Origin of the sequence: Nocardia sp. NPDC088792 (genome assembly GCF_044750615.1) — a bacterium.
Classification (GTDB): Bacteria; Actinomycetota; Actinomycetes; order Mycobacteriales; family Mycobacteriaceae; genus Nocardia.
Genome location: NZ_JBIVKC010000001.1, coordinates 842303 through 898113, shown reverse-complemented (window position 1 = coordinate 898113; position 55811 = coordinate 842303). Strand labels below are relative to the sequence as shown.

Here is a 55811-nt window from a genome sequence, read left to right as displayed (position 1 = left end):
GCTCATGCCATCGTCGAAAGCACCGTCACCGACAATGGCCGCCCCTGCCCGATATCCCACACTCTCAACGTCACTCCACCCGATATGACGGCGACTCAACCGGTGGAGACCGGCAGCATGCACCCCTGCTCGGTCGTCATCCACCCCATCACCTCGTGAACCGGGTCCGGTCAGCGGAGTCCGGCGAAGAGGTCGGACTCGTGGGCGGGCGCGGCGGCGACGCGGTTGTAGTGGCGGACGAAGCTTTCGGTGCCGAACATCGCCTGCTGGAGTTCGGCGGGCATGTGCAGGAACGGCATGCTGTCGGCCTGACTGCTGTGGGCCTCGAGGGCCTTCAGCTTGCGCTTGGCGTAGGCGGCGACGTCGATGACCGTGGTGATCAGTTCCATCGGCGTGCCGAAGTCTTCCGGCGGTTCGAAGTCGGTGAGGCCGTTCGCCCGGAGAGTCTCGAACATCTCGCGGGAGGGCTCGCGCGGAATCGTGGCGTAGTAGAGCTTGTCCGGGATCTCGGTGGCAGCCGCTGCCGCCAGGGTGATGCGGTTGGCCTGGATGTGGTCGGGGTGACCGTAGTTGCCGTTTTCGTCGTAGGTGACGACCACCTGCGGACGGTAGTGCCGCATGAGGTCCGCGAGCCGGGCGGCCGATTGCGCGACGGGGACGTTCCAGAAGGACTCGGGATCGTTGTTGGCGTCCCAGCCGACCATCCCGGAGTCGTGATAGCCGAGCAGTTCGACGTGCTCGATCCCCAGCAGGGTCGCCGACTCCTGAAGTTCGGAGAGTCGTTGCGCCCGTACCGCATTCGGATCATGACCCGGCTCACCGGGCTTGATTCCGCCGGGCGCATCACCCTGCTCACCATTGGTGCAGGTCACCAGGACCGTCCGGATGCCTTCGCCGGCATACCGCGCGAAAACCCCGCCGGTGCCGATGACCTCGTCGTCCGGATGGGCGTGTACGGCCATGATCGTCAGTTGGTCGGGCATGAGTCCCTGTCTTGATGCACTCGGCGATACGTTGCTTTCACTCTACGAACGAACACCGCGACCCACGGCAGTGATTCCGGCAACCCCGTTCGGGGTCTAGGTCCCGGGTGGGATGGCCGACAGCAGTAGCCGGGTCAGCCGGTCGAGGTCGCCTTCGAGATCGATACCGGGGTGCAGCAGCCATTGGGCTTGCAGGCCGTCGGAGGCGGCGACGAGGATGCGGGCCGCGAATTCCGGGTCGATCGCGGGCGGCGGCGTAGGTTCGGGCCGGTCGGCGGACCGGCGGAACTGGTGTGCGATGACGTCGCGGATCCCGCGGTAGCGCTGCGTGAAGTACCGGTGTGCGGCGTGGGTTTCGTCGGTCGCGGCGGCGATCATCTCGAGCAGCAGCCGGACCAGCCCCGGCGTGCGGGCGGTGTGCGCGAGCATCGCGGGCAGCTCCTGGACCGGTGCGTCGGGGTCGAAACCCGCGGTGTCGGCGGTGTCCCGTTCGGCGAAGATGGCGACCAGCAACTCGTCGCGGGCCGGAAAGTAGTGCAGCAGGCCGCGTTCGCTGAGCCCGGCCCGTTCGGCGATGGCCCGCAATGACGGTCCGGCGCTGTCGCTTTCGGCGTAGGCGGCGAGCGCTTCGCGCAGGATCTGCTGCCTGCGGGCGATCCCCTTCGCGTACGGGCCGCGGCCGGTTGTCTCGGACATGAGCCGACCGTACCCCGGCAAAACGAAAACACAGGAGTACTGGGTTTTCGTGGTAGCGTGCCGCCATGGGCGCCGCAGGCGCGGTTCCCGACTCGCCCGATCCTGTGAGAGGTTCCTGTGCGCCCACATCGCATCCTCGCCGCATTCGGCGTCACGCTGGCGGTCGCCGCCACGGCCTTATGGTCCGTTCCGCTCGCGCAGGCGGAGCCGGGGCAGCTCGCGCAGGTGGCGGAGCTGACCGGGACGCAATACCGGGACAGCTTCGTGCAACGTGACGGCTCCCGGCTCAGCGTGGCCGGGCGGGACTCCCGCTTCTCCGGCGCCAATGTCGAATGGCTGGGCTTGATGAACTACGGCCCCGACCCGTCGGCGGCGATCCCTGCCGGAAGCGCCCGCTACGCAACGAAATACGAGGTCGACGACGCGCTGGCGACGGCCCGGGACATGGGTGCGACGGTGCTGCGCGCGCAGACCCTCGGTGACACCGTCGGCTGCCCGCAATGCCTGGAACCCGCACTCGGGCAATTCAATCCGGCCGCGTTCGCGCAGATCGACCTGGTGGTGGCCGAGGCGCGCAACTACGGCATCAAACTCATCGGCGAATTCGACGGTGACGGCAATGGCGCCCCCGCGCCCGGCCAACTCGGCCAGAGCCACGGCTGGTACTGCGTGTGGCGGCAGCGCGCCGATTGCGGGCACGCGTTCTTCACCGACCCCGACCTGATCGGCGACTACGAGCAGCACATGCGGGCCGTACTCGACCACGTCAACCCGCTCACCGGACTCGCCTACAAGGACGACCCCACCTTCGCCGGCTGGGTCGACGGCAACGACCTCGACATCGTCGACGGTGTGCCGGGCGCGGACGTGGTGAACTGGCTGCGAACCGTGTCCGGCTACTTCCGCACCCTCGACGACCGCCAGTTGTTCATGGACATCAGCAGTGTCGGCACCGACCCTGCGGCGCTGCGGATTCCGGGCGTAGACGTGTACGGCACCGAGTACTACCCGCACTGGGCCCCCGTCATCGACGGCAACCGCATCGACGGCGCCGCACCCGGCCTGCATCAGCAGGCCGCGCAGACCGTCGCCGCCGGCAAGGTCTTCTCGCCGCTCGAATTCGGCTGGGACAGCACCGATTTCCTGACCCCCGCCGCCCTCGATCAGTTCCTGACCGGTTTGGAAACCGATCCGAACATCGCCGGTGACAACTTCTGGGCGTTGCAGTCGCATGCCGACGGCCATGGCTGGCAGCCCATCCCGGCCGATACCCGCTGCACACCGACCTGCGCGTGGGGTGAAGACGGCAACTGGTGGGCGCTCTACTACACCGGCGTCGACACCCTTTCCATGTCCGCGCCCGATATGGCCGCCCGCGCGCAACTGCTGCGCGCCCATGCCTACCGCATGGCCGGCTTCCCTGACCCGCCTGTCCACCAACCGGTTCCGGCACCGGTCATCACTTCCGCTGCCGACGGTGCCGTCCTGTTCCAGGGTGCGGCAGGCGCACCGGACTACACCATCCAGAAGCAAACCCCCGACGGCTGGAACACCGTCTGCGACCACTGCACCACCGACGCCGCCCCCGCCTGGCGCGACACCACCGACCCGGGCTGCTACCGCGTCATCGGGTACAACCTGGACGGTCTCGAAGGCCCCGCCTCGGACCCCGCCGGAAACTGCGACCGCCGCCCGCGGCCGTAACCGGCTCCGGCCGAAGCCTTCTCCGGAACGAAAGAACTCCGCGACCCCCGAGCGGGTCGCGGAGTGTGAGATGGGCGTTGCGGCTCAGCCGAGAACGGTAGCGATTATTCCGGCGAGGTAACCGAGCCGCGCCACTTCGGAGGGCCGGAAGTCCGGTCCGCCCGGACGACCCAGCAGCAGTACCTTGCCGGTATTGCCGAGCGGTGCGGCCGCCAGTTTGGTGTCCATGTCTCGCCACAGCTGCGGCACCCAGTCGCCTTCACCGTCGAGCACCGACGGCTTCTCCAGCGGCATCCACGGCGCCGAAGCCGCCTGCGTGGAGGGCGCGGACCCGGAGCCGACCACGCGGTAGGCGCCCGAGGGTCCCATGTCGATCACGGTGGACCAGCCGACGCGTAGTACCCGCGGTACGCCGTCGACCAGCACCTGCAGCCGGTCGTCGCGGGCATTGGCGACCTGGTCGATGAGCTCCAGCTCGCGGTGCGTGTCGAGCATGCCGGAGTAGGGGCGCAGCGAATCGACCTGCACATCGTGGATGGATTCGGCCGCGGTGATGAGGGTGTCGGGCAGGGCGCCCTGGGGCACTTCCACCACGATGTCGTCAATCGCGAAGCCGTCACCGCGTTCGACCACATCCAGCGAGAGGATATCGGCGCCGACGGTTCCCAGAGCGAGTGCGAGTGACCCGAGGCTGCCTGGGCGATCCGGAAGTTGCACGCGAAGCAGGTATGACACGTGCCTTCCTTTCTTTCTTGTGCGACCGACACTTTCGGACGTATACCCGAGTCCCGCAATACTTACACTCTCGAGTGCGGGTTATCGAATCGAAGCGTCCGCGGTGATGTAGGCCACTTACCCAACGGTTACCTATCGACGGTAGCCGGTCCGGGCCACTCCTGTGCGGGGGAGCCGGTCACGACCCACTAGGCTGTCGGTTGCCGATCACCATGCTCGAACCATGCCGAAAGGGGTCTCGCGGTGCCCGCCATCTCCAGGGACGAGGTCGCTCACCTCGCCCGGTTGTCCCGGCTCGCTCTGACGGACGACGAACTCGATCTGTACGCCGGTCAGCTGGATTCCATCCTGACCCACGTCGCTCAGATCTCGCAGGTCGCCGCCGCCGACGTACCCGCCACCGCATCCCCGAACCCGGAGACCAATGTGACGCGCCCGGATGTGGAGCAGCCCTGCCTGACTCCCGAGCAGGCGCTCGCCATGGCTCCGGCCGTGGACGAACAGCGGTTCATGGTTCCGCAGATTCTGGGAGAGGGCGAATGAGCAATCTGACCAAGCTGTCCGCGGCGGAGCTGGCGGACAAGATCCACTCGCGTGCGGTCTCCTCGGTCGAGGTCACCGAGGCCCACATCCAGCGCATCGCCGAGGTCGACGGGGAGATCAACGCCTTCCTGCACGTCGCCGGTGAGCAGGCGCTGCTGACCGCCGCCGAGGTGGACCGGCAGGTCGCGGACGGCAAGGTCGTCTCGCCGCTGGCGGGTGTTCCGTTGGCGCTCAAGGATGTTTTCACCACCACGGACATGCCGACCACCTGCGGGTCGAAGATGCTCGAGGGCTGGGTGTCGCCGTACGACGCGACGCTGACCACCAAGCTGCGCGCGGCCGGCATCCCGATTCTCGGCAAGACCAATATGGACGAGTTCGCCATGGGCTCCTCCACCGAGAACTCCGCGTACGGCCCGACCCGCAACCCGTGGGACAAGGACCGCATCCCGGGCGGTTCGGGTGGCGGCTCCGCGGCGGCGCTGGCCTCGTATCAGGCGCCCCTCGCGATCGGCACCGACACCGGTGGTTCCATCCGGCAGCCGGCCGCGGTCACCGCGACCGTCGGCACCAAGCCCACCTACGGCACGGTCTCCCGTTTCGGTCTGGTCGCGTGCGCGTCCTCGCTGGATCAGGGCGGCCCGTGCGGCCGGACCGTGCTGGACACCGCGCTGCTGCACGAGGTCATCGCCGGCTACGACCCCAAGGACTCCACCTCCCGCAATGTGCCGGTGCCGCCCGTCGTGGCCGCCGCGCGCGCGGGTGCGAAGGGTGATCTGAAGGGCGTGAAAGTCGGTGTGGTGAAGGAACTTCACTCCGACAGCTACCAGCCCGGTGTGCTCGCCTCCTTCGATGCCGCGGTCGCGCAGCTGAAGGATCTCGGCGCCGAGGTGATCGAGGTGTCCTGTCCGCACTTCGAATACGCGCTGCCCGCCTACTACCTGATCCTGCCGTCGGAGGTGTCGTCCAACCTGGCGCGCTTCGACGCCATGCGGTACGGCCTGCGCGTCGGCGACGACGGCACGCATTCGGCCGAGCAGGTCATGTCGCTCACCCGTGAGGCCGGGCTCGGCCCGGAGGTCAAGCGCCGCATCATGATCGGCACCTACGCGCTGTCGGCCGGCTACTACGACGCCTACTACGGTCAGGCCAACAAGGTCCGCAACCTGATCGCGCAGGACTTCGGCAAGGCCTACGAGACCGTCGACGTGCTGGTCTCGCCGACCAGCCCGTTCACCCCGTGGAAGCTGGGTGAGAAGGTCAACGACCCGCTGGCCATGTACCTGTCCGACCTGTGCACGCTGCCCACCAACCTGGCCGGGCACTGCGCCATGTCTGTGCCGTCCGGTCTCAGCGCCGACGACGGCCTGCCGGTCGGTCTGCAGATCATGGCGCCGGCCCTCGCCGACGACCGCCTGTACCGGGTCGGCGCGGCCTACGAGGCGGCGCGCGGTCCGATCGCCTGATCCGAGCGTCCGCATTGTCCTGATGGGCAGTGCGATTCGGCTCCCGGCCCGCTCGGCCGGGAGCCGTTTCCGTCGGCGCGTCGGACGCGCCCGGTAGGCTGGCTGGTTGTTCCGGGCGTGAAGGGTTTTCTTGGGGATATGTTGCGACGCGGGGAGTCCTTCGCGGGCTATGTGATCGAGCGCGAAGTGGGCCGGGGCGGCATGGGCTCGGTATACGCGGCGCGCCATCCCCGGCTGCCCCGATTGATCGCGCTCAAGATCCTGCACCGGGAAATGTTCGACCAGAACGAAACCCGCATCCGCTTCGAACGCGAGGCCGATCTGGTCGCCCAGCTCGATCACCCGAACATCATCACCGTGTTCGACCGCGGGGCCGAGGACGATCAACTGTGGATCGCCATGCAGTTCGTCGACGGGGTCGACGGGGCCTCGGTCGATATCCGTGACATCTCGCCGAAGCGGGCCGTGCAGATCGCCATTCAGACCGCGGGGGCGCTCGACTACGCGCACGCGCGCGGAGTGCTGCACCGCGACGTGAAGCCCGCCAATATCCTGCTGTCCAGCGTCTCCGGCGCGGCCGCGGGATTCAGCGAGCGGGTCCTGTTGAGCGACTTCGGCATTGCCCGCATGCTCGACGACACCGCGCACCTCACCCGCACCGGCATGCTCAACGCAACGGTCGCGTTCGCGTCCCCGGAGCAGATCAGCGGCGGGCCGCTCGGCCCCCACTCCGACCAATACTCGCTGGCCTGCACCGTATTCCGGCTGCTCACCGGACGCGGCCCCTTCGACGCGCCCACCCTCGCCGCCGTCATGCTCGGGCATCTGCAACAGCCTCCGCCCTCGGCCCGCGCCCTGCGCCCGGACCTACCACCCGGCCTGGACGAGGTGCTGGCCCGGGGCATGGCGAAACGCCCCGAGGACCGCTACGACTCCTGTTCGGAGTTCGCGCTCGCGGCGTCACGCACGCTGCCCAGCGCACCGGTGACGCTCGACCGGCCGTCGCGCCCGCCCGCCTCGGAACGGCAGACCGGACCCGATCAGCACACCGTGCTCAACCAGCACTCCGCGCCCGAGTCGCGGACGTTCCTGGACACGCAATTCGCCCCCGAACTGCGGCCCGATCAGCGGTCCGCGCCGCGCCACAACGCCGCCCCTGATCGGCCCGCGCCCGACCATCGGCCGGTGCCCGAGCGTCCGCCCGCGCCCGCGACGCGATCCACTCATGACGCGATGCTCGGCTGTCTGCTCGGCGGCGCCGTCGGGGATGCACTGGGCGCGCCGATCGAGGCCATGCTGCTGCGGAACATTCAGCAGCGGTACGGCATGCACGGCGTCACCGGATCGCCCGATACCTACCGCGGCCGCATCTCCGACGAGACGCAGCTGACCTTGTTCACCACCGAAGCGCTCATCCGTAATGCGGGGCCGCGCACCGGCGCCACCGGCGCGACCGTGGGGCTCATTCAAGAAGGGCTGCTGGTCTGGCTGCAAGGCCAGGGCGAAGCCGTTGCGCCGCAACCGTATCCGCTGCGCAGCAAGCTCGGCGGCTATCCGGAGCTCATGAGCTACCGCGGTCCGACCCACTCCACCACCGCGGCCATGCAGCAGGCGGCGTTGCGGCAGCAGCCCGCGGCACCGCTCGGGACGCGGGACAATCCGATCAACGATTCCAAGGGCTGCGCGGCGGTCGTGCGCGCGGCGCCGTGCGGATTCACGGGCTCCCTGGAGTACTCGTTCGAATTGGCTTGTGACGCAGCGGCGCTCACGCACGGCAACCCGGGTGGCTGGCTACCCGCCGGTACGCTCGCCGCCACCGTGTACGGGCTGTCGCGGGGCCTGGACCTGCGCACCGCGCTGGATCGAGCGCGCGCCGAACTGGCCCGGCATCGCGATCACGAGGAAACCTCGCACGCACTGGCACAGGCCGTCCGGCTCGCCGACGAGACTTCGGGTCCCGGCCGCGCATTGCCCGATCCCGAATCCGTGGAGAAGCTCGGCTACGGCGTGATCGGTCCCGAGGCATTGGCGATGGCCGTCTACGCCGCCCTGTCCGCGGAGTCCGCGGGCGGCAGTCCGGAGCAGATCTTCCGCAGCGGTGTCCTGTTGTCGGTCAACCACTCCGGCGACAGCGACGCCACCGGCGAGATCTGCGGCGCCCTGCTCGGCACCCGTTTCGGTATCCGCGCCATTCCCGAACTCTGGCGCACCCGCCTGGACGCCGCCGCCGTCATCGACCGGCTCGCCACCGAGTTCGCGCAGGAGTTCGGTCCCACCATTCCGCAATTCGGCAATGCGGTGCCCTGATATTCAGCAGTCGGGGAGTGCGGTGCCCTGATCGGTGCCGTAGCGGTGACCGTGCCCGGGGGGCGCGCTCAGTGCGCCCAACAGATCCACCGAGGTCTGCAGGAAGCTGACCACCGGAATCCACTGCGGGACCGGCGCATCCGGCCGGGTGCCGGTGAGATCCGGCGCCCGCCAGATCAACTGCGGTGACCAGCGAACCACCGGATCCGAGGCATTGGCCAGCACCACCGCGCGCCCGCGATTCACCTGCCCGGCGGGCGGCCCCGCCCACAGCACACCGCAGGTGCGTTGATCCTGGTCGGCGTCACTGGCGAAGACCTTGCTGCCGGCGAACGCGCCCAGACTCTGCCCGTACATGAACAGCTTCGGCGGATGCGGCATGGTCGAAATATGTTGCGCCACGGCCTGGAAGAGCGCCCGCGCCGACTCCCCGGCAGCGCTGCGCCCGAACAAGAACGTCACCCAGCTGGGCGCGTCCGAATACTGCAAGCCGACCAGCGCGACATTGCCGCCGAACCGTTCGTCCATCCCGCGCGCCGCATCCCCGTCGATCCAGCCCGACCCGGTCGGCACCGTCACCACCAGATTCGCCCGCTCGAAGCCTCCGGTCCGCTCCAACTCCCGGACCGCCAGCGCCACCCGCGCATCCACTGTCGGCGCGGAATTCAGCCCCACGTACACCCGTACGGCCCGCGCCGGCGTCCCGGCGACGAACCGCCGCCCCTCCGCGCCCAGCGACGACCAGCTGGCCATCGACACCGGACTGCCCGAGCGACCGGGTGAAACCGGCTGCGGTACCGCGGGATCCACGAAGGAATTGGACGCCTCGTACGCATCCTGCCGCCACTGCACCGCCGCCGGAATCAACACGAACTGCATGGCCAGCGCCACGGCCACACCGATCGCCGCACTCCGCACCCGCCCCAATCGCCGTACGGTCCACCGCAATCCCCGGCAGACCCCCACGATCACACCGACAAGAAACGCAGTGACCAGAATCCACTGCAGCCAATACACCGGCCCGATGGTCCCCACCCGCATAGCGGCCCGAAGCTGGTTCTGCCAGTTCTGCGCATAGACAATTGCCCCCGCACTCGCGAGCACCCCGGCCACCAAGGCGGGTAGCGCATACCGCCCGGACCACGTCCGCCCGATATCCATGCGCCGCAAGACCGCTCGGCCGACACCCACCACCGCGAGGCCGATCAGCATGAGCAGGGCCGTCAGCACCGCCTGCGCCGCCGGCGTGCGTGGCAACAGGCTCGGAGCCAGTGATACGAGCACCGCGGCGGTCACGGCCAGCGTAGACCCGATCCGCGGCGGCGCGAATCGTCCGCGCGCCCACCGTGATCCGGCGTCCGATGCGCCCGCACCATCCGATCGACGCACCGGCGCCTTGGATCGCTTCAGCGTGACAGGCCCATCCGGCACGGCCGACATATCCGGCGTAGCCGACCCGTACGGTGCGGTGGACGCGTTCAGCTCCGCCGGCCTGTGTGCCGCGGCGGCCCCGTTCGGTTCGACGGGTCCGTTCGGTGTGGCGGCTCTGTCCGGGTCGCTCGCCCCGTTCGACGCCGTGGACCTGGTCGCTTCTGCGGACTTGCGCGGTGCGGCCGACTCTTTCGGTTCGGTCGCCGTACGGTCGACGCCGGTCATCATGGCCTCGGCTTTCTGGATCGTGGTCACAGCGGGACCGCCGCTGCGTGCGGGGCGGTCCGAGTGGTTCGGCGGTTGCGGAGGATCACGCGGGCGGCGGTGGCCAGGCCGGCGGTGAGGACGGCCAGTGCGCCTGCGCCGCAGAGCATTCGCGCCTCGGAGGGGTGGCCGTGTTCGGGTTCGAAGAACGACTCGTAGATCGGCACGCCGTAGCCCTGGCGGATCGAATTCAGGTCGACGGCGGTGGTGGCGATGCCGGCCATCACCTGGCACTGCGCGTACGAGACGGCATCGGTCCGGTCCGCGCAGGCGGCGTGCATGCGCCGCTCCAGTCCGGCGTCGGCGGTCTGGCGCGCCCACGGTCCCAACGGCTGTCCGTGGCTCGACGCGTAGCGCAGCAGGTCGTAGCCGAGATCGTGAGCCTTGCAGGCGAGATCGAATTCCGAGGGCAGCGGCACCGGTGAGGAGCAGTCACCGTTCGGGTTGATGAGCATGCCGTCCCGCACCACCGGCTGATAGCCCTCTTCGGCCGCGAAGTCGGCGGGGATCACGCTCGGATCGGGTTGGGTGGCAACCGATTGCAGAATGCTCGCCCGTGCCGCGGCGTTCTCCGGAACCGGTGCGGTCGCGGCGCTCGCCGGGATGGGAGTGAAAACCGCGGCCGCCGCGAAGAGTACGGCCGCTGCCGCGGTGAGCGTGCCGGCCCGGCCCAGCGGGGCGACGCGACCCGCGGACCTGGTCGTCGCGGGCTGGGGGCCGGAGCCCTGAGCGGTGTCGTGCGTGTTCGCTGCCATGGCTCAAAAGCTAGGAATCGGGGCTCGACCGGCACGTCGTGCTGCGGGGCCGTTCCCGCATGAGCGGCCCGGGGGAGAGCCGGTACCGGCCGGTACCGCGGTAGGGGGTGCTAGATCACCCGAGGGTATGACGTGGGCGGACCGCGAGTTCTCTACCGTCGATGTCATGGTCGGTGAAGTGCGTAACAGGGTGAGGACGGCCCGCGGTCGTCAGGTCTTCGATGGGTTCACGCTGCTGGTGGCCTTCGTCTTCATGGCGGTGGCGTGGCCGACGCTGCATGTGACCCACAAGGTGCCGGCGGCGGCCATGCCGTTCATCGCGCTGTTCGCGGCGCTGCCCGTCCTGCTGGTCCGGGTGAATCCCGCGCTGGGATGGGCGGTTTCGGCCGGTTCGGCCCTGCTGATCGCGCTGGCTGTGCCGCATCAGCCCGGCAGCCACCTGCCGTTCCAGGTGGTCCACATCCTGTCGCTGTTCATTCTGGTGTTCGCGGTCGCGGTCCGGGCGCCCATCCGGATCGTGGGCGTGGTGTGGTTGTCGACCTCGCTCCTGTTCGCCACCACCATGGCGCAAACCGACAGTTTCGCCGAAGCCGGATTCGGCTGGCCACTGGCCATCACCGGCCTGGTCCTGGTCGGACTGCTGCTCCGCTGGGTGGTGCTGTCCCGCCGGCAGCTCCTGCAACAGGCCGAGGAAACCGAACTCGAACGCGCCCGCCGCGCCATCCTCGAGGAGAAGGCCCGCATCGCCCGCGACCTGCACGACGTGGTCGCCCACCACATGTCCATGGTGGTGGTGCAGGCTCAAACCGCCCCCTACCGCATCCCGGGCCTCTCCGCCGACGCACGAGCCGAATTCGAATCCATCGGCACCGGCGCCCGGGCGGCACTCAACGAAATCCGCGGCCTGCTCGGCGTATTGCGCAGCGACGGCCAACTCCCCGAACACGCCCCCCAACCCACCGGCGCCGACGTGCTGGCCCTGCTCGAAGGAGCGCGCCGCGCGGGCGTCCCCATCGCCTGGACCATCGACGGAGCCCTGGACGCGGTCCCCGACACCACCGGCCTGGCCCTGTACCGCATCATCCAGGAGTCCCTCGCCAACGCCAGCCGCCACGCCCAGGGCGCCCCCGTCGAGGTACGGATCATGTGCGGCACCAGCCTGATGCTCGTCGTCGGCAACGGCCACCCGATCGTCTCCAGGCCCCAGGACCAGCCGCCCGGCGCGGACCATCACGCCGGTGCGCCGGGCAGCGGCATCGTGGGCATGCAGGCCCGCGCCGCCGCCGTCGGGGGCATGCTCATCGCGGGCCCGCGCGCCGACGGCGGCTTCGAAGTCCGCGCCGAACTACCGCTGTCCGTGCTCGCCGCTTGACCACCTTCCGGAGAGCGATCCCACCGCATGCCGCCCACGTGAACCGGTCATGCCGCAGCAGTCGGATTCGCGGCATGGCAGACTCGTGTGGGTGCGTGAGGTGGGACTGTGGCGATAACGGTGTTGATCGCCGATGACCAGGCGATGGTCCGGCAGGGATTCGGGGCATTGCTTGCCGCGCAACCCGATATCAGTGTGATCGGGGATGCCGCGGACGGGAAAGCCGCTGTGGCGGAAGCGAAACGGCTGCGGCCCGATGTGGTGCTGATGGATGTGCGCATGCCCGAGATGAACGGGCTGGACGCTGCGCGGGCCATTTTGTCGGCGGCGTTCGATCCGCCGGTGCGGGTACTCATGCTGACCACCTTCGATATCGACGATTACGTGTACGAGGCGCTCGGCATCGGGGCGAGCGGGTTTCTGCTCAAGGACGCGCCCGCGGAGGAACTGGTGCGCGCGGTGCGGGTGGTGGCGGCCGGGGACGCGCTGCTTGCGCCTACCGTGACGCGGCGGTTGATCGCGGACGTCACCCGCCGCCGGGCTCGCCGGGCCCCCGCGCCCGCGTTGTCGGTGCTGACCCCGCGGGAGCGGGAAGTGCTGGAACTGGTGGCCCGCGGCATGTCGAATGCCGAGATCGCGGAATCTCTTTTCGTGGCGGAGCAAACCGTGAAGACGCATGTGTCGAAGGTGTTCACGAAGCTGAATCTGCGCGACCGGGCACAGGCCGTGGTACTGGCGTACGAGTCCGGATTGGTGACTCCCGGCTGAGCCGTCCGCGAGACGCGCAGACGGTAGGCTCACGGACTTGTACGTCACCGGAAGGGGGTCGTCGAAGTGTTGAAGAACGGCGACGTGTTCGCCGGGTTCACCATTGAGCGACTGCTCGGACAGGGCGGGATGGGATCGGTCTATCTCGCCCGGCATCCACGCCTGGGCCGGTTGACGGCCCTGAAACTGCTGAATCGGGAACTGTACGCGGACAGGGAGATCCGCGCCCGCTTCGAACGCGAGGCGGATCTGGTCGCGCAATTGGATCACCCGAACATCGTCGAGGTGTACGACCGCGGCTCCGAGGACGAGCAGCTGTGGATCTCCATGCAGTACGTGGACGGTGTCGACGCGGCCGGTGTGAATGTCGGCACCCTGCCGCCCGAGCGCGCGGTGCAGATCATCGAAGGCGTCGCCGCCGCACTGGATTACGCGCACTCCATGGGTGTCCTGCACCGAGACGTCAAGCCCGCCAACATAATCCTGGCCCGCGCCGTGGCCGGTCACGGTGAACGCGTCTTCCTCACCGATTTCGGCATCGCCCGCCTCCGCGAGGACTCCACGCACCTGACCCAGGCCGGCATGTTCACCGCCACCCTCGCCTACGCCTCGCCGGAACAGATGACCGGCGCCCACCTCGACCCCGGCACCGACCAGTACTCCCTGGCCCTCTCCCTCTACTGGCTCCTCATCGGCGCCGGCCCCTTCGATTCCCCCGACCCCTCCGCCATCATCCACGGCCACCTCCAACTCCTCCCACCCCCGGTGAGCCTCCGCCGCCCCGGCCTCACCCCCGCCATGGACGCCGTCCTCACCAAGGCCATGGCCAAACGCGCCCCCGACCGCTTCCCCTCCTGCGCCGCCTTCGCCAAGGCCGCCCGCCAAGCCCTCACCGCCCCACCCCTCCAACTCCCCGCCCCCGCCACCCCCCACCCCGTCTACCCCACCCCCCAGGCATACCCACCCGCCTACCCGGCTCAGGCCGCCTACCCCCAGGGCTACCAGCCTCTGCCCGGATACCAGGGCCCCCAACAGCCGCACCCCGCCGGCTATCCCGCGCCGCCGGCCGGATACCCCGCCCCGCAGCAACAGTCCGCCCAGCCCGCCGGTGCACCTACGCCCGCCGCTCCTCCCTATCCAGCCCCGGCCTACCCCGCCCCACAACAGCAGCCGCCATCTCAGCCTGCCGGCCCGCCACTGCCCCCTGCCTATCCCGCATCCGGCCACCCTGCGCCGCAACAGCATCCGACGCCGCAACAGTCGGCGCCCGAACCCACACCGGGGACAACGCCGGCGGCCCAGGGCAGCGAGTCCGGCGCAGCGGGGCAGCCGGTGCGTGAGGCCATGCCGGAACTTGCGGCGCCGGAGCAGCGCACCGACCTTCTCGCGCGGCCCGGTGTGCCGCCCGAGCAGGAGATGGGACCGGCAGTGACATCCGATGCCGGGTCGGAGGATTCGCCGGAGCGGCGCGCCGATTTCACCGGGCGATCCGGTGCGCAGGCGCCGAGCGCTCTCGCCGGCGGTGTACCGGCCGCTGCCGGTCCGGTGACCGCGGCGGCCATCGCACTGCAGCGCGCGGGATCGTTGAAGGGCGTCATCATTCCAGCGAGCGGGGCAGAGCCGGAGTCCGTGGCGGCGACAGCGGACTCGGAGGCTGCCGGTGCTTCCTCGCCCGCTGAGGCGACGGCAGCGGCCGGCGAATCAGGGCGTCTGGCGCAGGCCGTTTCGCAGGATGAGATTGTGACGGCGGTGAGTGCGCCGGTGGTGCGGCCTGGACCTGCTGTCGGGCAGGCGCCCGCGGGTTATCCCGGGGCGGAGTTGCGGCATCCGGAGTCGGGGGCGTTCGTGCCCGCCTCCGGCGAGGCGGGTGCGGTGGGTGGGCGCGGGGTGCCGGATTCCGGTGCACCGGACGGGTATTCGTCCGGCCCGGTGACCTCGGGCGGGCTTCCGGTGATTTCGGCGGGGCAGGGAGAGTCCAGGTTCGGTGCTCCGCCGGCCGCTTCCCCGGGGGTGCCCTACGGGGCGGCTCCTGGATCTTTCGGTCCGAATCAGGCACCGCCGCAACAGGTTCCGGGGCAGGGGAGAACGTCGCAGGCGGCTGCGATGGTGATGGTGGGGTTTGGGGCGGTGGTGCTGGTGCTGCTGGTGGTGATCGTGCTGGTGTTGGTGGCTCGGTAGGAGTGTCCGCGGGTCCGGTGGTCAGGGGTTGGCGCGTTCGCCGAGGATCATCTGGCCGGTGTCGACCAGGATCTGGCGGGCGCGGCGGCGGACGAGGCAGTTGTCGACCGTGCAGTATTTGTGAATTTGCATGGCTTGATGAGCCTGCGGGAGCGTCAGCTCGCCGGGGTCCATCGTGCAATCGAAGAGATACATCATCGTGTACACCGGGGCAGCGCGGAGGGAGGGGGACTGCACGGTCCGGCGCGGGGTGATCGGGCGGGCGGCGCACGCTCGCGCCGGGCCTGAGGTACAGGGTATCGAGGTTGGCCGGGGCGCACGGCGGTATGCCGGTTGTCGCTGCGGCGCAGCGGGTGTCGGAGGGTGGTGCGCCCGGCTCGGGGACGAGTGGTTCCAGAGATATCAGGGCTCCGGCTCTCACCGGGCGCAAGTTCCAGTTCAGCATCCGCGGCGCTACCCGACAATCGAACATTCGACGGTTCCTGAAAGTTTGTCAAAGCTCCAGGTCGGAATTCATAACGCATGGGAGCATCGTTCAGAGTGACTCACACTGCGTTTGCGGGGGAGGACTACGGATGTCCGACAACGGTTCCACGCTGCCGCGCCGTCAACTGGGGCGATACCTGCGCGAGGGTCGGATGCAATGCAATCTGACCATTGCCGAGGCCGCCGCTCTGATGGAGTGGAGCGAATCCAAACTGCAACGGCTGGAAACCGGTAATGCCGAGAAGATTCGCGTTCTCGACATCCGGGAATTATGCCGCATTTACGATTTCGACGATGAATTCACCACGGCCCTGGGCGGTCTGGCGCAACAAGCCAGTGTCAAGTCCTGGTGGCACGAATACGACGACCTCATACCCGAGGGCTTCAACGTGTATGTGGGCCTGGAGGCTTCGGCCCGCGGCCTCGTTTCCTACCAGCCGGACCTGATCCCCGGACTGCTCCAGACCGCCGACTACGCGAGGGTCCTGATCGGTGATTACTGGCCGGATGCTGGTGACGACCAACTCGACCGGCGGGTGCAGTTGAAGATCCGCCGCCAGAGCCTGCTCACCCGGAAGCGCAATCCCGCCACCTTCGACATAGTCATGCATGAAACCGCACTACGGCGCGTTGTCGGCAGTCCGCGCGTGATGGCCGCGCAACTGCGCCGCGTGGCGGACATGTCGACACTTCCAACGATTGCTGTTCGTGTACTACCCTTCTCGGCGGGCGTCCCGATCGGTCATACCGTGGGTCCGTTCGTGATCCTGGACTTCGGTCACGACAGCGGGAACCGACCGCTCGAGCCCACCGTGGTGTACCTGGAGAACTTCCTCGGTGACCTCTATCTCGAAAAGCAGGCCGCCGTCGACCGTTATCTGCAGGCGTACCAGGCGATCCAGCGCGCGGCGCTGGACGAGACCAGTAGTAGAGACCTCTTGCGCAAGGCAGCGAAGGAGTATGTGACGTGAACGTCGAACCGTCCGGCGGCCGGTGGTTCAAGAGCGCCCGCAGCACGGGCGCCAAGGAATGCGTGGAAATCGCTTTCCTATCCGGCGGAGTGGGAGTCCGCGATAGTAAGAACCCGACCGGTCCTGCGCTTATCTTCGCGCCGGTCGAATGGGACCGCTTCACCGATGCCCTCGCGGCCGGACGTTTCGACGCACACTGATCAGCACCGAGGATGACATCCGGGGGCGGATGCGGCGCCCCGAACTCATCCTCAGGTCTTTCGAGGCCCAGCCCCAAGACTGGCAAAAGCATTGCCGCCGGGCAACTTCAGGCCGATGCGCCGCGGGGCCCGCACACCGGAGACTGCTCTGAGTAAATCGTTCGCAGTCGGGAATGTCCGGGAAGTGGGGGTACGCCATGTCGACCGATCCCAAGGAGTCGGCAAATCCCAGGCAGCAGAGCCAGACCTTCTGGTGGACCATCGGATTCATCCTGCTGATACAGGGTTTCGGATCCGGGATCACCGACCTGATCTGGCACCACCCCTTCGGGGTGTCGTCTCTCGTCATCTATCTCGGTGCGCCGAACTGGGTTTCATGGCTGTTCGGACTGGCCGGTGCCGCGGCGGTGACGCTGGCCATGCGCCGGGAGGCGGCCGAACGCGATCCGAAGTGATCGCCGCCCGGCCCCGGATACGACTCGGCCCCCGCACTGCCGTGCGGGGGCCGGTGATCGTCGTCGAGGGGGCTGGTCAGCCGAAGAACGCGGCAGCCTCGCGGTAGCGGTCCGCCGGAACGAGTTTGAGCTGCTTGGTGGCCTCCGACAGCGGCACCAGATCGATCTCGGCACCGTGCAACGCCACCATCTGACCGAAGTTCCCGGCATGCACGGCCTCGGCCGCGTGCACGCCGAAACGGGTGGCCAGCACCCGGTCGTACGGGGTCGGGGTGCCGCCGCGCTGCACATGGCCGAGGACGGTCACCCGGACCTCCTTGCCGATGCGGCGCTCGATCTCCGGGGCCAGCTGCTGGGCCACACCGGTGAAACGAACATGCCCGAACTCGTCGATGCCGCCGTCGCGCAGGCTCATGGAATCCGGGTCCGGGTGCGCGCCCTCGGCGACCACGCAGATGAAGTGCGAATCCCCGCGCTGGAAGCGGCGTTTCACCATGGCGCAGACCTCGTCCACATCGAACGGCACCTCGGGCACCAGGGTGAGGTGCGCGCCGGACGCGATGCCGGAGTTGATGGCGATCCAGCCCGCGTGCCGGCCCATCACCTCGACGAGCATGACGCGCTGATGCGATTCCGCGGTGGTGTGCAGGCGGTCGATGGCATCGGTGGCGATGGCGACCGCGGTGTCGTGGCCGAAGGTGGTGTCGGTGCAGTCGATATCGTTGTCGATGGTCTTCGGGACGCCCACCACGGGCACGCCCTCTTCGGCCAGCCAGGAGGCGGCGGTCAGGGTGCCCTCGCCGCCGATGGGGATGAGGGCGTCGATGCCGTTGTCGTCCAGGGTCTGCCTGATCCGGGGGAGTCCGGCGCGGAGGACATCCGGATTCGTGCGGGCGGTGCCGAGGATGGTGCCGCCCTTGGTGAGCAGGCGGTCGGTGCGGTCGTTATTGAGGATCTGGATCTTGCGATCCTCGAGTAGGCCGCGCCACCCGTCCTGGAACCCCACGATCGCATCCCCCCACCGCCCGTTCGCGGTGCGAACGACGGCACGGATCACGGCGTTCAGGCCTGGGCAGTCTCCGCCTCCGGTCAAGACTCCGATGCGCATGGCACCCATCTTGCCCTGAGTCCGGCAATCCCGGGGATTCGCCCCCGTGAACCTACGGTTACGTAGGGGGGCTCAGTGGGCGGCGCAGCTGCCGCCGCGGAGTTCGGCGAGGTGTTTCTGGATGAGGTCGGTGATTTTGGTGAGGATGGTGGTGCCGTCGTCGAAGCTGCCCGAATTGGCCTGGGTGGCAATGGCGATGGCGATCTGGCCGCCGTCCACGGGGATGAGGCCGATCTGCCGGACCAGGTAGTTGCCGTTGGTGTCGGGTCCCCAGCCGCCTTTGAACTGGGCGCCGTCGAGGTTGCCGAGGCCCCAGCGCTGACCTGCGCTGATCTTGCCCATCAGGGAGGTGACGGTATCCGAGCCGGGGAGGCAGGGGAGGTGGGCGGCGAAGGTGAGCTGGTTGGCGATGGACCAGTCGGCTTGGCCGAAGGCGGAGAAGTCCGCTCGGGCGCGGGTGGCGGGCACCGTGGTCGCGGTGTCGCCACCCTCGCGTAAAACGGCCTGGACAGTCTGCGCGGCGGCCTCGGGCGCGCCCAGCGACTGCCATAACGTGTCCGCGGCCGTATTGTCCGAATATTCAATGGCATTGGTGGCCGCGCCGATTTCCCCGGCATTGGCGCGCAAGGCAGCCAGGCTCAGCGGCACCTTCATGGTCGACCAGGCCGGACCGGTGGTCCAATCACCCAGTTCCACCACCTGGGTACTGCCCAGCGGCAGTAGCCCCACCCCGACCTTGCCGGCCAGCGTCGGTTCCAGCTGATTCACGAAATCCCAGGCCAGCGTGCCCGGCATGGCCGCGACGCTGGCGGGCGGGGCGCTGGTCGGGGCGATGGCGGCGGCGCTCGCTTTGTCCGGCACCATGACCGGCTTGCTACTGCATCCCGGCAGCGCGACTGCCAGCAGCGCGACCGCCCCGAAAACCGCGGCCCGCGAATACCGTGCGCTCACGCCGTAACCTCCATCATCCCGGTGTGTCCCTGCTTCCTACGGGACACACCCGCCCCCGTCAATCGCAAGGATTGTGGTGCGGTGGGAGGACCATGGTCAAATACCGTGCGTATTGCCGGGTTTCGGAAGTTCGCGCACAGCGGCAGTCCCACTCAGTGGAACGTCGAGGTCAGTGGTTGCACAGGCCCCCAGGCAGATCCGGCAGATGGTCGCCGATCATGAGCGCCAGCTTGTCCATCATGTCGGTGGCGTCATCGAAACTGCCGGAAGCGGGTTCGGCCGCCATGGCCACCGCGATCGGCCCGCGCAGGGTCGGGATCACGCCGAACTGCCGCACGGTGTATTTGCCGGTCTCGTCGTCGGGCCCCCAGCCGCCCTTGAACTCCGCGCCGATCAACCGCCCCAGACCCCAACTCTGACTGGGCGTTATCTCACTCATGAGCGAGATGACCGAATTCGAGGCGGGCAGGCACGGCAGCTTCGAGGCGAAACGCACCTGATCGGCCAGCGACCAATCGGTGGTGCCGAAGGCCAGCCCGTCATCGGATTCCAGGTCCGCCAGTTTGGTGTGCCGCGCCGCGACATCCGTACGGGTGTCACCGGTCTCGCGCAGCACCGCCTCCACGATGTCGGCCGCCTGACTGCCGCTGCCCAGCGAATTCCAGAGCGCCTCCGCGGCATCGTTGTCCGAGTAGGTGATTGCCGCCTCGGCGACGGACTGCATGCCGTCGGGATCCTTGCGCAGCGCGGCCAGCGCGATCGGCACCTTGATGGTCGACCAGGCGATACCGCTGGTCCAGGTGCCCAGCTGCGTCATGTCGCCACCTCCGACGGGCATGATCGCCAATCCGACCCGCCCGTCCATGGTGGACTGCAGATCGGCGAAATCCGCCGCGAACGTGACATTGTGCGGCAGCCCGAACAGTTCCGGCAGATCCGAGGCGGCCAGGGACATGCCCGGCAGCGCCTCGGTGTTCGCGGCCTGGACGATCCGCGCGACATGCACGGGAGCACCCCCCGGGACACGCGGATTGAAACTGCAAGCGGACACCGCGAACATAGCTGCCAGCGCCAGCCCCGCCGCAATACCGTTGCGACAGGACGGAATCCGGTCAGTAGACATACACCACCGCGTTCTCACCACCGATGCAGGTAACCAATTTGCCTGCCGCACTGCAATTCATCGTGTAAGGCCGGTTCGTGACCGGGCTGACGACCACCACACTCGTCGTCACCCCCGTCTGTCCCGACGTCGCCTGAGCATAGGCCCGGCGCACCTCTTCCGCGAAAGGACAACTTGTGACAGTATTCCCGATCGCGGAATTGTTGTAGCCGTTGAGGTTTCCGTACACCACCGAGCACGGCGTCGCGCCGGCGGGCAACTGTACCGCAGTTGTCGTCGGCGCCGCCGACGTCGTTGTCGGACCTTTGTTTTGGGACGGCGGCAGGGTTACTCCACCCGGATTTCCCTGTACCGCTGTCGTACCCGGTGATTCGTTGCGGGAGCCGTCGAGGACTTGCCAGCCGATGGTGCCGACGATCGCGATGATCGCGATCACCAGCACACCGAGCGACAGCGGTACCGCGATCGACTTACCGCGGCGCGGACGCCGGGACGGCGGACGCGGCGTCTCGACCCGCGGATGATCCGCTGTCGGGTAGAGCGACGGATCCGGTGCGGGCGCATACGGAAAGTCCCGCTGCTGCGCCTGCGCCTGCGCGTGCCCCCAGGCCGCGCGTTCCTGCGCATCCTCGGGCAGTGGCGTGAAGTGAAAGTCGCTGACCCGCACCGTGGTCGGATCCGACGGCACGATGACCAGTTCGCCGGTCTCCGGCGGTTCGGGCTCGGTCGCGGGGAAACCGCCGGTGATGAAGGCCGGGAAGGCGCCCGTATTCGGTTGCCGCAGCGTGGGATCCGGTCGCTGGCCGCGCTGGCCCGGCGCGTTCGGACCGGCATTCCCGGTGGGCGGGCGGCCGCCCGGACTCGCGGGAGCCGAGCCGGGACCCCGGACCGTCTGCGCGCCCGGGCCGCTGATCGGACCCGGTCCGGCGGGCGGCTGACCGGCCGGTCCGCGGGCGCCGCCCAGGCTGGGCATGATGGTCGTCTCCGCGGCGGGCGGCACGGTGCGCGCGGGCGGCAGCATCTCCGTCGGCGGTGCGACCACGCCCCCGGCGAGTGCGGCCCGTGCGGCGCGGGCGAATTCGCCCGCCGTCAGGAACCGTCCGTTCGGATTCTTGGCCAGGGCTCGCGCCACCACCGAATCCAGCGCCGGCGGAATCCCGGATCGCTGCAGACTCGGCTGCGGCGGCGGATCGGACAGATGCGAGCGGATCAGCACACTCATGTTCTGCGCCGGGAACGGCTTGACGCCCGTGAGGCATTCGTGCAGCACGCAACCCAGCGAATAGATATCGGCGCTACCCGTGACCGGACCCGAATCGAACCGCTCCGGCGCCATATAGGCGTAGGAACCGACCGCGGTCCCCGTCACGGTGATGGTGGTGTCACCCTCCGCGCGCGCGATACCGAAATCCGCGAGATATGCGAAATCGGCATCGGTCACAAGAATGTTGGCGGGCTTGACATCCCGGTGCACCAGCCCCGAGTAGTGCGCCGCGTCCAGCGCGGCCGCGATCTGCTCGACAATACCGACCGCCCGGATCGGCGACAACGGGCCTTTGACATCCAGCATCGTGCGCAGATCGTGCCCGCGCACCAGCCGCATATCGATGTAGAGCACACCATCGATCTCGCCCCAATCGTGGATGGGGATGATGTGCGGTTCGGCCAGCCGCGCCGCCGCCTGCGACTCGCGGCGGAAACGTTCCTGGTAGGAGGGATCTTTCGCGAGATCGGCGGGTAGCAGTTTGAGCGCGACTATCCGGTCCTTGACGGCATCGTAGGCCTCGTAGACCTCACCCATCCCGCCCCTGCCCAGCAGCGCGCGCAACTCGTACGGACCGAAACGGCTACCGGCCCGCGATGGTGGTGCATCCACCCCGTCCAAACCTCCAACTCCAGGGAGGGTCGCGACGAGATCATTCGCCACCCGGCCCTCAGGAAGTGGATTCTCCCGGTGCGACTACGCCGTGGTCAAACGCAAACACGATCGCCGCCGCCCGATCGCGTAACCCCAGCTTCCCGAAGATGTGCCCCACATGGCTCTTGACGGTTACCTCCGAGATACCCAGCGTGCCCGCGATCTCGCCGTTGAGCCGCCCGCGGCCGATCAACTCCAGCACCTCGAGCTCGCGGACGGTGAGATCGGTGAGCCGGCTGTCGCCCGGCGCGGGCACGGGACGCGCCGAACGATAAGCCGACAGGACACGCGGAGTCACCGACGGATCCAGCCACGATCCACCCGTGGCGACCGTGCGCACCGCGCGGATCAGATCCTCCGCGGGGGAATCCTTGAGAATGAAACCGGCCGCCCCGGCACGTAATGCGCCGGACAGTAATTGGTCATCATCGAACGTTGTGAGAACCAGCACAGGCGGCGCCTCCGCGCACGTGCGCAGCGTCCGCGTCGCCTCGATGCCGCCGATCCGCTTCATCCGCAGATCCATCAGCACCACGTCCGGGCGCTGCGCGGCCACCGCCGCCGGCACCTCGTCGCCGTCCGCGCACTCGCTCACCGCGAAACCGTCACGCCGGCGCAGGATCCGCCGCAAACCGCCGCGCACCAGCTCCTGATCGTCGACGACCAGGACATCTATCAACTTCTCGTCCGGCCGATCGCTCACTGTTCACCCTCTCCGCGCGGACCGTCCGCCGCCGGCTTCCGAATCATGGAGAACAACATCGTGCGCACATGCTCCTCGGCCGCGGTCGCGAGACATTCGAACTGCCCGGACAACGGAATCCGGGCGACGACCCGCCAGCGGTCGCCGTCGGCCGCCGACGACAAGGTGCCGCCGAGCAATGAAATCCGCTGCTGCATACCGGAAATACCCATACCGCGCCCCGGTCGCGGGAGCACCCCGGGCGGCAGCGGGTTGGTCACCGTCAAGGTGATTTCCCTGCCGGACATCTCGATTCGCAGTCGCGCGCCGATGCCGGGCGCGTGCTTGGCGATATTCGCCAGGGATTCCTGGCAGATCCGGTACAGAGCGAGACCGACTCCCGCGGACACTTCACGGGCATTGCCGGTCATCCGGAAATCGATCTCCATTCCCGCGCGCACGAAATCCTGGATCAGGTCGGGAATATCGTCCAGTCCGGGCTCGGGAGTCTGTGGCGAGGGATGCTGGCCGAGCAGCCCGACCGTGCGCCGGATATCGGCCATGGCCTGCCGGCCCAGCCGCTCGGCATCGGTGAGCGCGTCGACGGCCTCGTCCACATCGCGGTCGGTCTGCAGGGCATGCCGGGCGGCCGTGACGTGCAACAGTGTGATGCTCAGCGAATGCGCGATGACATCGTGCACCTCACGGGCGATCCGGCGACGCTCGTCATCGGCAGCTTGCACGGCTCGTACCGCCTGGTTCTCTCGCTCCTGGTAGAGATAGCGCCGCTGGTAGTTCATCATCTGCCCGGCCATCCAGCCGCAGGCCACGGCGAAGGTCCAGATCGGCATGCCGATGTCCAGGTGGCCGATGGTGTGGAAGAACCACAGTTCCGCGACCATCGCGCAGGCCACCGGGATGCTGACGAGCAGCGACCCGAGCGCGGCGATCTCTCCGGCGGCGGCGACCAGGATGAACGGCGCACTGTCGGTCGGCACCGGCTGGGCCAGGAACAACGCTGCCGCGCACATGGTGAACCCGCCGATCACCAGCGGTTTCGGCAGCAAGCCGATGGCCACGTAGAGCGGTCCGGTCAGATTCGCGAGCAGCAGCGCCAGAATGGGCAGGCTGCTGGGGAAATACGCCCACGAATAGCGCTGGAACACCGCGATGACGCTGACCGCGAGCAGGATCAGCTCGATCAGCACGACCACATTGGCCGGGTAGCCGAACTGCTCCGCATGACGACGGAACTCGTCGGCCGGATGCCGCAGGAACAGCCCGATGCGCCCGCGACCGGCCTTCACCTCGGCGCGCAGCTCCCGCAACGCCTGCCCGACCGCTTGCGGGGTGGCGCTGGTCACGTTCATTCTGCAAGGCTAATCGGCGAGTTCGACGGCGTACATCGTTCGACGGCAGGGGTCCCGTCTCCTACCGGGGTAGGAGGTCAAGTCGCGTCCACGGCACGACGACAGGGACTCGGCGCGTCCGTAGCGTTCAGGACATCGGCACAGCACCCGGAATCGACCGGGCGCGTTACGAAAGGTTGGGGGCCATGTCTTGGAAAGACCTGCACGCTCGCACCGATATCCTGCACGCCGTCCTGGACCGGGCGGCTCGCAGTGATTTTGAACTGAACCCCACTGATCCCAAGCTCTTCGACAACCTACCGGAGCTGGAACGGCTCTTCGGCGGCCCCGACGGCGTCCTGCTCGCGCTGCGCCACCGGTGGGACAACCACTTGAATGTGAAACTGGATCACGCACTGGCGCAAGGCAAATCGGCGGTCGACGTCTACCTCGAACTGTCCGCCGAACAGCCCGCGCTGCGCGCCATCCTCGACATCTACGACACCGCCCATCATCACCGCAGTCCACGTACACGCGCCATGGCCAGCTGAAGCCACAGCCGGCCACGAGGGGAACGACATGCTGGAATTGACCGACGTCACCAAGGAATACCGGGTGGGCGAGCAGACCGTGCGCGCTCTGGACGGCATCAGCCTGACCATCGCGGCGGGGGAGTTCACCGCGATCATCGGCCCGTCCGGATCGGGCAAGAGCACCCTGCTGCACCTGCTCGGCGCGCTCGACTCACCCGATTCCGGCTCGATCCGCTTCCAGGGCAATGAGATCGGCGGACTCGACGACGACCGGCAATCCGAATTCCGGCGGCATCAGGTCGGTTTCGTCTTCCAGTTCTTCAACCTGCTACCCACGCTGTCGGCCTGGGAGAACGTCGCCATCCCCAAACTGCTGGACGGGACCGGCCTGCGCAAGGCCAAGCCCCGCGCCCTCGAACTGCTCGACCTGGTCGGGCTCGGCGAACGCGCCGACCACCGGCCCGGCGAACTGTCCGGCGGTCAGATGCAACGCGTCGCGGTCGCCCGCGCCCTCATCATGGACCCGCCGCTCATTCTCGCCGACGAACCCACCGGCAACCTCGACTCCAAGACCGGCGCCGCCATCCTCAAGCTGCTCGGGGACATCACCAAGGAGGGCAACTCCGTGGTCATGGTCACCCACGACATGGGCGCGGTGCGGTACTGCGATCGCGTGATCACCCTGCGCGACGGGCACATCGGTTCCACCGAACGCGTGGAGCGCGGCGACGACGGTGAAATGCGGACCGTGCCGGAAGAACTGACCACCTCCATTCCCGCCGCCAACGGCGCATCGCCCGCAGCGGACTCCGAAGGCTCCGAGGCCGCCGAGGACTCCGGCACGGTGCACGCATGATCCGCGCCGCCTGGGATCGCCTGCGGCTGTTCAATATCGGTGAACTCTTCGCCCACCGCGGGCGCACCATCATGTCGATGGTGGTCATGGGAGTCTCCGCCGGACTGCTGGTGTCGGTCTTCAGCATCTCCGGGTCCATCACCGGATCCGTCGACAAACTCACCCACAGCCTCGGCGGCAATGCCGTGCTCGAGGTCAGCGGCGTCACCGACGCGGGCTTCGATCAGACACTGCTGCAACAGATCCGGACGGTGCCCGGCGTGGCCGCCGCGGTGCCGATGATCCGGCAGCCGATCGGCGCGGACGCCGACCGCGCCCTGCTCATCGGGGCCGACCAGAGCATCTCCCAACTGGGCACCTCCCTCGATGGGGCGCTGAAAGATCAAGCGGGCAAACTGCTCACCGTCCCCAATGGCGTGCTCCTCGGCAAGGCCATGGGACACCAGCCGGGCGACAAGTTCCAGCTCGGCACCCTGACCGCCACCGTGGCGGGCGTCCTCGACGACGACGCCGCGGGCCGGATCAACGGCGGCCATATCGTCATCGCCCTGCTGCCGGTGGCGCAGAAGATCACCGGCCGGGTCGGCCGCCTGGACTCCGTGCAGATCGTCGCCGCGCCGAATACCGATGTGGGCAAGCTGCGTTCGGCGCTCACCGATGCGGTCGCCGGTCGCGCTGTCGTCGCCGATCCCGCGCTGCGCACGGCGCAGGCGAGCAGTTCCGTCATGCTGGTCAGCTACGCGACGCTGGCCTCCGCGGCCGCCGCGCTCGTCGTCTCTTCCTTCCTTATCTATAACGCCATGAGCATGGCTGTCGCGCAACGCCGTCCGATGCTGTCGCTGCTGCGCGCCATCGGCGGCCGCCGCGGGCCCATGGTGCGTGACCTCATCGCCGAGGCGGCGCTGCTCGGACTGTTCGGCGGCGCGATCGGCTCGGTCATCGGAATCTTCATGGGCCGCCAGGCAATCAACCAACTGCCCGCGGCCATCCTGAACTCCGTCGAATCCCGCACCGAGTACCAGGTGCCCGGTTACGCGGTTCCGGTGGCCATCGCCGCCTGTGTGCTGGCCAGTATCGCCGCCGCCGCGATCGCGGCCCGGCAGGTGTACAAGGTCGCGCCCATCGAAGCCCTCGCCCCGGTCGGCACCTCCACCGCGGACGCCGTGAAACCCGTATTGCGCTGGACCGCGGCAGTACTCGGCCTCGCCATGGTGGTCGGCGCGGTGATCGTCGCCAGGGCCGACGTGGGCAAGCTCTCGATGGCGGGGATCTCCCTCGCCATCGTGGGTTCCGTCATCCTCTGTTTCGCCGCGACCGAACCGATCGTGCGCGCTTGCGCGGCCATCGCCCGCCTGTTCGGCGCGCCCGGCGCGCTCGGCGCCACCACCGTCGAACGCGCCCCGCGCCGGGTCTGGGCCACCGCCATGACGGTCATGATCGGCGTCACCGCCGTGGTCTCCATCGGCAACGCCACCCGCAATATGGTCTCCGCGGCCGGCGACAGCTTCGAAGGCCTTGCCAGTACAGACATTTTCGTCAGTCCCACCTCCATGGCCCAGTTCCCGACCGGCCCGCTGCTGCCCTCGGACCTGAAGGCCACTCTCCAGAAGATCCCCGGCGTAGCCGATGTCGGCTCCGCCCAGATGGCCTTCTCCACGCTCGGCTCGGGCCGAGTCATGTTGCAGGCCTACGAAGGCGGCGCCGCCCGCACCTCCGCCCTCGACGGCGTCAGCCAACCCGATCTGGCCCGTATGGCCGCGGGGCAAGCCGTCGTGATCTCCCGCGACATAGCCCGCACCCTGGACCTCCACCCCGGCTCGTCCCTGGATCTGCCCACTCCCACCGGGATTCACAAGGTCCAAGTCCTGAAGGTGATCCCCTACTTCGCCGCCATCTCCGGCACGGTGGTCCTCGACCTCGATGTCATGCGCCAGTGGTACCAGCGCCCCGGCGAAACCATCCTCGGCATCGACTTCGCCTCCGGCGCCGACCATGCGGCCGTCATGTCCGCCGTCCGCGCCGCCGTCCCCGCCGATATCCACGTGACCACCGGAAAAGACGCTGTCACAGCGATTTCCAGCAGCGTCCGCCAGGGCACCTCGATCAGCAACGCCATCCTCTGGATAGTCGTCCTGGTAGCCACGGTCGCCCTTCTGAACACGTTGATGCTCTCCGTCCTGGAGCGCCGCCGAGAGCTGGGGGTCTTCCGGGCCATGGGCACCAGCCGCCGCTTCCTCCTCCGCACGGTCCTCACGGAAGCCGCGGGCATCGGCATAGTCGGCGCCCTCCTGGGATTGGCGGCCGGCTCCGGCACCCACTACCTGGCCACCGTCGCCCTGGGCCACGCCATCGCCCTCGACATCCCCTACCACCCGACCCCGCTGCTGTTGGTCTACGCGGTAGTGGCCTTGATCCTGGCGCTGCTCGGTTCCATCCCGCCCGCGGTCCGAGCTTCCCGCCTCCCGATCATCGAGGCCATCGCGGTGGACTGAGTAGACCCTTGTCGCTGGGGTCGAGGACCACGCCACCGACCGTCCTGGCCCCGGCCACGTTTCGAATGCCAACGCCCGCATGGTGTCCCGCACCTAGAATGCTCCGCAAGACCGCCGGTGCGTTCGCAGGGTGGTCGGCTCGAAGGAGTGGGCGTGCATTTGCGGGCTGGGGTGGATTTCGCGGGGTACCGCATTATCGAGCTGCTCGGATCGGGGGGCATGGGGTCGGTGTACCTGGCCCACCATTATCGGCTGGACCGGGTCGTCGCATTGAAGGTGCTCGGCGAGGCCCTCGCCGCGGATGACAAGGCGCGCATCGCTTTCGAGCGAGAAGCGATGGTGGCGGCGCGCCTGGACCACCCGAATATCGTTCCGGTCTATGACCGCAGCAATCCCGATGATCCGGCGCTCTGGTTGTCCATGCGGCACATCGAGGGCGGCGATGCCGCGAAGCTGCTCCGTACCTCGCCGGGCGGGCTGCATCCGGAACGGGCGGTCCGGCTGATCACCGATGCCGCGAACGCGCTCGACTACTCACACGGACTGGGTGTGCTGCACCGTGATGTGAAGCCCGCGAATCTGCTCATGGACGTCGATCCGCGGACCGGCGAGCGCGCGGTGCTCACCGATTTCGGCATCGCCCGCACCCTCGATGACACGGTGACCCTCTCCGCCGTACCGGCCACTCTGGCTTACGCCGCGCCCGAGCGGTTCTCCGACGAACCCACCGACCATCGCGCCGACATCTATTCCCTGGGCTGCACGCTGTTCCAGATGCTGACCGGCAGGCAACCATTCCTCCGCGCCGATCAGGCCGCGCTCATCGCCGCCCATCTCACCGCCCCACCGCCGTCCGCGCACGCGCTGCGCCCCGAGCTGCCGGTCGAGCTGGACGATGTGATCGCCACCGCGCTGGCCAAACTCGCGGACGATCGGTACGACAGTTGCCTGGCCCTCGCCGAGGCCGCTGGCCATGCTCTCGGAACAGTCGGCTCCGCACCGAAAGTGCGGCGGCCGAACCCGATACCGCAGCCGCCACCTGCGCCCGGCCTGCTTCCGGGATCCGTGGACAGCACGGTCACTCCGGCGGCAATGCCTGCCGGTTCACCTGCGGGGCAGCCCGGCGGTTCGACTCGCCGGAACCGTATCTTGGCGGCTCTCAGTGTCATCGGCGTTGTCGCACTGGCCACTACGGCGGCGGTGCTGGGCTTCGCCTACGGTCCCGGCGACAAATCGGCCGGGACGTCCGTGAAGTCGTCCACGACCGACAGTCGAAATCCCACGGCAACAACGACATCCACCGCATCATCGAGTTCGGCGACGCAGATCGCGCTGGAAGCGGTGAATTGGGGCGCGGCCGTGGGTCCCATGCTGAACTGCGGCGGTTACCCCAGTGGTGAAGGTGTCGGAACAGTCGTCAAACAGGTCTCCTATGCCGATCCCGCCCCTGACACCCATCTGGCGATCGTCCTGGCGAACTGTGACGCAGGCGCCGGCAGCCCACCTGCCAACCTCATGGTCTTCGACCGCGCCGACTCCGCCAAATCCGCCCACCTGCTCGAGACCCTGATGAATCCGAAATTCGAGGCTGCCCTAGCGAATTCCTTCACCTCCGCCGGCACCACAATCCAAATGCCGGTCTACGAATACTCCTCCGCCGGAGTCCCCAACTGCTGCCCCGACAAGCACTTCACGGTGAAATGGGAATGGCAGGGCACCAGCTACGACCGCCGCGGCTGACCGGCCATCGACGAGACACCGTCCGGGCACATACCGGAGCCGGTGGTCTACGCCGTCGACTGAGCCCTTGCACCAGCGCCGACCAGCCACACATAGGATGGTCGGCATGAGTGCAGCCACGGTGGAGTTGATGGATTACTCCGACGTCATTGATCGGTACGAGCCGGTGATGGGCATGGAGGTCCACGTCGAGCTGGGGACCGCTACCAAGATGTTCTGCGGATGCCCGACCACGTTCGGCGCGGAACCGAATACGCAGGTGTGCCCGGTGTGCCTCGGGTTGCCGGGGTCGCTGCCGGTGGTCAACGAGAAGGCGGTGGAGTCGGCCATTCGGATCGGGCTCGCGCTGAACTGCTCGATCACGCCGTGGGGGCGGTTCGCGCGGAAGAACTACTTCTACCCGGATCAGCCGAAGAACTACCAGATCAGCCAGTACGACGAGCCGATCGCGACCGACGGCTACCTGGATGTGCTGCTCGACGACGGCTCGACCTTCCGGGTCGAGATCGAGCGCGCGCACATGGAAGAGGACACCGGTAAGTCGCTGCACGTGGGCGGCGCGACCGGCCGCATTCACGGCGCCTCGCACTCGCTGCTGGATTACAACCGGGCGGGTGTGCCGCTCATCGAGATCGTCACCAAGCCCATCGAGGGCGCGGGGGAGCGGGCGCCGGAAGTGGCGCGCGCCTACGTGACCGCGCTGCGCGAGGTGCTCAAGTCGCTCAACGTCTCCGATGTGAAGATGGAGCAGGGCTCGCTGCGCTGCGACGCCAACCTGTCGCTGATGCTCAAGGGCGCCAAGGAATTCGGCACCCGCACCGAGACCAAGAACGTCAACTCGCTCAAGAGCGTCGAGGTCGCGGTGCGCTACGAGATGCGGCGGCAGGCCGCGGTGCTGACCTCGGGCGGCGAGATCCTGATGGAGACCCGCCACTTCCACGAGACCGACGGCACCACCTCCGCGGGCCGCATCAAGGAGACCGCCGAGGACTACCGCTACTTCCCGGAGCCCGACCTGGAGCCCGTCGCCCCCGACGCCGCCTGGGTCGAGGAGCTGCGCGGCACCATCCCGGAGTACCCGTGGCTGCGCCGCGCCCGCATCCAGGCCGAATGGGCGCTGTCCGACGAGGTGTTCCGCGACCTGGTCAATGCCGGTGCGCTGGACCTGATCATCGCGACCGTCGACGCCGGCGCCTCGGTGGAGGCAGCCCGCGCCTGGTGGGTCAACTCCCTCACCGAGAAGGCCAAGGAACGCGAGGTCGCCCTCGAAGACCTGCCCATCACCCCGAAGCAGGTCGCCGAGCTGGCCGCGCTGGTCGAGGCCAAGACCATCAACAACAAGGTCGCCAAGCAGGTCGTCGACTTCGTGCTCGCCGGTGAAGGCGAGCCCGCCGCCATCGTCGAGGCCAAGGGCCTGGGCATGGTCTCCGACGACTCCGCCCTGCAGTCCGAGGTCGAGAAGGCCCTCGCCGCCAACCCGGACATCGCCGACAAGATCCGCTCCGGCAAGGTCCAGGCCGCCGGCAAGGTCGTCGGCGACGTCATGAAGGCCACCCGCGGCCAGGCCGACGCCGCCCGCGTCCGCGAACTCGTCCTCGCCGCCTGCGGCGTCGAAGGCTGACCTTCTTCGAATCGAAAAGAGCTGTGGCGCACGGCAAAATTTGTGCGTCACAGGCGTTTCCGGCACACGAGTCCGCGGCGCGCGAGTCGGCCGCGCCGGCCGAACGGAATGCGTTGCGCGGGCGAGGACCGCGGTCGGGGCCGTGGCCCGCTCCCCTCCGCGTGCGGCGCGCGATCATAGGGTTGACCCTCACACGGTGTGAGGCCATAGACCTGGAGGAGTCATGTTCAGTATCGGAGACTTCGCCAGGTTCGGCCGGGTATCGGTGCGAATGCTGCGGCATTACGACGAGATCGGTCTGCTGACGCCGATGCAGGTCGATCCGTCGACCGGGTATCGGTTTTACGCGGCCGGTCAGCTGGCTCGGCTCAATCGGATCGTCGCGCTCAAGGATCTGGGGTTCACCTTGCAACAGGTGGCGGATCTGCTCGACGGCCGGCTGACCGCGGATCAGTTGCGCGGGATGTTGCAGTTGCGGCGTGCTCAGCTGGCCAACCAGGTCGCCGCCGACACCGTGCGGCTGGCGGGCGTGGAGGCGAGGCTCCGGCGTATCGAAAGCGAGGGGCAGATGCCCGAGAACGAAATCGTCGTCAAGACCGTCCCGGCCCTGGTGCTGGCCGAACTCACCGATATCGCGCCGGAGAACGGCGATGCCGTCCTGGGCCCGATCATCGGCCGCCTGTACGAACGGCTCGGCAAGCTCATCCCGGAGGCGGGCCTCACCATCGCGGGCCCGTCGCTCGTCTACTACGAGGTCATCGACGAAGGGCTGCGCGTGCACGTCGCCCATCAGGTCGCGGGCACCCCGATCGCGGGCACCCTGGACCTGCTGGAGTTGCCCGCCGGCGAGGCCGCCACCCTGGTGCACCGTGGACTGCTGTGCGATCTCCCGCCCGCCTGCGACGCCGTCGGCCGCTGGGCGGACGAGAACGGTTACACCGCAACCGATCCCATCCGCGAGTTCTACCTCGTCAGCTCGGAGGATCCCGCCTCCGATCAGTGGGTCGTCGAAATCCAGCTCCCTGTACAGCGTCAGGCCGTCTGATCCCTGAAAGGCAGTGCGGCGCACGGCAAAAGCCGTGCGCCGCACTGTGTGGAGTGGTCAGGCGGCACTGTGTGGAGTGGTCAGGCGGCAGTGCGTGGCGCGATCAGTCGCGGGTGCCGCCGCCCTTACCGTCGTTGATCGGAATGCGAACGACCCGGTCGTCGTACTGATTGGGATTGCCGTCCGGCTTGTTGACCGTCGCCACCCAGATCATGCCGTCGCCGCCGATGGTCGCGCCGTCGAGCCGCCCGTACTTGTCCTGCGCGATCAGCGAGGGCGCCGCCGTGACCGCATGCGTGTCCTTGTCCGCGGTGGCGAGCGCCAGCGCCTTCTGATTGGTCAGCGAGATCGCCACCGCATCGGTCGCCGCGGCACAACCGGCCACACCCGGATGATCGGGCCAGGTCCACGCCGTCTGCGCCACCCCGTCGGGGCCGACGCGCTGCAAACGATCCTCGGTCGCCGTGCGGTCGGTGATCCAGATGGTGTCCTTGTGGTCCGAGCACACCCCGCCCGCGACGCCGATCCCGGAGATCATGACGTCGGCGGTGGACCCGGGCGCCGGCGAATTGATGCCGAGCAGTTTGCCCGCCAGTGAACTCACATCGGCGGCCGCCGACGGATTGCCCGCGTCACCGGTCAGCACCAGCATCCGATCCGGCGTGTGGAAGTCGATCGATCCGCGATTACCGGTGGTGCCCTTGGGAATTCCGGTGAGAATCGGTTTCGGGTCCCCGCCGCCCTCGGTATTGATCCGCACCACGCGGTTATCGCTCGCGGTGGTGATGTACGCGTAGATCAGCCCGTCCTCACCGAAACTGGGGGACAGGGTCAGCGCGGTGATACCGCCGTCCCCCGTCGGATCCACATCCAGCTTGGCGACTTCCACCGGCGCGGGCGGTACCCCCTGGTCGGTGGCCACCACCTTCAGAATTCGGCCCGTGGTGCGTTCGGCCACCAGCGCGGTCCCGTCGGGCAGGGCGACGATGCCGCCCGTGGTGTCCAGGCACGAGACCACCACCAGCGGATCGGGATCCACGCACGGCAGGTCCGGGCGCTTGGCCGCGCTGGGCGGGGCCTTCGGAGTGCTGGTGCCCTGATCGGCGTCCGTCCAGGTCGGTTCGGCGGTGAACTTGCTGGAGGCGCGATCGTCGAAGCTCGCGCAGCCGGAGGACAGCAGCACGGCGCCGAGCGTCACGCCCAGCACGATTTTCCGTGCGCCCACCCCGACCCGGCCCGCGGCAACCAAACTCATGCTCCAGACGTTACGGAAAACCTGCCGCCCATGCGCGGACGGGGGTGACTCATTATGTCGAGGCGGCCTGAATCGGACATCGGACACGCCCGGTAACTGTCGTGTGTCCGGTGCTTCGGGCGCATACTCTGACCGGCGTGACAGAGAAGCCGAACGAGCCGTCAGCCGGCGTGCCGGGCAGCCCGGCGCTCGATCAGATCGCCGCTGCGGTCACCGAGCCGTCCGCTGCGGCGCCCGCATTCCCGCGGCCGGTAGGTGAACCGGTCCGCAGTCCCTTCGATTCGCCGACCGAACAGTTCGCCGCCACCGGCGACAAGGTCACCGAGAAACTGCCGCGCACCGATGAGGAGCTCGGCCTCGACCCCGAGGTCCCGCTCTACTCGGAGCTGAAGAACTCCATCCCCGGCGCCGCCAACAGCAATACGGCCGAACCGTCGCCGACCTATTCCTTCGCCAGCATCCCGCCCGCTCCCACGGGCTCCACGGAACCGACCACCAAGCTGCGCCGCCGCGACGACCGCCGCGGCACGCTGGACTTCGGACTCCTGTTGCTGCGCTTGGTGGTCGGCGGCACCTTCATCTATCACGGCCTGCAGAAGGCCTTCGGCTGGTTCCACGGCCCCGGCTTCGACGGCATCAAAACCGCCATGGAGCACGGCGGCTGGAAGGAAGTGAACCTAGCCGCGCCCATGTTGATTGCGGGCGAACTCGGCGGCGGCATCCTGGTCGTCCTCGGCCTGGCCACTCCGCTCGCCGCGGGCGCACTCGTCGCGGTGATCCTGGACGCCTGGATGTGGAAAGAGGCCGCCGCTACCGGATTCCAGTACAAGAACGTAGAACTGGAATCCATCCTCGCGGGCACCGCGGCCGTCATCATCTTGACCGGCCCCGGCCGCCTCTCCTTCGACCGCAACCGCGGCTGGGCGACTCGTCCGTTCCTCGGTTCCTTCGCCGCCCTGATAGCGGCAATCGCCGCAGCCATAGGCACCTGGTTCTGGCTGCACGGCGGCAATCCACTGCACGGCATCGGCCCCTGGAAATAGCTGTCCCCGAACACAAACCGGCCGGGATGATCCAAGATCATCCCGGCCGTTTCGTATTCCCCTGGAAGGGGGTTCGGGGGAAGCCCCCGAAATCCCTTCCCCCCTTCAGGGGTTCGCGGGGGCTTGCCCCCGCGAACCCGCCCTCACCACTGGGTCGTGGTGAACCGCTGCCATTCCTCGAACGTTTCCTGGTGCAATCGCATCACCTGTCCGGACTTGGCATCGATCTGGTCGTGCAGGAACGCGCGATGTGCGTCGATCCGCAAAGCCTCGTCGGGCGTCGCCATGAACTCCGTGGAGGCCAGTTCACGCGACTCCCCGGCTAGCTCCTCCGCCTCGGCGAGTAGCACCCGGGCCTGGGCGTTGCGGGCGTCGCAACGTTCCAGCATCGCCGAGTACTCGGCCAGCATGGTGTCGGCCTTACCGATGTATTCGATTGTCATGCCCCTGCATTCCTCCTACGGCACGCGCCGGACTGCACCCTTGTCTGCCGAGGTAGCCAGTGCGGCGTACGCGCGCAGCGCCGTGGTGACGGGCCGATCGCGTTGCACCGGCTGCCAAGGCCGTTCGGACGCCTCCATTTTGGCGCGTCGCTCCGCGAGAACCTCATCGGGGACCAGCAATTCGAGGGCACGCGTGTGCACGTCGATCTTGATCCGGTCGCCGTTCTCGATGAGACCGATGGCGCCACCGGCCGCGGCCTCGGGCGACATATGCCCGATGGACAGGCCCGATGTACCACCGGAGAAGCGTCCGTCGGTGATGAGCGCGCACACCTTGCCGAGTCCGACGCCCTTCAGGAAGGAGGTGGGATGCAGCATTTCCTGCATGCCCGGCCCACCCTTGGGACCTTCGTAGCGAACCACGACCACATCGCCCGGCTGGATCTCCTTGGCGAGGATCTTCGACACCGCGTCCTCCTGCGACTCGACCACGACGGCCGGTCCCTCGAAGGTGAACAGCTCCTCATCGATGCCCGCGGTCTTGAGGATCGCGCCGTCCGGTGCGATATTGCCGCGCAGCACGCACAGCCCGCCCTCGACGGTGTAGGCGTGTGCCATGTCGCGGATGCAGCCGCCCTCGGCGTCGGTGTCCAGCGACGACCAGCGGTTCTCGGTGGAGAACGGCACCGTGGTGCGCACCCCGCCCGGCGCGGCGTGGAACAGCTCGATGGCTTCGTCAGAAGCCTTGCCGCTGCGGATGTCCCAGGTGTCCAGCCACTCGTCGAACGAGGCGGTGTGGACCGTGGTCACGTCGGTTTCCAGCAGCCCGCCGCGGCGCAGCTCGCCGAGGATGGCCGGAATGCCGCCGGCCCGGTGCACGTCCTCCATGTGGTAGTCGGAGTTCGGCGACACCTTGGACAGGCAGGGCACGCGACGCGAGATCTCGTCGATGGTCTGCAGATCGAATTCGATCTCACCCTCCTGCGCGGCGGCGAGGGTGTGCAGCACGGTGTTGGTGGATCCGCCCATGGCCACATCGAGGGCCATGGCATTGCGGAAGGCCTTGGCATTGGCCACGTTCCGCGGCAGCACGGAGGCGTCGTCGTCGCGGTACCAGCGGTTGGCGATATCCACGATCACCCGGCCGGCGTTCTGGAACAGCGCGCGGCGCGCGGCGTGCGTGGCCAGCGTGGAGCCATTGCCCGGCAGCGCCAGGCCCAGCGCCTCGGTGAGGCAGTTCATGGAGTTGGCGGTGAACATGCCGGAGCAGGAACCGCAGGTCGGGCAGGCGGACCGCTCGACCTCGGAGAGCCCGTCATCGGTCACGTTCGGCGAGGCGGACGCGGAGATGGCGGTGATGAGGTCGGTCGGCGCCTGCGCCACACCGCCCACCACGACGGCCTTACCGGCCTCCATCGGTCCGCCCGAGACGAACACGGCCGGGATGTTCAACCGCATGGCGGCGTTCAGCATGCCGGGAGTGATCTTGTCGCAGTTGGAGATACAGACCAGCGCGTCGGCGGTGTGCGCATTGGCCATGTACTCCACGGAGTCCGCGATGATCTCGCGCGACGGCAGCGAGTACAGCATGCCGCCGTGACCCATGGCGATACCGTCGTCCACCGCGATGGTGTGGAATTCGCGCGGCACCCCACCGGCCGCCCGTACCGCCTCGGCCACGATTTCGCCGACGTCCTTCAGGTGCACGTGGCCGGGGACGAACTGGGTGTAGGAGTTCGCAATGGCGACAATCGGCTTGCCGAAGTCGGAGTCGGTGAGACCGGTGGCGCGCCAGAGGGCGCGAGCGCCCGCGGCATTGCGGCCTGCGGTGGTGGTGCGTGAACGAAGCGGTGGCATGGCTATAGGTCCTCGGATTCTCGTCGCAGTGGGCTGTTTAAAGCGACTGCACCGAATACTTTCGATGGACCTACAACGTTAGTCCTCGACGGATTCCCGGTCGTCTTCCGGTTCCTCGTCGTCCTCGGGTTCGGCGAACGGATCGGGAATTCGCCCGCCGGATGCTGCGACGAGATCACGCAATCGGTCGTATCCGACTGCGGGCAAGGTCACATCGCTCTCATCGGTGAGGTGCACCCGCAGGAATCCGCGCTTCGGGATCTTCAGTCCCTGCACCTCTGACCAGTCGATATGCCGTCCGCCGAACATGGTCCGGGTATCGATTCCCGACTCCGACACCGTGGTTCGCGTCCGTTCGATCCACACCGCCACCGCGAGCGGGATCGCGAACAGGATCCACAGCACCGCGGGCCACCCGAAGAATGGGAAGGCCACGCAGAAAAGCAGCATGAACACCCCCACATGGGCGAGCCGGGGAAGGCGGATCACGCGACCCGTGTCCGATCCGGTCTCGGCGGTATGGGAAGATTCAGCAGGTGGCACGGACTGATGCTGTGAGGACACACCCATATCCTTGCATCACGGTGAACGAACCCGAACAACCGCACTGTCTCACATAATGGGACCCAATAGGTCAAGTGTTTGACTGAACGACTCACGCACGCATACCGTCGTGCGCGTGAATCGAATCGAGTTGCTCGTAATCGGCCGGCGCGTCCAGCGCTGAGCCGACGACTGTAGGTCAATTACGTCAGCTCGCAGCTGCGACGCGCCACCCTCGAACAGCCATGCTGTCGAGGGCTTTTTTGTGTTCAGGCAAGTCCCCTTGGACTGGAACGACAAGCAGTAAGGAACCAAGACGGTGAGCGCACCTACCGCCCGGCCCGGGCCTTCGGCCCGCAGGCCCGCGCCCTCGGCCCAGCCGACCGCGGCTCCGGCCGCCCCGAATCGACGTCAGGTCCCGCCCGAGCGGGTCACCGGCGCGCAGTCTGTTGTCCGCTCGCTCGAGGAGCTCGGCGTCGACACGGTATTCGGTATTCCGGGCGGTGCGATTCTTCCCGTCTACGACCCGCTGTTCGACTCCACCAAGGTGCGCCACGTGTTGGTGCGTCACGAGCAGGGCGCCGGGCACGCCGCCACCGGATACGCGCAGGCCACCGGCAAGGTCGGCGTCTGCATGGCGACCTCCGGCCCGGGCGCGACCAACCTGGTGACCCCGATCGCGGACGCGCAGATGGACTCGGTGCCGCTGGTGGCGATCACCGGCCAGGTCGGCCGTTCGCTGATCGGCACGGATGCCTTCCAGGAAGCCGACATCTCCGGCATCACCATGGCGTGCACCAAGCACAACTTCCTGGTCACCGACCCGATCGACATCCCGCGGATGATCGCCGAGGCATTCCACCTGGCCGCCACCGGCCGACCGGGCGCGGTGCTGGTCGACATCCCGAAGGACGTCCTGCAGGCGCAGACCACCTTCTCCTGGCCGCCGGAGATGCGGCTGCCCGGATACCGTCCGGTCACCAAGCCGCACGGTAAGCAGGTGCGCGAGGCCGCCCGCATGATCATGGAGGCCAAGGCCCCCGTGCTCTACGTCGGCGGCGGCGTCATCAAGGCCGACGCGTCCCCGGAACTGCTGGAACTGGCCGAGCTGACCGGCATCCCGGTGGTCACCACCCTGATGGCGCGCGGCGCGTTCCCCGACACGCACACCCTCAACATGGGTATGCCGGGCATGCACGGCACCGTGGGAGCCGTTGCGGCACTGCAGCGTTCGGATCTGCTGATCACCCTCGGCGCGCGTTTCGACGACCGCGTCACGGGTCAGCTGGACTCGTTCGCGCCGAACGCCAAGGTGATCCACGCCGATATCGACCCGGCCGAGATCGGCAAGAACCGCCACGCGGATGTGCCGATCGTCGGTGACTGCCGCGAGGTCATCACCGAGCTGATCGAGACCCTGAAGGCCGACCCGGCCGCGGGCAAGGCGCCGCTGCTGGAGCTCACCGACTGGTGGAAGTACCTGAGCGGGGTCCGCGACAGCTACCCGCTGGGCTGGAAGACCCCGTCCGACGGTTCGCTGTCGCCGGAGTTCGTGATCGAGAAGCTGGGCCAGATGGCAGGTCCGGACGCCATCTACTGTGCGGGCGTCGGCCAGCACCAGATGTGGGCCGCGCAGTTCATCAAGTACGAGAAGCCGCGCACCTGGCTGAATTCCGGTGGTCTGGGCACCATGGGTTACTCGGTGCCGGCCGCCATGGGCGCCAAGATGGGCATGCCGGACCGTGAGGTCTGGGCCATCGACGGTGACGGCTGCTTCCAGATGACCAATCAGGAACTGGCCACCTGCGCCGTCGAGGGCGTGCCGATCAAGGTCGCGCTGATCAACAACGGCAACCTGGGCATGGTTCGCCAGTGGCAGACGCTCTTCTACGAGAAGCGCTACTCCAACACCGATCTGGGCACGCACACCCTGCGCATCCCGGACTTCGTGAAGCTCGCGGAAGCCTTGGGCTGCCACGGAATTCGCGTCGAGAAGGAAGAGGACGTGGAGGCCGCGATCCGCGAGGCGCAGTCCATCAACGACCGTCCCGTGGTGATCGATTTCATCGTCGGCAAGGACGCGCAGGTGTGGCCGATGGTCGCCGCCGGCACCTCCAACGACGAGATCATGGCCGCGCGTGGCATCCGCCCGCTGTTCGACGACGACGAGTCGATCTCCGAGCCGGCCGTGATCCACGAAGCCATGTCGCACGAGCAGGCGTCGGTGTCCGCGCACGAGCGTGCCGCCGAGAAGGGGACCCAGGAATGAGCACCACCCACACCCTCTCCGTGCTGGTGGAGGACAAGCCGGGCGTGCTGGCGCGCGTGGCGTCGCTGTTCTCCCGCCGCGGCTTCAATATCGAGTCGCTCGCGGTCGGCGGCACCGAGATCCCGGAGATCTCCCGCATGACCATCGTGGTGACGGTCGAGGATCTGCCGCTCGAGCAGGTCACCAAGCAGCTCAACAAGCTGGTCAATGTCATCAAGATCGTCGAGCAGGACGCGGACGCCTCCGTGGCCCGCGAGCTGATCCTGGTCAAAGTGCGCGCCGACGCGAGCGTCCGGACGCAAGTCATAGAATCCGTTAACTTGTTCCGCGCTAAGGTCATCGACGTGTCGCCGGACGCCCTCACGGTGGAGGCGACAGGCACCCGCTCGAAGCTCGATGCGCTGCTGCGCATGCTGGAGCCCTACGGGATCCGGGAGATCGTCCAGTCCGGTGTCGTGGCCGTCGGCCGCGGACCGAAGTCGATCACGGCAACCCGCTAAACACAGATAAACGAATCCAGAAGGGAACCAATAACAGTGGCAGTCGAGATGTTCTACGACGATGACGCCGATCTGTCGATCATCCAGGGCCGCAAGGTCGCTGTGATCGGCTACGGCAGCCAGGGCCACGCGCACTCGCTGAGCCTGCGCGACTCGGGCGTCGACGTGCGCATCGGCCTCAAGGAAGGTTCGAAGTCGCGCGCCAAGGCCGAAGAGGCCGGTCTCACCGTCGGCACTCCCGCCGAGGTGTCGGAGTGGGCCGACGTCATCATGGTGCTGGCTCCCGACACCGCGCAGGCGTCGATCTTCACCAACGACATCGAGCCGAACCTGAAGGACGGCGACGCGCTGTTCTTCGGCCACGGCCTCAACATCCACTTCGGCCTGATCAAGGCCCCGGCCAACGTCACCGTCGGCATGGTCGCCCCCAAGGGCCCCGGCCACCTGGTGCGTCGTCAGTTCGTCGACGGCAAGGGCGTCCCGGCCCTGATCGCGATCGATCAGGACCCGACCGGCAACGGCCAGGCCCTGGCCCTCTCCTACGCGAAGGGCATCGGCGGCACCCGCGCCGGCGTCATCAAGACCACCTTCAAGGAAGAGACCGAGACCGACCTCTTCGGTGAGCAGGCCGTGCTGTGCGGCGGCACCGAGGAACTGGTCAAGACCGGTTTCGAGGTCATGGTCGAGGCGGGCTACGCCCCCGAGATGGCCTACTTCGAGGTCCTGCACGAGCTCAAGCTGATCGTCGACCTGATGTACGAGGGCGGCATCGCCCGCATGAACTACTCGGTGTCCGACACCGCCGAGTTCGGTGGCTACCTGTCGGGCCCGCGCGTCATCGACGCCGGCACCAAGAAGCGCATGCAGGACATCCTCAAGGACATCCAGGACGGCACCTTCGTCAAGCGCCTGGTCGCCAACGTCGAGGGCGGCAACAAGGAACTCGAGGGTCTGCGTAAGGCCAACGCCGAGCACCCCATCGAGGTCACCGGCGCCAAGCTCCGCGGCCTGATGAGCTGGGTCGACCGCCCGATCACCGAAACCGCCTGAGGTTTCCCGGGTTTCAGCGACCCGCCGGGCCTGTCGGCCCGGCGGGTCGCTTGTATTCGAGGAGGTTGTCCTGCCCACGGACTACGATGGCCTGGTGACCTCCTCCGCAGCAGTGCCCGGACCCCGGCCCTACGTGCCGGACGCCGAGCCGAGCGCAATTCGTGCGTGTCTGCCATCGGATGTCGCAGCTGAGTTCGATCGCAACTGGAACGCGATGATGGACCGCGCCAAGAGCAATCAAGACGTGACGGTCGTCCATCGTTTTCTGGCGCGCTGGCGAATCATGGCCGCAGCGGAACTGGCCGATCCAGGCAGCTACTACCGGATGATGGCGAAGGCTGAGCAAGCAGTCGCCCGGGCAGCAGCAGGCGAGCCGGAGGACCCGAGTGGTATGTCCGCCGACGAGATCCGCACGATGATCAGCGACAAACTGAATCGACGCTAGGTGTGCAGCGTCAAGACGTACGGCGAAGCCAAAGAACAAGTCCAGGCTTTGCCCACAGCGGCGTTGGTCGATTTCGCCGAGGCCATGGTTGTCCTGGAAGTCGCTCCATGGGACGGCGACTCGATCAACGATGCCAATCTCGACGCTGCGTTTGGCAGTGGATTCCGATGTGGTCGTGCGCTTTCCAGCGCCTGATCATCTCGACGGCCTACAGAATGTCGTTCACTCGGACGTCGTTGTGTATGACAGTGAGTACGATCGATCCGACCTGGTACATACGCGAATTCAGCTGATCGCGGAGGTGGCCTCCGAAGACACGGTCGACATGGACTCCGGCATCAAACGAGTGCTGTACGCGCATGCAGGGATTCCTGCCTACCTGATCGTGCAGTTCGATCGGACGTGGGAGGGTATCGACCGTGTCGAGGAGTATCGCTTGGACTGGTCAGGATCCTGCTACGTGCCGCACCGAGTTCATCGCACAGCTCTGGTACTCGATACTCCGGTGACCTTGGCTGTCACCTTCGAGTCATTGGATTCGCCATAGGGACCGGCGTTCTTACGCGCCAAGGTGAGTCCGATGATGAGGAACCACAGCATGGTGAGGCCGCCCATGGTGGCGGTGGTGCCCAAGCCGTTGGCGGCGTAGAAGTTCGCGGGGGTGTTCCCGAAGAAGATCGAGGGGATGAAGGCGAAGTTGATTGCGGCCAGGATCCAGGCGGAGGTGGCCGACCACTTGGGGAGCAGGCCGGTGTGGCGGACCGCGAAGCCGAAGGCCACGAGGAACATTCCCTCGAGTAGGCGGGCGATGGAGCCGTAGATGATGTAGGTGCCGGACACCGTGATCGTCGGGTCGATGGCGGTGGTGGATTGGATGACCGCGCCGGCTTCGAGGCCGGTGCCGACGAACAGCATTGTGATCCAGAGGGATCCGGTCTTCGAGGCGAGGGCGCCGATCCATTCCTGCTCGGGGTCGATGCGTTTCACCAGCTGCCCGAACAAGGTCATGAACACGACCAGGCAAGCGAGTCCGGCGAGGCCGAACAGGCTACGCGTCAGGACGTTCGAGGCCGGTGGGGGACCGGAGTAGACGAAGTACAGGGGCAGTTCGACCAGTATGCAGACTGCGCCGAGAGCGGCTGCGGTGCCGGTGGCGCGGCGGATTGTGCTGGTATCCATGGGGTCTCACACCTTCTCTATTTGTATAATGCTTATACTATAAGCGCTATGCTAAGTTTCCCGCCAGGGGATTTTTTGGAGGTGGTGCAGGGCCATGGCGGACCCCGAGATGCCGGGCGATCTGGTACGACTGTGGCGCCTGCGCGCGGGCCCGCGGCTGGGGCGGCCCGCCGAACTCGATGTGGATCGAGTGGTGAACAAGGCGGTGGAACTGGCCGACAGCGGCGGCGTGAGCGCGGCCTCCCTGCCGAAAATCGCCGCGGCCCTGAACGTCACGCCGATGTCCCTGTACCGGCACATCGGGTCCAAAGACGAATTGACCGTCCTGATGGCCGACGCGGCGCAAGGTCCTCCGCCCGCGGATCTCGACCCTGCGGCCGGTTGGCGTGCGGCCCTGCGTCGTTGGGCCGAGGCGCATCGCGCCGTCTGCCTCCGCCATCCGTGGCTGGCTCAACTACCGATCAGCGGTCCGCCCCGCGGTCCGAACGCCATCGCCTGGATGGATGCCGGCCTGGGCACACTGCGCGACACGGGCCTGGACTGGCCGTCCCTGCTCGGCGTGATATTTCTGCTGGACAGCTTCGTCCGCCAGTCCGTCGCGGCCACGCAGCAGCTCGAAGCTCACCGCAGCGCAGCGGATGTCGACGAATCCCAAGCCCTGCGCGCGTACCGGGCCGACATGTCCCTTCTGGTCGATGCGGCCAGATTCCCGCACGCCGCAGCCCTTTTCGCCTCGGGCCTGTTCGACGCGGTCCCCACCCCCGAAACTCCCGGTGACGAGGAGTTCGACTTCGGCCTGGACCTGATCCTGGACGGTGTGGCAGCCCAACTGCCCCGCTAGCGTGCCCGTGAAAACCGCAACGACCCGCCGATTCCTCGGCGGGCCGTTGCGGTTCTCTGATTGTGGTTACGGCTTAGGAGCTACCGAACGCGCCATCCGGCACGCCGTCCGGCACGTACTGATTCCACCAGTCGTTATCGTGATGCCAACGCCAGTCGTGGTCGTGGCGATCGCGCCAGTGGTCGCGATCGTGGTCGTGGTGCCACCAGTCGATATCGCTGGCGGTGGGCTGGCCGGCCACCGGCTGGCTCGGCTGCAGGGGAACATCGGCCGACGCGGTACCCGCCACGGCCCCAAGGGGAATCGCACAAATCGCACCGGCCGCTGCCACTCGCGCAAGCGTCCGTCGAACAGAACCAGACTTCATGAAGGACACTCTGCCCCAATTCACGGGAACGCGAAAATTGAACAGCTGTGAATTCTGGTATCGAATTCACAGGAAATACACTGAATTCACAGGAATGTCCGCCGCCGAAACCCGTTGCGCGCCAACGGCCCCGCAGGATCTCTCCCAGAAGGGCCGTTGTAATGCGGCTATACGCGTCGGCTCTGAATCCTAGGCGTGCGTCCCGCCATCGATCCGGATCTCGGTCCCCGTAATGAACGCCCCATCATCCGAAGCCAGCATCGCCACTACCCCCGCGACAGTATCCGGCGAGGCAAACCCTTGACCAATAGCCGGAATCAACTTCGAAAACAGCGTGAAATCAGCATCTTCCGGAATCCCCGGCCCCCGCCCATCGGTCATATCACTCGAAATGGACCCCGGCGCAACTGCGACAACCCGCAACCCTTCCTTGGAGTACTCGGAAGCCAGCGCATGAGTCATCGACATGATCCCGCCCTTGGACGCGGCGTAGGCGGCCATGTACGGGTGCGCAAAGAAGGTAGACGTAGACGCGAAGTTCACGATCACCTTCTTGTTCGACTGAAGCAGCGTCGGCAACGCCTCCCGAATCATCAGGAAGGTGCCCGTGAGGTTGGTCGTGATGATCCGATTCCAATCCTCCAGCGGCATCTCATGCGTGTGCGCAGACCGAAGGATGCCGGCCGCGTTGATCAGTGCATCCAGTCCGCCACCAAGGTTCTCGACAGCCTGAGCAACCCCGGCCTTGACCGATGCCTCATCGCCAATATTGATCACCACGGTGCTGAGCCGATCACCGTTCCCATTGGCAGCAGCCTGCTTAGCGGTCTCCGCCAGCCCATCCGCATTGATATCAGCAGCCACAACCTGCCCACCCTCACCGAGGATCCGGTGCACAGTGGCCCGCCCGATCCCCGACCCACCACCGGTGATCAGTACTCGGCGATCAGTGAAACGCTCCATTGCAATCTCTCCTAACGGTGTTCCAACCTCTGATTGACACGCTACGCCCGTATGGCACAACGTGCCATAGTGGCATCCCATCGACTAGGATCAAAGGTTGAACCCACCCCAAAGGAGGTGACAATGTCCGCCCACCCGACCCGCCGCCCCTCCCTGGCCGAACGCCGCAAAGCCGAAACCCGCCTCGACATAGCCCGCACCGCAGCCCGCCTCTTCGCCGAACACGGCACCGCAGACGTCACCGCCGAACAAATAGCCGCCGAAGCCGGCATCGGCCTCCGCACCTTCTACCGCTACTCGCGAACGAAGGAAGAAGCCGTCGAACCCCTTCTGGCCACCGGCGCCCAACGCTGGCTCGGGGTAGTAGCCTCCGGCCCCCACCGCCTCCCGACTCTTGCCGAACTAGAGCAGGCAATCCAGGCCGCCCTGACCTTCGAGGGTGCCCCCGAGGACCTCGAAACCACCCGAGGCTTGATCCACGCCATGTCCGACGACCCAGCCCTCCGCGCCATCTGGCACCGCATCAACATGGAGTCGGAACGCGATCTATACCGAGTACTAACCGATCTGGCTGGGCCCGACCCGGATCCCTTGCGGCTCCGGCAGATTGCTACAGCTACCGCGGGCGCGATCCGAATCGCAGTGGAGCAGTGGGCATCCGGCGACGGACCGACTGCCGGAGCTGGCTCCCCGGCGGATCTCGCAATACGGTGTCTGCGAGCTTTCGCGAATGGAATCGGAGCCGAATCCTAGGGCTCGGAATATGCTTCTGTTCCAGCGGATTCGACCGTCCACTCGGCTCGTGCGAGTAACTCATCGAAGGTGAGAATTTCGGGCTCGACGAGCTCGCGGCGGAACAGCTCGAACGACCGAATCTGGTCCTGGTTGTACCCGCCACCGTCGCCACGCAAACTGTCCAGATTGCCGATCACCAAGTAGGACCGTGGGCGCAAGAGGTAGGTGAACTCACCGGGGATATCGCTGCCGTCCCCCGCCTTGTCCTGTAGCCGCTCCCCGATCTGCATGACGGCGCGATGGACCGTGCCTTGCGCCTGAACAACACCGCCCGATAGCTCGAACGACGGTGCCCAGCAACCGGATCTGTACGGCTCCCGGATCGGTTCCAACAGCTCCTTGCGGTGCGTCTTGATCTCCGCGAACACCATCGACCGGATCCGACCAGATGTTCGAAGCAGTGCATCGGTGCGCTTGCCGACTGACGCGATGGAATGTCCGGCTACGACTTGCTCCAGCCTTTCATCGCTCCACGAGGTCAGTAGCTGTCCCGAAAGCGAGACACCGAAGATCCAAGGATTCTCCTCGAAGAAGTGCTGCCAGACCGCCTCTGAACCGCGCTTCGGAAATCGGGTCTTCCGCTCGTTGTCGAAGTAGTCATCGTCCTCCAGAAGCCGGCGGAACCGCTCGACCTGCCGTCTGCGATGTGCCATGGCGATGACATCGCCCGCAGCTTCGTCATTGGTGATGAGTGCTCGAAAGAGTTCAGGTTTCTGCTCGTATGCCTGGGCGAGCAACTCTGCATCGACCACGGCTCCACCCGATGCGAACGCAACATCCAATCTGGGGGATGCGTTCAGTACTTCGTCGCCGAACGTTTCACGCATAACTCGCACGAGTTCAGCGGCAACCTTCGAGTCAACCTGTAGCGACTGGCTGCTCTTGCGATGGGATGCCCGATCTCTGGACCCGAAGGTTGTCAGATGGAGCAGTGTCGTACCCGCGTCGTCGACGACGACCTGGTGTTCGCAGTCGACGCCCAACTCCGGCTTGTGTGCAGCGATCCGTTGCGTGTTCGGTCTCACGTCCAAGATTCGCGCCATGAACTGATTGTCGAAGGATGGGGCCTGGGCGTCAACGGTCCATTCCAACTGGCCTGTATCCATTTGGAGGGCCGGGTGAAGAGTCAACCGGCTTGGGAGGGACGGAACCTGCGGCCATCAACTCGAGCGGAACTCTTCCCAATGCAGTTGAAACCAGTTGCGCTGCTTCGTTGTTGGTCTGATACCCAAGGGGCGATGATGGAGCGTCGCATAGAGCGGATAGCCGTGAAGATCCTTCGCAACATCTATTGTGTTCGATTGGTGGACCGCTATGAGACCACTGTCGAAGAGTCGATGTAGGTCGCGCCGCAGGAGAATTCCACCGTGCGGGTCGTGGTGACCGATTCGGGCATAACTGTAGAGGTGGCAGGCTTCGAGCGCGGCTTCGGGCAGTGTGCCGGAGAACGCGCAGTTCGCACCGAATCGACGAAGCAGTTCAGCACGAAATCCCGCTTGTCCCAGTCTGACTCGAACGGGCCTGACGCTGTGCCCGTCTGTCATCTGTGCGACTGTCGCCTCCAGTGGGCGGAGCGGATCTGAAACTAATCCGGTCCGCACTGCTGCCCGGAACTCGGTCCAGCGCAGCTCTCGAATGCTGTTCTGCGATTTGGGCTTGACGCAGAGCGCGCGTAGCTCGGCCGCCTGAAGAGTGCCGATCAGGTCGACCCAGCCTTGACCGTGTGTCGACCGGAACGTTGCGACCTCGGCATCCTCTAGTTGAGGTTCGTCGAAGGTGATCTTGCATTCGGAGCATCGAAAGGCAGGCTGAATCGTCGAGCGGCGTTCGATGTTCGTCTTCCGGCAGGAAGGGCATCGAGCGATCGGCCGATTCCCTTGACCTTGTGTGATCGACTCGATCACCGAGGCGCCGAGCAGTTCCTGCTCGTCCCACACGACGATGATATGCCCTGGCTCCACTTGTAGATGGTTGGCTACCCGCGAATCCCAGCTGTACTGCGTCGATACATCGTCATCATATAGATCGCCGCTGTTCAGTCGCCGGTAGTCCGACTTCACAAGCACGAGCCATGCTCGCTGCGCCGTGGGTTGCTCGACCATCGCGTCCAGAACTGCTCCCCGAACTGAGTAGGGCGAGATCCGGTCGCACTGCTGTTGTCCGACTTAGTATCTCGTCCGTCCAGTATGCCCTGTCTGCGTGGCGGCGTGGAAATAGAGGCATGTCAGTTTACGATCCGAAGGTGCCGGATCATGATCATGCAGTGCTGTTCGAAGACTTGGTGGCCACCGACCTGCACATCGATCGTCTCTATTCAGGGCGGAGTGCGGCTGGCCGTAGCCGAGACCCGATCAGTCGACTGCTCGGCCTGGGAGTTCAAGGCGGCATCAGGGTGAAGGGATCGCCCATAAGGAACTCGGTGCGACTCGTGGCGTTGTACTCCACGGGTCGTGACCCGGACTGGCCGGACTGCTTGGACGTACAGACGGGCATCCTGACCTACTTCGGTGACAACAAGCGACCGGGCGCTGAGCTCCATGACTGGAGTCAAGGATATGAGCCGGCTCATATCCAGGCTTAAGCATCGGCAGTTCGGTGCATTCGTCACCTTGTTATATTTCAACGATCAGGTTTATCGAGAGGTGCGTGCCGATGGCCATCCGGTCGTGATGATCTGCGGTAGGGATATCGTCGATAGCTTGCGCCAGCACGGGTACGGCGACGTCGGTGCGGTCCAGGCGTGGCTAGACAGCGGATTTCCGGTTCCAGGCGCCTGACTGCAGCGGCAGTCGCCCTGGGTGTGAAATGCCTTCAAAGCCAAGCTGATTCGTTCCTGCCTCTGATGTGCACGCTGCCTGGCGGATTCGCGTATGCCTCGAGCAGGAGTTGTCGCGCTGCGGGAGTTGCCGCGGCCAGATTGTTGTCGCGCGTTCTTGTCCACTCCTCCCATGTCCAACCCGCGCCCGCGTCAACGGTGAGCTGGGTGGTGGCAGTCTCGATGCCGTCGACGAATACTCGGACCTCGGTTGCGCCATCGGGATCGCGGACCACGACAGCCTCTATATCGTGCTCATGATTGTCGGTCGGCCGGGGCACCCGCAGTGCATGGAGGGCGTGTGCGGACTGGACCGCGACTTCGGTGAGAGTCGCCGTATCCAAGCAGATCTCGAACTCTCTATGGCGGTCACCGAGGATGAGTGTTGCGAGCTTCTCCTTCCCGTCGAGTACGACCCGTACAGGGCAGCCTTCAGCGGTGATGGCCCATGCACCGATGGTCAGTCGTTCGAACATCTTCGTACCTTTCCGGGCTGGTGGATGTTATGTCGAAAGGACATCACGCCGGGTGGGGGCTGGTTACTCTTAACTGGGTGACCCAGTGAGATTGATCTGAAGGTCCAGGGGCGCAGTCGGTTCGGAGGCTGATTTCACCCAGTACGGGTGACGCGTGGTGGGAGGAACGACATGGTCGAGAACAGTTCGACACTGCCTCGGCGCCAACTCGGGCGGTACTTGCGGGAGGCGCGGGGTGCGGTGGGGATGTCGCAGGATCGGGTGGCGAAGTTGGCTGATGTGAGTACATCGGTCTTGCAGCGGTTGGAAGCCGGGATCGCGACGCGGTTGAAAGTTCGTGACCTGCAGGCTGTTTGTGAGGTGTTGGAACTGTCTGCCGAGATGGCAGACGCCATGATCGGACTGCTGAAGCAGGCCACCGAGAAGAGCTGGTGGCACGAGTACGGCAGTTTGATTCCTGCGGATTTCGACGTCTACGTGGGGCTGGAGACTGCTGCACGGAGTGTGACCACCTACCAACCTGCCTTGGTGCCGGGGCTTCTGCAGACCGCGGACTATGCTCGGGCACTCATCCGGGCCGTGAAGCCCAGGGAGTCGGTTGTCGAACATGAGCGCCGGGTCGAGTTGCGGATGAGGCGGCAGGCCAAGGTAACTCGTAAGTATCAGCCGATCGCGTTGGATGTAGTGCTTCACGAATCTGCCTTGCGCTGCAACGTTGGTGGAGATGCTGTGATGTCAGCCCAGCTGCGGCAGCTTGCCGAGGTCGGAAAGCGCTCGAACGTTTCGGTACGTGTACTGCCCTTCTCCGTAGGAGCGCCAGTCGGAGATCCTGTGGGGCAGTTCGCGATTCTCGAGTTCGATGAGGGCCTCGGTGGCGAGAGCATGTGGCCGCCCGTCGTCTATCTGGAGAACTTCAGCGGCTGCATGTATCTGGAGAAGGCAGATGACGTCGAGCGGTACCATCGGGTTCTCGAAGCTCTCCGGAATGCGTCGTTGGACGAGGCAGACAGCCGGATCCTGTTGCGGCAGGCTACGAAGGAGTTCTCAGCGTGACGATCGATCTATCCGGAGCCGACTGGTTCAAGAGCAGCTTCAGCGGTGACAAGGCCGACTGCATCGAGATTGCCTTTCTCGCAGACGGATTGGTTGGCGTGCGTGATTCGAAGCATGCAGGCGGGCCTGCACTGACCTTCGCTCAGGGCGTGTGGGATGCCTTTGTGGACGGCGTTGCGCGAGGAAGGCTCGACCGGATCGGCTGATCGGCCGCTGTCCCTGTCCGAGGTGTGGTTGGCGGCGTGTGTGTCAGCGGGGGCTCAACGGCAGTCGGATGCCGCCGTCGAAGAATCTGGTAGCAAGGCGAGCCCTGTTATTTGTATCCGTGTTCCGCATAATATTCGCGCTCGAAATCGTTCGGGATGATGCTCAGTAACGCGGATTCGTATATATTGCGGTGGGCTTTAATGACATCCATATTGGGGTTTCCATTTGCATCGAAGAACTGAAATGTTTGCCCGTCTTTGTCTCGATAGCTGTTGAACTTGTCGAATGTGCCTGGGTGGGTTTCGTTATAGCTCGCAATCATCTTGGCATCCTCGAAAACTGTGTCATATGCCGTAGTGGTCGGGGGTGCGACGGTGCTAGCTGTTTGAGAGGTGCTGTTAGTCGAGCAGCCGATCATCGACAGCGATGCAGCGAGAGTTATCGCCAAGGTTGGTATGATCGTGGTGATCCGTCTCATTTGGTTCCATCCTCTGGATCGTAATCCATAATCTGGCTGTTCACCCATCCTCGACGATGCTCTCGATCATAATCGTCCAGAGGGTGGGACATCAGGTCATTTACTGCCTGTTCATATATATTTCGATGCGCATTGATAGCCTCTAAGTTCGGCTGTCCTTGAGAATCGATGAAATGATAGGTTCGGCCGTCGTGCTCATAATTCTGGAATTGTTCAAGAGTGCCGTGATGCACCGAGTCGTAGCCGCGGATGATGTTGACATCCTGATATAGGGTATCGGATGTCGTGACACCGGTTACCGGTGCGAGGTCACTGTTCCAGTGCGTGGTGGTCTGGTTGATCTCGTAGGCATCCGGTTGGGGGATCTGAGCTTTGATAACAGGGTCGAGGATCCAGGCTGCGGTGGAAACCGCACCACCTTCAGGCCCTGCGAGACCAGCACCGTTGAGGATTCCGGTAACGATGTCAGCGACTTCGGCCTTGCTGTTATAGCTCGCGGTGGCATTGTCGAGATTCTTCTGATGATCGGTACCTGTCAGGTCTACGATTTCATCGTTCAGGCCGATCTGCATGGCCCCGGTGAGCTGAGCCTGCTGATAGGCTGCATATTCGTTCCCTGCTCCGGCCTTGAAGTCGAGCTGCCCGGCCAGGTGTGCAGCGGCGTTGTTGAATTCGATGGCGGCGTGTGGATTGGAGTCGATGACTTTGAAGAGGTTCGACAAATCACCAGGCGTATGGACGGAACCGGGGCTGTCATGATAGCTCCCAGCCGTGTCGAGATGGCCACAATAATGATTTACAAGAAGGTCGGGTTCTGATGCGCCAGCAAGGTTGGGGATGTAAGGCTCGAGTGATTTGGCGACAGCCATGCTGAGGTCCGGGTTCAGCTGTCCGAACGACAGATGTCCAGGATAACCAGGTATGTCGTGAGACAGGGCGCCTTGGTTGTGGCTGACGATGTTGGCCAGGGCTTGGGCGGACTCACCCGCACGTTGTTGTAGGAATTGGTTGGTCGAGCCGGCGTCGTCGCCAATCCAGGAAACCATTTTCATGGCGCCGGTCTGGTCGGAGTTCCATTGATGCTGCAGGATATCGACAACGTGACTGTTGGCGTCGTAATGTCCACCAGGGGTGCAGGTGACGTCCATTACTCCCTTGGGATTGGTGAGGGCGTCACGTACGGCGGTGTGGTCGTCGGCGGCGTTGGACAGGAAGGCGTTGGCGATCTTGCTGGTGTCGGATTTCGGGTCGGTGTTCAGGGCCGCGAGCTCTGCGCCTTGCTTGATCATGCCGCGGTTGATATCGCTGCCCTGAATGGTCGTATCGCCTTTACTCATCAGGTCCGCGAGTGCCCGATAGTTGTCCTTCTTCGCGTTGTAGGCATTGACGGCCTGCGGGTCAGCCGGCATCCAGTTGTCGCCGGCGACGAAGTGCCCTTCAGGCTCTTTGGCGAGGAGTGATGGGTTCTCGGTGACCATCTTCTGGACGTTGTCGGGCAGCTGCTTCATGCCGCCGGTGTCCTTGCCGTCGAGGCTGTTTATGCGAGGGTCGGAGATGACGCGGAAATCGTTGGCGATATCCGATTTAACCTGATCAGGCCCGTTTCCAGGTAGCTTGCCGCCCAGCTTGTCGATGTCCTCGCCGGACATGCCGTTCATACCCTGGGTGAATGCCTGTAGGTAAGGGAATTGGGCGAGCCCGACAGTGTCGCTGGCGCCGTTGTCCAGCTTCTGCTTGTCGTCATCCGACAGGGTCGTGGCCGCGTGGATTCGTGCCAGGGTATCGGCGTCGGCGGTGCCGTCCTTCACCGCCTGCAGGTCCTTGCGTGCCTGATCCGGGGTGAGCTGATCGGGCGGGATGACTGCTAGCGGGTCGACCTGGGTGGTGGTCAGGTTGGCGAAGGCGTTGTTGACTGCGGTCATTGCCTGATCGTCTGCGGTACCGCAATCGGTCAACGCGGCCTGGATCGCCTTCTGATAATCCTCTGCCCGCGATTGCAACCCGGCCTCCAGGGTTTGCGCGGATTTCAGGTCCGTTAATCGCATCAACAGGAGCATGTCGGTGCTCATCTTCACTTCGCCGGTGTCGCTGACGGTGAAGTGTGCGTCTTCGGCGGTGGTTACCTGCTTCAGCAGCGCGGTCTTGGCGGCCTGGATCGCGGTGGCGCCGTTGCGGGCGGCGGTGACGCCGTTTTCCAGTGCGGTCTTGATTGTGGTGGCGTTGCCGTGGATTTCGTCGTGGCGGTCGCGCATGGAGTCACCGGCGGTGCCGATCCAGTAGTGGCTGGAACCGTCGACCGACCGCGCTGCGGCGTCGAGGGTGTTGCCGAGACTCTGTGCTTTCGTATCCCATTCGGTTGCTTGGGTATTGAGCACTTCCGGGTCCCAGGCTTTTACCTGCGAGATGGTCGGTGTGACCATCAGTTCGAGTTCCCGAGATTGGTGAACTTGTCGACCGACACGTTTTCTGTTTCGACGTAGTCGTTCGCGCCGTTGTGGGAGTGAACGTGGAGGTTGCCATAGTGGCCGGAGATGGCGGTCAGAGCTGCGCCCGCGGTGGATGCTGCGGCTGCGCATGCACCTCCGACCGAGGTGTCGGTCAAGCCTGTGGATATCTGTTCTGCAGAGTCGTGGCCGCTCAATCCCCCGACTGATTGCGATGCATCCTTGAACCCGGATGCCAACGCGCGTACGCGTTCCGGATCGACATCTAGTCGCTCACCCATGGCCGGTGCCCCCCTTTCGCTGGCGACGAGTGTTGGTCGCCTGCGATGATACAAATTACTTTCGGGTACTTTACAACGCAATACAGCGCAGCTTCGGGCCTCGAGAGGGGCCACGACACCTGAGCCGAGCGAGAAGGGGCCTCTCTCCATGGCTGATCACGGCTATCCGCGCACCAGGTCATTGTTGGACTCGGTCGCCGATGACACCGAGCGGCTGCAGGCTGCGATCGCAACGCGTATCGCTGCCGCCACTTCGGCGGATGGGAGGGTCGCCGTCGAGGTGAGCGCTGACGGGACAGTGCACAATTGGCGGATCGCCGGCGCTGACGAGCAGACGAACCGGATTGTGGCCGAGGTTCTCGAGCTGATCGGAGAGGCGCACACTGCCGCCAAGAATGCCATTCGCGCCGAACTCGACGCGATCGGTGATCGCGAGGAGGTGCAGGCTGTTCAGGACGCCGCTCGGGACGCTCTCGCACGGGCCACCCCGGTGCCATCGCCTGCGTTGACCACTGGCGAAGACCCGTGGGACGACGACTTCGACCACTACGGCGGCAGATCTCGTATCGCGGCTGACTGACAATGCCTCCGGGGCTCCGCGGAGTGTTCGATCGAAGCCGTTCCGGCGATTTCGATGCGCTAGCGTGGGCTATGGCTGCTGAACAGGGTCCGCCCGCTATCGCCGGTGTGCGCCGGAGCTTCGTTGAGGCTCGGGGCGTTCGATTCCATGTCACGGAGGCTGGGAGCGGGGTGCCTGTGCTCGCGCTGCACGGGTGGCCGCAGCATCACTACACGTATCGGGACCTGTTGGCGGATCCGCCTGCGGGGATGCGGATTATCGTGCCGGATTTGCCTGGCTACGGGTGGTCGGGGGCTGCGCCGCATCGGTGGGCCAAAGATGATGTGGCCAGTGACCTTTTTGCGCTGATGGATGCGTTGAAGATTGATGAGAAGGTGTTGCTGGTCGGGCATGACTGGGGTGGGTTCATCGGGTATCGGATGATCCTTCGGGAACCGGAGCGGTTCAGGGGGTTTCTGGTGATGAATATGGCTCATCCTTGGGTGCCTACGAAGGACATCTTGCGGCAGAGTTGGCGGTTTTTGGCTTATCAGCCGTTGGTAGCGGGGCTGGGGGTGCCGTTGCAGACTCGGACTCGGTTCTTGGATCGGCTTTTCGAGACGGCGGCCAAGGGGGAGAACGCGTTTGATGCGGAGACGGTCGAGATTTTTGCCGGGCGGTTCAGGGATCCGGGGGTGGCTCGGACGGGGACGGATACGTATCGGACGTTCCTGCTGAAGGAGGTTCCCGCTTCAGCTCGGAATCCGGAGACCAGGCGGGCTACCGTGCCGATCCGGGCGTTGTTCGGGAAAAACGATGCGGCGGTGCATTATTCGCTGGCTGCGGCGGAGACGGCTCGGGCGGATGACTACACCGTCGACTTTGTCTCCCGGTGTGGGCATTTCATCGTCGATGAACGGCCTGAGTTGGTGCGGGCCAAGTTGGTGGAGTTGGCGGCCGAGACCGGTCAGCGCCGGTGAACAAACGGTGGGTCGCTGCCTCAGCGCTCGTATCGTTTTCGTAGATCACGGCTGGTGAATACCGCACTGACACCTGTCTGGTGTTCGAGTTCTGTCCGGGCCAGCGCGATCTCGTTCAGTTCTCGACGACGGTCGAGTGCCTGCCGCTCCTGGCGGCGTTCATGTTCTCGGTGCTGACGGGTCAAAACATTTGTCAAGCTGTGGATTTCGGTGGTACGGGACGTGATGTATTCGAT

General features: G+C 66.2%; 58 protein-coding genes (2 of these 58 running past the window's edge). 32 read left to right on the top strand and 26 right to left on the bottom strand.

Annotated elements, in window-relative coordinates; genetic code table 11:
• Window positions 1-159, top strand: the 3' end of a protein-coding gene (locus ACIP5Y_RS04400) for a DUF4232 domain-containing protein (RefSeq protein ID WP_400347481.1). The gene continues 561 nt to the left of window position 1, outside the view; 159 of the gene's 720 nt are visible here — the last part of the coding sequence; the start codon falls outside the window, past its left edge; its stop codon occupies window positions 157-159.
• Between the two features lie 11 nt (window positions 160-170).
• Here ACIP5Y_RS04400 and ACIP5Y_RS04395 read toward each other — a convergent pair whose 3' ends face one another.
• Window positions 171-983, bottom strand: a complete 813-nt coding sequence (locus ACIP5Y_RS04395; protein WP_400347479.1) for a PIG-L family deacetylase — start codon at window positions 981-983, stop codon at window positions 171-173.
• Between the two features lie 96 nt (window positions 984-1079).
• Entirely contained in the window at window positions 1080-1679 is a 600-nt protein-coding gene (locus tag ACIP5Y_RS04390; protein WP_400347477.1) for a TetR/AcrR family transcriptional regulator, read from the bottom strand.
• A gap of 117 nt (window positions 1680-1796) precedes the next feature.
• Between ACIP5Y_RS04390 and ACIP5Y_RS04385 the strand changes: the two genes are divergently transcribed.
• Window positions 1797-3383 (top strand): hypothetical protein, encoded by a 1587-nt coding sequence (locus ACIP5Y_RS04385; RefSeq protein WP_400347475.1) that lies wholly within the window; start codon window positions 1797-1799, stop codon window positions 3381-3383.
• Window positions 3384-3467: 84 nt separating this feature from the next.
• On the opposite strand, the gene ACIP5Y_RS04380 is transcribed toward ACIP5Y_RS04385, so the two are convergent.
• Window positions 3468-4118, bottom strand: a complete 651-nt coding sequence (locus ACIP5Y_RS04380) for an amino acid-binding protein (protein ID WP_400347474.1) — start codon at window positions 4116-4118, stop codon at window positions 3468-3470.
• 243 nt (window positions 4119-4361) lie between these two features.
• On the opposite strand from ACIP5Y_RS04380, the gene gatC reads away from it, so the two are divergent.
• The 3 genes from gatC (at window position 4362) to ACIP5Y_RS04365 (ending at window position 8434) form a co-directional block, all read left to right on the top strand.
• Window positions 4362-4661 (top strand): Asp-tRNA(Asn)/Glu-tRNA(Gln) amidotransferase subunit GatC, encoded by a 300-nt coding sequence (gene gatC, locus ACIP5Y_RS04375; RefSeq protein ID WP_397002943.1) that lies wholly within the window; start codon window positions 4362-4364, stop codon window positions 4659-4661.
• Window positions 4658-6127 (top strand): Asp-tRNA(Asn)/Glu-tRNA(Gln) amidotransferase subunit GatA, encoded by a 1470-nt coding sequence (gene gatA / locus ACIP5Y_RS04370; RefSeq protein ID WP_400347472.1) that lies wholly within the window; start codon window positions 4658-4660, stop codon window positions 6125-6127. Before gatC ends, gatA begins: the two co-directional genes overlap by 4 nt.
• A 138-nt stretch (window positions 6128-6265) precedes the next feature.
• Complete coding sequence (locus ACIP5Y_RS04365) at window positions 6266-8434, top strand: ADP-ribosylglycohydrolase family protein (RefSeq protein WP_400347470.1); 2169 nt, start codon at window positions 6266-6268, stop codon at window positions 8432-8434.
• A 3-nt stretch (window positions 8435-8437) separates the two neighbouring features.
• On the opposite strand, the gene ACIP5Y_RS04360 is transcribed toward ACIP5Y_RS04365, so the two are convergent.
• Together ACIP5Y_RS04360 and ACIP5Y_RS04355 are read right to left on the bottom strand one after the other, a co-directional pair.
• Entirely contained in the window at window positions 8438-10120 is a 1683-nt protein-coding gene (locus tag ACIP5Y_RS04360) for an alpha/beta-hydrolase family protein (RefSeq protein ID WP_400347469.1), read from the bottom strand.
• The gene (locus ACIP5Y_RS04355) at window positions 10117-10884 is read right to left on the bottom strand and encodes a hypothetical protein (protein ID WP_400347467.1); all 768 of its coding nucleotides are present in this window, start codon (window positions 10882-10884) and stop codon (window positions 10117-10119) included. Before ACIP5Y_RS04355 ends, ACIP5Y_RS04360 begins: the two co-directional genes overlap by 4 nt.
• Window positions 10885-11050: 166 nt before the next feature.
• Between ACIP5Y_RS04355 and ACIP5Y_RS04350 the strand changes: the two genes are divergently transcribed.
• From ACIP5Y_RS04350 to ACIP5Y_RS04340, 3 genes are all read left to right on the top strand, one after another.
• Window positions 11051-12256: a sensor histidine kinase gene (locus ACIP5Y_RS04350; protein WP_400347465.1), complete on the top strand. Its 1206-nt coding sequence runs from the start codon at window positions 11051-11053 to the stop codon at window positions 12254-12256.
• A gap of 108 nt (window positions 12257-12364) precedes the next feature.
• Complete coding sequence (locus ACIP5Y_RS04345) at window positions 12365-13024, top strand: response regulator (protein WP_397002926.1); 660 nt, start codon at window positions 12365-12367, stop codon at window positions 13022-13024.
• A 66-nt stretch (window positions 13025-13090) separates the two neighbouring features.
• On the top strand, window positions 13091-15202 hold the full coding sequence (locus ACIP5Y_RS04340; protein ID WP_400347462.1) for a protein kinase: 2112 nt from the start codon (window positions 13091-13093) through the stop codon (window positions 15200-15202).
• A gap of 21 nt (window positions 15203-15223) precedes the next feature.
• Here the strand turns inward: ACIP5Y_RS04340 and ACIP5Y_RS04335 are convergent, their stop codons facing one another.
• On the bottom strand, window positions 15224-15409 hold the full coding sequence (locus ACIP5Y_RS04335) for a hypothetical protein (protein ID WP_400347460.1): 186 nt from the start codon (window positions 15407-15409) through the stop codon (window positions 15224-15226).
• A gap of 368 nt (window positions 15410-15777) precedes the next feature.
• Here ACIP5Y_RS04335 and ACIP5Y_RS04330 point away from each other — a divergent pair, with 368 nt between their 5' ends.
• The 3 genes from ACIP5Y_RS04330 (at window position 15778) to ACIP5Y_RS04320 (ending at window position 17314) form a co-directional block, all read left to right on the top strand.
• Window positions 15778-16659 (top strand): helix-turn-helix domain-containing protein, encoded by an 882-nt coding sequence (locus ACIP5Y_RS04330; RefSeq protein ID WP_400347458.1) that lies wholly within the window; start codon window positions 15778-15780, stop codon window positions 16657-16659.
• The gene (locus ACIP5Y_RS04325) at window positions 16656-16859 is read left to right on the top strand and encodes a DUF397 domain-containing protein (protein ID WP_400347456.1); all 204 of its coding nucleotides are present in this window, start codon (window positions 16656-16658) and stop codon (window positions 16857-16859) included. Before ACIP5Y_RS04330 ends, ACIP5Y_RS04325 begins: the two co-directional genes overlap by 4 nt.
• A gap of 197 nt (window positions 16860-17056) precedes the next feature.
• Window positions 17057-17314: a hypothetical protein gene (locus tag ACIP5Y_RS04320; RefSeq protein ID WP_400347454.1), complete on the top strand. Its 258-nt coding sequence runs from the start codon at window positions 17057-17059 to the stop codon at window positions 17312-17314.
• A 76-nt stretch (window positions 17315-17390) separates the two neighbouring features.
• On the opposite strand, the gene ACIP5Y_RS04315 is transcribed toward ACIP5Y_RS04320, so the two are convergent.
• The 6 genes from ACIP5Y_RS04315 to ACIP5Y_RS04290 form a co-directional block, all read right to left on the bottom strand.
• A complete protein-coding gene (locus ACIP5Y_RS04315; protein ID WP_400347453.1) occupies window positions 17391-18422 on the bottom strand; it encodes an ATP-dependent 6-phosphofructokinase in 1032 nt (343 codons plus the stop codon).
• 72 nt (window positions 18423-18494) lie between these two features.
• On the bottom strand, window positions 18495-19373 hold the full coding sequence (locus tag ACIP5Y_RS04310) for a hypothetical protein (RefSeq protein ID WP_400347451.1): 879 nt from the start codon (window positions 19371-19373) through the stop codon (window positions 18495-18497).
• 169 nt (window positions 19374-19542) lie between these two features.
• The gene (locus tag ACIP5Y_RS04305; protein WP_400347449.1) at window positions 19543-20379 is read right to left on the bottom strand and encodes a hypothetical protein; all 837 of its coding nucleotides are present in this window, start codon (window positions 20377-20379) and stop codon (window positions 19543-19545) included.
• 106 nt (window positions 20380-20485) lie between these two features.
• Window positions 20486-22372, bottom strand: coding sequence for a protein kinase (locus ACIP5Y_RS04300; protein WP_400347447.1), 1887 nt, complete (start codon window positions 22370-22372; stop codon window positions 20486-20488).
• A gap of 58 nt (window positions 22373-22430) precedes the next feature.
• A complete protein-coding gene (locus tag ACIP5Y_RS04295) occupies window positions 22431-23117 on the bottom strand; it encodes a response regulator (RefSeq protein ID WP_400347445.1) in 687 nt (228 codons plus the stop codon).
• On the bottom strand, window positions 23114-24466 hold the full coding sequence (locus ACIP5Y_RS04290) for a sensor histidine kinase (protein WP_400347443.1): 1353 nt from the start codon (window positions 24464-24466) through the stop codon (window positions 23114-23116). The genes ACIP5Y_RS04295 and ACIP5Y_RS04290 overlap by 4 nt, the downstream gene beginning before the upstream one ends.
• Before the next feature lie 185 nt (window positions 24467-24651).
• On the opposite strand from ACIP5Y_RS04290, the gene ACIP5Y_RS04285 reads away from it, so the two are divergent.
• From ACIP5Y_RS04285 to ACIP5Y_RS04260, 6 genes are all read left to right on the top strand, one after another.
• Window positions 24652-24996 carry a hypothetical protein gene (locus tag ACIP5Y_RS04285; protein WP_400347441.1) on the top strand — a complete coding sequence of 115 codons (345 nt, stop codon included), beginning with the start codon at window positions 24652-24654 and terminating at the stop codon, window positions 24994-24996.
• A gap of 28 nt (window positions 24997-25024) precedes the next feature.
• Window positions 25025-25834 carry an ABC transporter ATP-binding protein gene (locus tag ACIP5Y_RS04280; protein WP_400347439.1) on the top strand — a complete coding sequence of 270 codons (810 nt, stop codon included), beginning with the start codon at window positions 25025-25027 and terminating at the stop codon, window positions 25832-25834.
• On the top strand, window positions 25831-28326 hold the full coding sequence (locus ACIP5Y_RS04275; RefSeq protein ID WP_400347437.1) for an FtsX-like permease family protein: 2496 nt from the start codon (window positions 25831-25833) through the stop codon (window positions 28324-28326). The genes ACIP5Y_RS04280 and ACIP5Y_RS04275 overlap by 4 nt, the downstream gene beginning before the upstream one ends.
• A gap of 153 nt (window positions 28327-28479) precedes the next feature.
• Window positions 28480-30066: a serine/threonine-protein kinase gene (locus ACIP5Y_RS04270; protein ID WP_400347435.1), complete on the top strand. Its 1587-nt coding sequence runs from the start codon at window positions 28480-28482 to the stop codon at window positions 30064-30066.
• A 106-nt stretch (window positions 30067-30172) separates the two neighbouring features.
• Complete coding sequence (gene gatB, locus ACIP5Y_RS04265) at window positions 30173-31687, top strand: Asp-tRNA(Asn)/Glu-tRNA(Gln) amidotransferase subunit GatB (protein ID WP_400347433.1); 1515 nt, start codon at window positions 30173-30175, stop codon at window positions 31685-31687.
• A gap of 223 nt (window positions 31688-31910) precedes the next feature.
• Window positions 31911-32732, top strand: a complete 822-nt coding sequence (locus ACIP5Y_RS04260; protein ID WP_400347432.1) for a MerR family transcriptional regulator — start codon at window positions 31911-31913, stop codon at window positions 32730-32732.
• A 103-nt stretch (window positions 32733-32835) separates the two neighbouring features.
• On the opposite strand, the gene ACIP5Y_RS04255 is transcribed toward ACIP5Y_RS04260, so the two are convergent.
• On the bottom strand, window positions 32836-33987 hold the full coding sequence (locus ACIP5Y_RS04255) for a PQQ-dependent sugar dehydrogenase (RefSeq protein WP_400347430.1): 1152 nt from the start codon (window positions 33985-33987) through the stop codon (window positions 32836-32838).
• Between the two features lie 137 nt (window positions 33988-34124).
• Here ACIP5Y_RS04255 and ACIP5Y_RS04250 point away from each other — a divergent pair, with 137 nt between their 5' ends.
• A complete protein-coding gene (locus ACIP5Y_RS04250) occupies window positions 34125-35030 on the top strand; it encodes a DoxX family protein (protein ID WP_400347428.1) in 906 nt (301 codons plus the stop codon).
• 143 nt (window positions 35031-35173) lie between these two features.
• Here ACIP5Y_RS04250 and ACIP5Y_RS04245 read toward each other — a convergent pair whose 3' ends face one another.
• The 3 genes from ACIP5Y_RS04245 to ACIP5Y_RS04235 all read right to left on the bottom strand — a co-directional run bounded on the left by ACIP5Y_RS04245 (window position 35174) and on the right by ACIP5Y_RS04235 (window position 37819).
• Entirely contained in the window at window positions 35174-35473 is a 300-nt protein-coding gene (locus tag ACIP5Y_RS04245; RefSeq protein ID WP_397002887.1) for a hypothetical protein, read from the bottom strand.
• Between the two features lie 15 nt (window positions 35474-35488).
• Entirely contained in the window at window positions 35489-37330 is a 1842-nt protein-coding gene (gene ilvD / locus ACIP5Y_RS04240; RefSeq protein ID WP_400347426.1) for a dihydroxy-acid dehydratase, read from the bottom strand.
• Window positions 37331-37408: 78 nt separating this feature from the next.
• The gene (locus ACIP5Y_RS04235; RefSeq protein ID WP_400347424.1) at window positions 37409-37819 is read right to left on the bottom strand and encodes a PH domain-containing protein; all 411 of its coding nucleotides are present in this window, start codon (window positions 37817-37819) and stop codon (window positions 37409-37411) included.
• A gap of 373 nt (window positions 37820-38192) precedes the next feature.
• On the opposite strand from ACIP5Y_RS04235, the gene ACIP5Y_RS04230 reads away from it, so the two are divergent.
• From ACIP5Y_RS04230 to ACIP5Y_RS04205, 6 genes are all read left to right on the top strand, one after another.
• Entirely contained in the window at window positions 38193-40142 is a 1950-nt protein-coding gene (locus ACIP5Y_RS04230; protein WP_400347422.1) for an acetolactate synthase large subunit, read from the top strand.
• On the top strand, window positions 40139-40642 hold the full coding sequence (gene ilvN, locus ACIP5Y_RS04225; RefSeq protein WP_397002879.1) for an acetolactate synthase small subunit: 504 nt from the start codon (window positions 40139-40141) through the stop codon (window positions 40640-40642). The genes ACIP5Y_RS04230 and ilvN overlap by 4 nt, the downstream gene beginning before the upstream one ends.
• Window positions 40643-40690: 48 nt before the next feature.
• The gene (ilvC, locus tag ACIP5Y_RS04220) at window positions 40691-41692 is read left to right on the top strand and encodes a ketol-acid reductoisomerase (RefSeq protein WP_400349120.1); all 1002 of its coding nucleotides are present in this window, start codon (window positions 40691-40693) and stop codon (window positions 41690-41692) included.
• Window positions 41693-41786: 94 nt separating this feature from the next.
• A complete protein-coding gene (locus ACIP5Y_RS04215; RefSeq protein ID WP_400347420.1) occupies window positions 41787-42137 on the top strand; it encodes a DUF6247 family protein in 351 nt (116 codons plus the stop codon).
• Entirely contained in the window at window positions 42138-42332 is a 195-nt protein-coding gene (locus tag ACIP5Y_RS04210; RefSeq protein WP_400349204.1) for a hypothetical protein, read from the top strand.
• Window positions 42268-42684 (top strand): Uma2 family endonuclease, encoded by a 417-nt coding sequence (locus ACIP5Y_RS04205; RefSeq protein WP_400347419.1) that lies wholly within the window; start codon window positions 42268-42270, stop codon window positions 42682-42684. The genes ACIP5Y_RS04210 and ACIP5Y_RS04205 overlap by 65 nt, the downstream gene beginning before the upstream one ends.
• Here ACIP5Y_RS04205 and ACIP5Y_RS04200 read toward each other — a convergent pair.
• A complete protein-coding gene (locus tag ACIP5Y_RS04200) occupies window positions 42612-43316 on the bottom strand; it encodes a hypothetical protein (RefSeq protein ID WP_400347417.1) in 705 nt (234 codons plus the stop codon). The two genes, ACIP5Y_RS04205 and ACIP5Y_RS04200, sit on opposite strands and share 73 nt — an antisense overlap.
• A 94-nt stretch (window positions 43317-43410) precedes the next feature.
• Here ACIP5Y_RS04200 and ACIP5Y_RS04195 point away from each other — a divergent pair, with 94 nt between their 5' ends.
• Complete coding sequence (locus ACIP5Y_RS04195; protein WP_400347416.1) at window positions 43411-44157, top strand: TetR/AcrR family transcriptional regulator; 747 nt, start codon at window positions 43411-43413, stop codon at window positions 44155-44157.
• A gap of 73 nt (window positions 44158-44230) precedes the next feature.
• Here ACIP5Y_RS04195 and ACIP5Y_RS04190 read toward each other — a convergent pair whose 3' ends face one another.
• Window positions 44231-44446: a hypothetical protein gene (locus tag ACIP5Y_RS04190; protein WP_400347414.1), complete on the bottom strand. Its 216-nt coding sequence runs from the start codon at window positions 44444-44446 to the stop codon at window positions 44231-44233.
• A 267-nt stretch (window positions 44447-44713) separates the two neighbouring features.
• A complete protein-coding gene (locus ACIP5Y_RS04185; RefSeq protein ID WP_400347412.1) occupies window positions 44714-45487 on the bottom strand; it encodes an SDR family NAD(P)-dependent oxidoreductase in 774 nt (257 codons plus the stop codon).
• A gap of 123 nt (window positions 45488-45610) precedes the next feature.
• On the opposite strand from ACIP5Y_RS04185, the gene ACIP5Y_RS04180 reads away from it, so the two are divergent.
• The gene (locus ACIP5Y_RS04180) at window positions 45611-46240 is read left to right on the top strand and encodes a TetR/AcrR family transcriptional regulator (protein ID WP_400347410.1); all 630 of its coding nucleotides are present in this window, start codon (window positions 45611-45613) and stop codon (window positions 46238-46240) included.
• Here the strand turns inward: ACIP5Y_RS04180 and ACIP5Y_RS04175 are convergent.
• Window positions 46237-47325 (bottom strand): Shedu immune nuclease family protein, encoded by a 1089-nt coding sequence (locus ACIP5Y_RS04175; protein ID WP_400347408.1) that lies wholly within the window; start codon window positions 47323-47325, stop codon window positions 46237-46239. The genes ACIP5Y_RS04180 and ACIP5Y_RS04175 overlap by 4 nt on opposite strands.
• A gap of 117 nt (window positions 47326-47442) precedes the next feature.
• Window positions 47443-48384, bottom strand: a complete 942-nt coding sequence (locus tag ACIP5Y_RS04170) for an HNH endonuclease (RefSeq protein WP_400347406.1) — start codon at window positions 48382-48384, stop codon at window positions 47443-47445.
• Between ACIP5Y_RS04170 and ACIP5Y_RS04165 the strand changes: the two genes are divergently transcribed.
• The gene (locus tag ACIP5Y_RS04165) at window positions 48354-48863 is read left to right on the top strand and encodes a hypothetical protein (protein ID WP_400347404.1); all 510 of its coding nucleotides are present in this window, start codon (window positions 48354-48356) and stop codon (window positions 48861-48863) included. The genes ACIP5Y_RS04170 and ACIP5Y_RS04165 overlap by 31 nt on opposite strands.
• Complete coding sequence (locus tag ACIP5Y_RS04160; protein ID WP_400349202.1) at window positions 48820-49059, top strand: hypothetical protein; 240 nt, start codon at window positions 48820-48822, stop codon at window positions 49057-49059. The genes ACIP5Y_RS04165 and ACIP5Y_RS04160 overlap by 44 nt, the downstream gene beginning before the upstream one ends.
• A gap of 34 nt (window positions 49060-49093) precedes the next feature.
• On the opposite strand, the gene ACIP5Y_RS04155 is transcribed toward ACIP5Y_RS04160, so the two are convergent.
• A complete protein-coding gene (locus ACIP5Y_RS04155) occupies window positions 49094-49573 on the bottom strand; it encodes a hypothetical protein (RefSeq protein WP_400347402.1) in 480 nt (159 codons plus the stop codon).
• Window positions 49574-49744: 171 nt separating this feature from the next.
• On the opposite strand from ACIP5Y_RS04155, the gene ACIP5Y_RS04150 reads away from it, so the two are divergent.
• Window positions 49745-50626, top strand: coding sequence for a helix-turn-helix domain-containing protein (locus ACIP5Y_RS04150; RefSeq protein WP_400347400.1), 882 nt, complete (start codon window positions 49745-49747; stop codon window positions 50624-50626).
• Entirely contained in the window at window positions 50623-50832 is a 210-nt protein-coding gene (locus tag ACIP5Y_RS04145; protein WP_400347398.1) for a DUF397 domain-containing protein, read from the top strand. The genes ACIP5Y_RS04150 and ACIP5Y_RS04145 overlap by 4 nt, the downstream gene beginning before the upstream one ends.
• A 107-nt stretch (window positions 50833-50939) precedes the next feature.
• Here the strand turns inward: ACIP5Y_RS04145 and ACIP5Y_RS04140 are convergent, their stop codons facing one another.
• Genes ACIP5Y_RS04140 through ACIP5Y_RS04130 form a run of 3 tightly spaced genes read right to left on the bottom strand, consistent with a single transcriptional unit; the run spans window position 50940 to window position 54036 of the window.
• Complete coding sequence (locus tag ACIP5Y_RS04140) at window positions 50940-51311, bottom strand: hypothetical protein (protein ID WP_400347396.1); 372 nt, start codon at window positions 51309-51311, stop codon at window positions 50940-50942.
• Complete coding sequence (locus ACIP5Y_RS04135; protein WP_400347394.1) at window positions 51308-53731, bottom strand: WXG100 family type VII secretion target; 2424 nt, start codon at window positions 53729-53731, stop codon at window positions 51308-51310. The genes ACIP5Y_RS04140 and ACIP5Y_RS04135 overlap by 4 nt, the downstream gene beginning before the upstream one ends.
• Complete coding sequence (locus ACIP5Y_RS04130) at window positions 53731-54036, bottom strand: hypothetical protein (protein ID WP_400347392.1); 306 nt, start codon at window positions 54034-54036, stop codon at window positions 53731-53733. Before ACIP5Y_RS04130 ends, ACIP5Y_RS04135 begins: the two co-directional genes overlap by 1 nt.
• A gap of 184 nt (window positions 54037-54220) precedes the next feature.
• On the opposite strand from ACIP5Y_RS04130, the gene ACIP5Y_RS04125 reads away from it, so the two are divergent.
• Window positions 54221-54616 (top strand): hypothetical protein, encoded by a 396-nt coding sequence (locus tag ACIP5Y_RS04125; RefSeq protein WP_400347390.1) that lies wholly within the window; start codon window positions 54221-54223, stop codon window positions 54614-54616.
• A 71-nt stretch (window positions 54617-54687) separates the two neighbouring features.
• Window positions 54688-55575: an alpha/beta fold hydrolase gene (locus ACIP5Y_RS04120; protein WP_400347388.1), complete on the top strand. Its 888-nt coding sequence runs from the start codon at window positions 54688-54690 to the stop codon at window positions 55573-55575.
• 20 nt (window positions 55576-55595) lie between these two features.
• Here ACIP5Y_RS04120 and ACIP5Y_RS04115 read toward each other — a convergent pair whose 3' ends face one another.
• Window positions 55596-55811: the 3' end of a hypothetical protein gene (locus tag ACIP5Y_RS04115; RefSeq protein ID WP_400347386.1), read on the bottom strand. 474 nt of this gene lie beyond the right edge of the window; only the last 216 of its 690 coding nucleotides appear in the window; the start codon falls outside the window, past its right edge; the stop codon is at window positions 55596-55598.

Bases quoted from the DNA above. Each gene is read 5' to 3' on its own strand.
- ACIP5Y_RS04395 (WP_400347479.1), bottom strand. From the start codon at position 983: ATGCCCGACCAACTGACGATCATGGCCGTACACGCCCATCCGGACGAC.
- ACIP5Y_RS04175 (WP_400347408.1), bottom strand. From the start codon at position 47,325: ATGGCGCGAATCTTGGACGTGAGACCGAACACGCAACGGATCGCTGCA.
- ACIP5Y_RS04135 (WP_400347394.1), bottom strand. From the start codon at position 53,731: ATGGTCACACCGACCATCTCGCAGGTAAAAGCCTGGGACCCGGAAGTG.
- ACIP5Y_RS04315 (WP_400347453.1), bottom strand. From the start codon at position 18,422: ATGCGCATCGGAGTCTTGACCGGAGGCGGAGACTGCCCAGGCCTGAAC.
- ACIP5Y_RS04330 (WP_400347458.1), top strand. From the start codon at position 15,778: ATGTCCGACAACGGTTCCACGCTGCCGCGCCGTCAACTGGGGCGATAC.
- ACIP5Y_RS04185 (WP_400347412.1), bottom strand. From the start codon at position 45,487: ATGGAGCGTTTCACTGATCGCCGAGTACTGATCACCGGTGGTGGGTCG.
- ACIP5Y_RS04180 (WP_400347410.1), top strand. From the start codon at position 45,611: ATGTCCGCCCACCCGACCCGCCGCCCCTCCCTGGCCGAACGCCGCAAA.
- ACIP5Y_RS04155 (WP_400347402.1), bottom strand. From the start codon at position 49,573: ATGTTCGAACGACTGACCATCGGTGCATGGGCCATCACCGCTGAAGGC.
- ACIP5Y_RS04290 (WP_400347443.1), bottom strand. From the start codon at position 24,466: ATGAACGTGACCAGCGCCACCCCGCAAGCGGTCGGGCAGGCGTTGCGG.
- ilvC (WP_400349120.1), top strand. From the start codon at position 40,691: ATGTTCTACGACGATGACGCCGATCTGTCGATCATCCAGGGCCGCAAG.
- ACIP5Y_RS04140 (WP_400347396.1), bottom strand. From the start codon at position 51,311: ATGAGACGGATCACCACGATCATACCAACCTTGGCGATAACTCTCGCT.
- ACIP5Y_RS04160 (WP_400349202.1), top strand. From the start codon at position 48,820: ATGACTGGAGTCAAGGATATGAGCCGGCTCATATCCAGGCTTAAGCAT.
- ACIP5Y_RS04195 (WP_400347416.1), top strand. From the start codon at position 43,411: ATGGCGGACCCCGAGATGCCGGGCGATCTGGTACGACTGTGGCGCCTG.
- ACIP5Y_RS04205 (WP_400347419.1), top strand. From the start codon at position 42,268: ATGCCAATCTCGACGCTGCGTTTGGCAGTGGATTCCGATGTGGTCGTG.
- gatB (WP_400347433.1), top strand. From the start codon at position 30,173: ATGAGTGCAGCCACGGTGGAGTTGATGGATTACTCCGACGTCATTGAT.
- ACIP5Y_RS04275 (WP_400347437.1), top strand. From the start codon at position 25,831: ATGATCCGCGCCGCCTGGGATCGCCTGCGGCTGTTCAATATCGGTGAA.
- ACIP5Y_RS04390 (WP_400347477.1), bottom strand. From the start codon at position 1,679: ATGTCCGAGACAACCGGCCGCGGCCCGTACGCGAAGGGGATCGCCCGC.
- ACIP5Y_RS04245 (WP_397002887.1), bottom strand. From the start codon at position 35,473: ATGACAATCGAATACATCGGTAAGGCCGACACCATGCTGGCCGAGTAC.
- ACIP5Y_RS04365 (WP_400347470.1), top strand. From the start codon at position 6,266: ATGTTGCGACGCGGGGAGTCCTTCGCGGGCTATGTGATCGAGCGCGAA.
- ACIP5Y_RS04150 (WP_400347400.1), top strand. From the start codon at position 49,745: ATGGTCGAGAACAGTTCGACACTGCCTCGGCGCCAACTCGGGCGGTAC.
- ACIP5Y_RS04285 (WP_400347441.1), top strand. From the start codon at position 24,652: ATGTCTTGGAAAGACCTGCACGCTCGCACCGATATCCTGCACGCCGTC.
- ACIP5Y_RS04280 (WP_400347439.1), top strand. From the start codon at position 25,025: ATGCTGGAATTGACCGACGTCACCAAGGAATACCGGGTGGGCGAGCAG.
- ACIP5Y_RS04200 (WP_400347417.1), bottom strand. From the start codon at position 43,316: ATGGATACCAGCACAATCCGCCGCGCCACCGGCACCGCAGCCGCTCTC.
- ACIP5Y_RS04255 (WP_400347430.1), bottom strand. From the start codon at position 33,987: ATGAGTTTGGTTGCCGCGGGCCGGGTCGGGGTGGGCGCACGGAAAATC.
- ilvN (WP_397002879.1), top strand. From the start codon at position 40,139: ATGAGCACCACCCACACCCTCTCCGTGCTGGTGGAGGACAAGCCGGGC.
- ACIP5Y_RS04320 (WP_400347454.1), top strand. From the start codon at position 17,057: ATGTCGACCGATCCCAAGGAGTCGGCAAATCCCAGGCAGCAGAGCCAG.
- ACIP5Y_RS04120 (WP_400347388.1), top strand. From the start codon at position 54,688: ATGGCTGCTGAACAGGGTCCGCCCGCTATCGCCGGTGTGCGCCGGAGC.
- ACIP5Y_RS04170 (WP_400347406.1), bottom strand. From the start codon at position 48,384: ATGGTCGAGCAACCCACGGCGCAGCGAGCATGGCTCGTGCTTGTGAAG.
- ACIP5Y_RS04355 (WP_400347467.1), bottom strand. From the start codon at position 10,884: ATGGCAGCGAACACGCACGACACCGCTCAGGGCTCCGGCCCCCAGCCC.
- gatA (WP_400347472.1), top strand. From the start codon at position 4,658: ATGAGCAATCTGACCAAGCTGTCCGCGGCGGAGCTGGCGGACAAGATC.
- ilvD (WP_400347426.1), bottom strand. From the start codon at position 37,330: ATGCCACCGCTTCGTTCACGCACCACCACCGCAGGCCGCAATGCCGCG.
- ACIP5Y_RS04165 (WP_400347404.1), top strand. From the start codon at position 48,354: ATGCTCGCTGCGCCGTGGGTTGCTCGACCATCGCGTCCAGAACTGCTC.
- ACIP5Y_RS04130 (WP_400347392.1), bottom strand. From the start codon at position 54,036: ATGGGTGAGCGACTAGATGTCGATCCGGAACGCGTACGCGCGTTGGCA.
- ACIP5Y_RS04350 (WP_400347465.1), top strand. From the start codon at position 11,051: ATGGTCGGTGAAGTGCGTAACAGGGTGAGGACGGCCCGCGGTCGTCAG.
- ACIP5Y_RS04260 (WP_400347432.1), top strand. From the start codon at position 31,911: ATGTTCAGTATCGGAGACTTCGCCAGGTTCGGCCGGGTATCGGTGCGA.